General features: G+C 58.8%; 55 protein-coding genes and 1 pseudogene (2 of these 56 running past the window's edge). 28 read left to right on the top strand and 28 right to left on the bottom strand.

Going from position 1 to position 56,895, the window contains the following annotated elements; all coding sequences use genetic code 11:
- Positions 1 to 1,250: the 3' portion of an AAA family ATPase gene (locus VD17_RS00525; RefSeq protein ID WP_046052206.1), read on the top strand. 334 nt of this gene lie to the left of the window's left edge; the window shows 1,250 of its 1,584 coding nt (coding positions 335–1,584); its start codon lies beyond the left edge, outside the window; the stop codon is at positions 1,248 to 1,250.
- A complete protein-coding gene (locus tag VD17_RS00530) occupies positions 1,250 to 2,059 on the top strand; it encodes a retron system putative HNH endonuclease (protein ID WP_046052207.1) in 810 nt (269 codons plus the stop codon). The genes VD17_RS00525 and VD17_RS00530 overlap by 1 nt, the downstream gene beginning before the upstream one ends.
- Positions 2,060 to 2,337: 278 nt before the next feature.
- On the opposite strand, the gene VD17_RS00535 is transcribed toward VD17_RS00530, so the two are convergent.
- From VD17_RS00535 to VD17_RS00570, 8 genes are all read right to left on the bottom strand, one after another.
- Positions 2,338 to 3,180, bottom strand: coding sequence for an oxidoreductase (locus tag VD17_RS00535; RefSeq protein WP_046052208.1), 843 nt, complete (start codon positions 3,178 to 3,180; stop codon positions 2,338 to 2,340).
- Positions 3,181 to 3,245: 65 nt separating this feature from the next.
- Complete coding sequence (locus VD17_RS00540) at positions 3,246 to 3,956, bottom strand: SDR family NAD(P)-dependent oxidoreductase (RefSeq protein ID WP_046052209.1); 711 nt, start codon at positions 3,954 to 3,956, stop codon at positions 3,246 to 3,248.
- Between the two features lie 43 nt (positions 3,957 to 3,999).
- A complete protein-coding gene (locus tag VD17_RS00545; RefSeq protein WP_046052210.1) occupies positions 4,000 to 4,656 on the bottom strand; it encodes a DsbA family oxidoreductase in 657 nt (218 codons plus the stop codon).
- Positions 4,653 to 4,874, bottom strand: coding sequence for a tautomerase family protein (locus VD17_RS00550; RefSeq protein WP_033058337.1), 222 nt, complete (start codon positions 4,872 to 4,874; stop codon positions 4,653 to 4,655). The genes VD17_RS00545 and VD17_RS00550 overlap by 4 nt, the downstream gene beginning before the upstream one ends.
- 358 nt (positions 4,875 to 5,232) lie before the next feature.
- On the bottom strand, positions 5,233 to 5,910 hold the full coding sequence (locus VD17_RS00555) for an RES family NAD+ phosphorylase (RefSeq protein ID WP_046052211.1): 678 nt from the start codon (positions 5,908 to 5,910) through the stop codon (positions 5,233 to 5,235).
- Positions 5,910 to 6,320 carry an MbcA/ParS/Xre antitoxin family protein gene (locus VD17_RS00560; protein WP_046052212.1) on the bottom strand — a complete coding sequence of 137 codons (411 nt, stop codon included), beginning with the start codon at positions 6,318 to 6,320 and terminating at the stop codon, positions 5,910 to 5,912. Before VD17_RS00560 ends, VD17_RS00555 begins: the two co-directional genes overlap by 1 nt.
- A gap of 219 nt (positions 6,321 to 6,539) precedes the next feature.
- Complete coding sequence (locus VD17_RS00565; RefSeq protein ID WP_046052213.1) at positions 6,540 to 7,823, bottom strand: OprD family porin; 1,284 nt, start codon at positions 7,821 to 7,823, stop codon at positions 6,540 to 6,542.
- Between the two features lie 252 nt (positions 7,824 to 8,075).
- Positions 8,076 to 8,747, bottom strand: a complete 672-nt coding sequence (locus tag VD17_RS00570) for a DsbA family protein (RefSeq protein ID WP_046052214.1) — start codon at positions 8,745 to 8,747, stop codon at positions 8,076 to 8,078.
- A gap of 252 nt (positions 8,748 to 8,999) precedes the next feature.
- On the opposite strand from VD17_RS00570, the gene VD17_RS00575 reads away from it, so the two are divergent.
- Positions 9,000 to 11,093: a TonB-dependent receptor gene (locus VD17_RS00575; protein ID WP_046052215.1), complete on the top strand. Its 2,094-nt coding sequence runs from the start codon at positions 9,000 to 9,002 to the stop codon at positions 11,091 to 11,093.
- Between the two features lie 271 nt (positions 11,094 to 11,364).
- Here VD17_RS00575 and VD17_RS00580 read toward each other — a convergent pair whose 3' ends face one another.
- The 4 genes from VD17_RS00580 to VD17_RS00595 all read right to left on the bottom strand — a co-directional run bounded on the left by VD17_RS00580 (position 11,365) and on the right by VD17_RS00595 (position 17,028).
- Complete coding sequence (locus VD17_RS00580; protein WP_046052216.1) at positions 11,365 to 11,577, bottom strand: hypothetical protein; 213 nt, start codon at positions 11,575 to 11,577, stop codon at positions 11,365 to 11,367.
- 244 nt (positions 11,578 to 11,821) lie between these two features.
- Positions 11,822 to 12,928, bottom strand: coding sequence for an agmatine deiminase (aguA, locus tag VD17_RS00585; RefSeq protein ID WP_046052217.1), 1,107 nt, complete (start codon positions 12,926 to 12,928; stop codon positions 11,822 to 11,824).
- 5 nt (positions 12,929 to 12,933) lie between these two features.
- Complete coding sequence (gene aguB / locus VD17_RS00590; RefSeq protein WP_046045523.1) at positions 12,934 to 13,812, bottom strand: N-carbamoylputrescine amidase; 879 nt, start codon at positions 13,810 to 13,812, stop codon at positions 12,934 to 12,936.
- A gap of 303 nt (positions 13,813 to 14,115) precedes the next feature.
- A complete protein-coding gene (locus VD17_RS00595; protein WP_046052218.1) occupies positions 14,116 to 17,028 on the bottom strand; it encodes an aminotransferase in 2,913 nt (970 codons plus the stop codon).
- A gap of 340 nt (positions 17,029 to 17,368) precedes the next feature.
- Between VD17_RS00595 and rfbC the strand changes: the two genes are divergently transcribed.
- From rfbC to VD17_RS00615, 4 genes are all read left to right on the top strand, one after another.
- Positions 17,369 to 17,914, top strand: a complete 546-nt coding sequence (gene rfbC / locus VD17_RS00600; protein ID WP_046052219.1) for a dTDP-4-dehydrorhamnose 3,5-epimerase — start codon at positions 17,369 to 17,371, stop codon at positions 17,912 to 17,914.
- Between the two features lie 106 nt (positions 17,915 to 18,020).
- Positions 18,021 to 19,829, top strand: coding sequence for a sensor histidine kinase (locus VD17_RS00605; RefSeq protein WP_046052220.1), 1,809 nt, complete (start codon positions 18,021 to 18,023; stop codon positions 19,827 to 19,829).
- Positions 19,826 to 21,217 carry a sigma-54-dependent transcriptional regulator gene (locus tag VD17_RS00610; RefSeq protein ID WP_046052221.1) on the top strand — a complete coding sequence of 464 codons (1,392 nt, stop codon included), beginning with the start codon at positions 19,826 to 19,828 and terminating at the stop codon, positions 21,215 to 21,217. Before VD17_RS00605 ends, VD17_RS00610 begins: the two co-directional genes overlap by 4 nt.
- Before the next feature lie 40 nt (positions 21,218 to 21,257).
- Entirely contained in the window at positions 21,258 to 21,713 is a 456-nt protein-coding gene (locus tag VD17_RS00615; protein WP_046052222.1) for a YiiD C-terminal domain-containing protein, read from the top strand.
- Positions 21,714 to 21,814: 101 nt separating this feature from the next.
- On the opposite strand, the gene cysQ is transcribed toward VD17_RS00615, so the two are convergent.
- Together cysQ and nudE are read right to left on the bottom strand one after the other, a co-directional pair.
- Positions 21,815 to 22,642 carry a 3'(2'),5'-bisphosphate nucleotidase CysQ gene (cysQ, locus tag VD17_RS00620; RefSeq protein ID WP_046052223.1) on the bottom strand — a complete coding sequence of 276 codons (828 nt, stop codon included), beginning with the start codon at positions 22,640 to 22,642 and terminating at the stop codon, positions 21,815 to 21,817.
- Positions 22,639 to 23,205: an ADP compounds hydrolase NudE gene (gene nudE, locus VD17_RS00625; RefSeq protein WP_046052224.1), complete on the bottom strand. Its 567-nt coding sequence runs from the start codon at positions 23,203 to 23,205 to the stop codon at positions 22,639 to 22,641. Before nudE ends, cysQ begins: the two co-directional genes overlap by 4 nt.
- Positions 23,206 to 23,295: 90 nt before the next feature.
- Between nudE and yrfG the strand changes: the two genes are divergently transcribed.
- On the top strand, positions 23,296 to 23,958 hold the full coding sequence (yrfG, locus tag VD17_RS00630) for a GMP/IMP nucleotidase (protein WP_046052225.1): 663 nt from the start codon (positions 23,296 to 23,298) through the stop codon (positions 23,956 to 23,958).
- A gap of 119 nt (positions 23,959 to 24,077) precedes the next feature.
- Here the strand turns inward: yrfG and lysM are convergent, their stop codons facing one another.
- Complete coding sequence (gene lysM, locus VD17_RS00635) at positions 24,078 to 24,518, bottom strand: peptidoglycan-binding protein LysM (RefSeq protein ID WP_046052226.1); 441 nt, start codon at positions 24,516 to 24,518, stop codon at positions 24,078 to 24,080.
- 136 nt (positions 24,519 to 24,654) lie between these two features.
- Here lysM and VD17_RS00640 point away from each other — a divergent pair, with 136 nt between their 5' ends.
- The 4 genes from VD17_RS00640 (at position 24,655) to VD17_RS00655 (ending at position 29,638) form a co-directional block, all read left to right on the top strand.
- Positions 24,655 to 25,542: a LysR family transcriptional regulator gene (locus tag VD17_RS00640; protein ID WP_046052227.1), complete on the top strand. Its 888-nt coding sequence runs from the start codon at positions 24,655 to 24,657 to the stop codon at positions 25,540 to 25,542.
- A 94-nt stretch (positions 25,543 to 25,636) separates the two neighbouring features.
- Positions 25,637 to 26,476 (top strand): formate dehydrogenase accessory sulfurtransferase FdhD, encoded by an 840-nt coding sequence (fdhD, locus tag VD17_RS00645; RefSeq protein WP_046052228.1) that lies wholly within the window; start codon positions 25,637 to 25,639, stop codon positions 26,474 to 26,476.
- Entirely contained in the window at positions 26,473 to 28,821 is a 2,349-nt protein-coding gene (locus VD17_RS00650) for an FdhF/YdeP family oxidoreductase (protein ID WP_046052229.1), read from the top strand. The genes fdhD and VD17_RS00650 overlap by 4 nt, the downstream gene beginning before the upstream one ends.
- Positions 28,822 to 29,158: 337 nt before the next feature.
- Positions 29,159 to 29,638 (top strand): glycine zipper domain-containing protein, encoded by a 480-nt coding sequence (locus VD17_RS00655; protein ID WP_046052230.1) that lies wholly within the window; start codon positions 29,159 to 29,161, stop codon positions 29,636 to 29,638.
- A 69-nt stretch (positions 29,639 to 29,707) separates the two neighbouring features.
- On the opposite strand, the gene VD17_RS00660 is transcribed toward VD17_RS00655, so the two are convergent.
- The 4 genes from VD17_RS00660 to VD17_RS00675 form a co-directional block, all read right to left on the bottom strand.
- Positions 29,708 to 30,127, bottom strand: a complete 420-nt coding sequence (locus VD17_RS00660) for an acyl-CoA thioesterase (RefSeq protein ID WP_046052231.1) — start codon at positions 30,125 to 30,127, stop codon at positions 29,708 to 29,710.
- A 74-nt stretch (positions 30,128 to 30,201) separates the two neighbouring features.
- Positions 30,202 to 31,428: a 3-hydroxyacyl-CoA dehydrogenase gene (locus VD17_RS00665; protein WP_046052232.1), complete on the bottom strand. Its 1,227-nt coding sequence runs from the start codon at positions 31,426 to 31,428 to the stop codon at positions 30,202 to 30,204.
- Between the two features lie 226 nt (positions 31,429 to 31,654).
- Positions 31,655 to 33,583: a RecQ family ATP-dependent DNA helicase gene (locus tag VD17_RS00670; RefSeq protein ID WP_046052233.1), complete on the bottom strand. Its 1,929-nt coding sequence runs from the start codon at positions 33,581 to 33,583 to the stop codon at positions 31,655 to 31,657.
- 428 nt (positions 33,584 to 34,011) lie between these two features.
- Entirely contained in the window at positions 34,012 to 34,515 is a 504-nt protein-coding gene (locus VD17_RS00675; protein ID WP_046052234.1) for a hypothetical protein, read from the bottom strand.
- A gap of 310 nt (positions 34,516 to 34,825) precedes the next feature.
- Here VD17_RS00675 and VD17_RS00680 point away from each other — a divergent pair, with 310 nt between their 5' ends.
- The 4 genes from VD17_RS00680 (at position 34,826) to VD17_RS00695 (ending at position 36,427) form a co-directional block, all read left to right on the top strand.
- Positions 34,826 to 35,119 carry a hypothetical protein gene (locus VD17_RS00680; protein ID WP_046052235.1) on the top strand — a complete coding sequence of 98 codons (294 nt, stop codon included), beginning with the start codon at positions 34,826 to 34,828 and terminating at the stop codon, positions 35,117 to 35,119.
- A 63-nt stretch (positions 35,120 to 35,182) separates the two neighbouring features.
- On the top strand, positions 35,183 to 35,362 hold the full coding sequence (locus tag VD17_RS00685) for an antitoxin PaaA2 family protein (RefSeq protein ID WP_259674521.1): 180 nt from the start codon (positions 35,183 to 35,185) through the stop codon (positions 35,360 to 35,362).
- Between the two features lie 332 nt (positions 35,363 to 35,694).
- Positions 35,695 to 35,991, top strand: coding sequence for a hypothetical protein (locus VD17_RS00690; protein ID WP_046052237.1), 297 nt, complete (start codon positions 35,695 to 35,697; stop codon positions 35,989 to 35,991).
- An 82-nt stretch (positions 35,992 to 36,073) separates the two neighbouring features.
- Entirely contained in the window at positions 36,074 to 36,427 is a 354-nt protein-coding gene (locus tag VD17_RS00695; protein WP_046052238.1) for a DUF1493 family protein, read from the top strand.
- A 69-nt stretch (positions 36,428 to 36,496) separates the two neighbouring features.
- Here VD17_RS00695 and VD17_RS00700 read toward each other — a convergent pair whose 3' ends face one another.
- Both VD17_RS00700 and hslO read right to left on the bottom strand, forming a co-directional pair.
- The gene (locus VD17_RS00700; protein ID WP_046052239.1) at positions 36,497 to 38,038 is read right to left on the bottom strand and encodes a phosphoenolpyruvate carboxykinase; all 1,542 of its coding nucleotides are present in this window, start codon (positions 38,036 to 38,038) and stop codon (positions 36,497 to 36,499) included.
- A 179-nt stretch (positions 38,039 to 38,217) separates the two neighbouring features.
- A complete protein-coding gene (gene hslO, locus VD17_RS00705; RefSeq protein WP_046052240.1) occupies positions 38,218 to 39,120 on the bottom strand; it encodes an Hsp33 family molecular chaperone HslO in 903 nt (300 codons plus the stop codon).
- A 100-nt stretch (positions 39,121 to 39,220) separates the two neighbouring features.
- On the opposite strand from hslO, the pseudogene VD17_RS32510 reads away from it, so the two are divergent.
- Positions 39,221 to 39,383 (top strand): annotated as a pseudogene (locus tag VD17_RS32510) (phosphatase PAP2 family protein); the annotation flags it as partial.
- Between the two features lie 24 nt (positions 39,384 to 39,407).
- On the opposite strand, the gene VD17_RS00710 reads toward VD17_RS32510, so the two are convergent.
- Positions 39,408 to 39,815, bottom strand: coding sequence for an RNA-binding S4 domain-containing protein (locus tag VD17_RS00710; RefSeq protein ID WP_046052241.1), 408 nt, complete (start codon positions 39,813 to 39,815; stop codon positions 39,408 to 39,410).
- Between the two features lie 216 nt (positions 39,816 to 40,031).
- On the opposite strand from VD17_RS00710, the gene rimB reads away from it, so the two are divergent.
- Together rimB and rimK are read left to right on the top strand one after the other, a co-directional pair.
- On the top strand, positions 40,032 to 40,511 hold the full coding sequence (gene rimB, locus VD17_RS00715) for a retropepsin-like aspartic endopeptidase RimB (protein WP_008149289.1): 480 nt from the start codon (positions 40,032 to 40,034) through the stop codon (positions 40,509 to 40,511).
- Positions 40,508 to 41,413 (top strand): 30S ribosomal protein S6--L-glutamate ligase, encoded by a 906-nt coding sequence (rimK, locus tag VD17_RS00720; RefSeq protein WP_008149287.1) that lies wholly within the window; start codon positions 40,508 to 40,510, stop codon positions 41,411 to 41,413. The genes rimB and rimK overlap by 4 nt, the downstream gene beginning before the upstream one ends.
- Before the next feature lie 295 nt (positions 41,414 to 41,708).
- On the opposite strand, the gene VD17_RS00725 is transcribed toward rimK, so the two are convergent.
- Together VD17_RS00725 and ompR are read right to left on the bottom strand one after the other, a co-directional pair.
- Positions 41,709 to 43,022, bottom strand: coding sequence for an ATP-binding protein (locus tag VD17_RS00725; protein ID WP_046052242.1), 1,314 nt, complete (start codon positions 43,020 to 43,022; stop codon positions 41,709 to 41,711).
- 115 nt (positions 43,023 to 43,137) lie between these two features.
- Entirely contained in the window at positions 43,138 to 43,878 is a 741-nt protein-coding gene (gene ompR, locus VD17_RS00730) for an osmolarity response regulator transcription factor OmpR (protein WP_008149284.1), read from the bottom strand.
- 361 nt (positions 43,879 to 44,239) lie between these two features.
- Here ompR and VD17_RS00735 point away from each other — a divergent pair, with 361 nt between their 5' ends.
- The 7 genes from VD17_RS00735 (at position 44,240) to tauD (ending at position 52,687) form a co-directional block, all read left to right on the top strand.
- A complete protein-coding gene (locus tag VD17_RS00735) occupies positions 44,240 to 46,564 on the top strand; it encodes a Tex family protein (protein ID WP_046052243.1) in 2,325 nt (774 codons plus the stop codon).
- A complete protein-coding gene (locus VD17_RS00740) occupies positions 46,564 to 46,947 on the top strand; it encodes a PaaI family thioesterase (RefSeq protein ID WP_008149280.1) in 384 nt (127 codons plus the stop codon). The genes VD17_RS00735 and VD17_RS00740 overlap by 1 nt, the downstream gene beginning before the upstream one ends.
- A 291-nt stretch (positions 46,948 to 47,238) precedes the next feature.
- Positions 47,239 to 48,822 carry a glutamate--cysteine ligase gene (gshA, locus tag VD17_RS00745; RefSeq protein WP_046052244.1) on the top strand — a complete coding sequence of 528 codons (1,584 nt, stop codon included), beginning with the start codon at positions 47,239 to 47,241 and terminating at the stop codon, positions 48,820 to 48,822.
- 255 nt (positions 48,823 to 49,077) lie between these two features.
- A complete protein-coding gene (gene tauA, locus VD17_RS00750; protein WP_046052245.1) occupies positions 49,078 to 50,055 on the top strand; it encodes a taurine ABC transporter substrate-binding protein in 978 nt (325 codons plus the stop codon).
- Positions 50,056 to 50,070: 15 nt separating this feature from the next.
- Positions 50,071 to 50,865, top strand: a complete 795-nt coding sequence (gene tauB / locus VD17_RS00755; protein WP_046052246.1) for a taurine ABC transporter ATP-binding subunit — start codon at positions 50,071 to 50,073, stop codon at positions 50,863 to 50,865.
- Entirely contained in the window at positions 50,862 to 51,695 is an 834-nt protein-coding gene (tauC, locus tag VD17_RS00760; protein ID WP_046052247.1) for a taurine ABC transporter permease TauC, read from the top strand. The genes tauB and tauC overlap by 4 nt, the downstream gene beginning before the upstream one ends.
- A gap of 149 nt (positions 51,696 to 51,844) precedes the next feature.
- On the top strand, positions 51,845 to 52,687 hold the full coding sequence (gene tauD, locus VD17_RS00765) for a taurine dioxygenase (RefSeq protein WP_046052248.1): 843 nt from the start codon (positions 51,845 to 51,847) through the stop codon (positions 52,685 to 52,687).
- 143 nt (positions 52,688 to 52,830) lie between these two features.
- Here the strand turns inward: tauD and mgrA are convergent, their stop codons facing one another.
- The 3 genes from mgrA to VD17_RS00780 form a co-directional block, all read right to left on the bottom strand.
- On the bottom strand, positions 52,831 to 53,868 hold the full coding sequence (gene mgrA, locus VD17_RS00770) for an L-glyceraldehyde 3-phosphate reductase (RefSeq protein WP_046052249.1): 1,038 nt from the start codon (positions 53,866 to 53,868) through the stop codon (positions 52,831 to 52,833).
- Between the two features lie 174 nt (positions 53,869 to 54,042).
- The gene (locus tag VD17_RS00775) at positions 54,043 to 54,444 is read right to left on the bottom strand and encodes a type II toxin-antitoxin system HicB family antitoxin (protein WP_033058464.1); all 402 of its coding nucleotides are present in this window, start codon (positions 54,442 to 54,444) and stop codon (positions 54,043 to 54,045) included.
- 133 nt (positions 54,445 to 54,577) lie between these two features.
- Positions 54,578 to 55,468: a LysR family transcriptional regulator gene (locus VD17_RS00780; protein WP_046052250.1), complete on the bottom strand. Its 891-nt coding sequence runs from the start codon at positions 55,466 to 55,468 to the stop codon at positions 54,578 to 54,580.
- A 129-nt stretch (positions 55,469 to 55,597) separates the two neighbouring features.
- Here VD17_RS00780 and VD17_RS00785 point away from each other — a divergent pair, with 129 nt between their 5' ends.
- Entirely contained in the window at positions 55,598 to 56,338 is a 741-nt protein-coding gene (locus tag VD17_RS00785) for an SDR family oxidoreductase (RefSeq protein ID WP_046052251.1), read from the top strand.
- A gap of 165 nt (positions 56,339 to 56,503) precedes the next feature.
- A complete protein-coding gene (locus VD17_RS00790) occupies positions 56,504 to 56,764 on the top strand; it encodes a hypothetical protein (RefSeq protein ID WP_046052252.1) in 261 nt (86 codons plus the stop codon).
- Positions 56,765 to 56,791: 27 nt separating this feature from the next.
- Here the strand turns inward: VD17_RS00790 and betT are convergent, their stop codons facing one another.
- On the bottom strand, positions 56,792 to 56,895 hold the 3' portion of the coding sequence (gene betT, locus VD17_RS00795; protein WP_185753082.1) for a choline transporter BetT. It continues 1,852 nt past the right edge of the window; 104 of the gene's 1,956 nt are visible here — the last part of the coding sequence; its start codon lies beyond the right edge, outside the window; the stop codon is at positions 56,792 to 56,794.

Here is a 56,895-nt window from a genome sequence, read left to right on the forward strand (position 1 = left end):
CAGATGACACGGTGTGGACCTCTATACCATTTTCAAAGTTGAAGAGGAACAAGGACAGCCTTGCCCCCTTTCTCCCAAAGTATGTGTTTGCTTACTATTCCGGGCCTAGCGATAGGCTAGAACGGTACTTCAGGAAGCACCGAACAGATTTCTATAGAAAACTACTCAAGGACGAACTAAATTTAAAAGGGGATATTAGGCCTTTATTTTACGCCAAACCGCATCATAGCCAGTTTGTCCTGCTGGCGTTTTTCCTATCCGAACAAGATAGTGTTGAAAAATCTTTTTTACGCGAGCATTTGGGAATTGAGGGTTTAGATAGTATACACTTTGTAATGCGGCAACCTGAATGGGCAAAGCAAAAAGGTGAGCTTTTTTGGGGGGCTAGGGGTGTAGTCAGAAGATTCCTTGACGATCTAATAAAATTTACCATCGCACCGGTAAAAGTCACTCGACAAGAAGACACATCCCTCACCGGTAGCAATATAAAGAATGAGTTTCTCCACTTGTTCTTACCTGATTTGAAAGCATTACGTGATTTCGCCAAAGATTTGTCGCCTGGCGAGCTTTTCAAGATGCTAGAAAGCACTCTGCTTTCTGAGATCATTTCCGGAGTAAGCATACGTGTCAAAGTATCTAGAAGTGACACACCGCTTACTTTTAGCGAGCTTAGCGAAGGCGAGCAACAACTATTAACGGTGTTAGGTTTACTGAAATTCACAGGAGGTGAAGATTCGCTTTTTTTACTTGACGAACCAGACACTCACCTCAATCCATCTTGGGCGGTCAAATACCTTAGTTTCCTCCGAAACTTTGTTCCTAACCATGAGACAAGCCATCTTCTTATGGTAACCCATCATCCACTAGCAATTGCCGAACTTGAAAAGAATCAGGTCCAAGTAATGAAGTCGGATGATAGTGGAAAAGTGCATGCTCAAGAGCCAGAGGAAAGTCCACGAGGCATGGGTATAAACCTTATCCTTCGTAGCGACATGTTCGGCCTCAGCACTACATTAGATGACATTACTCAAAACAAGCTTGACTCACGAAATCGCCTTGCTAGTAAGGATGAACTCTCGGAGGAACGAATTCAGCGAGAGCCAGAACAGCCTGCCGAAACAGAGCTGGAGTATTTGGCGCGTTTGAATAAGGAACTTTCAAATCTTGGATTCAACTTATCTTCAGATGACCCAGATTTTATGGATTTTCTAAAGAAAAAATATCATGGTGTTTCTAGCGAGGCAAGCTGATGCGCTGGATTTGTAAAGACGATGTCGAAGAATGCTTAAGCCAGGCGTGGCGTGATGCGGCAAACCTTGCTCAACAGACTTTACTTACTGAGCAGGACCCCATCAAGCGAAAAGCGATTCTAAAAAAATCTGCCTCATCTGATATCTGGCGATCTTTCTACGAGTTGCTTCCTGAAAATCTCAAAAAAAAATGCTGGTACTGCGAGGTTGATGATATTCGGGCGGACATGCCTGTGGACCACTTTCGTCCAAAAAATAAAGTTGAAGACGAGAAGGAACACTCAGGATATTGGTGGCTAGCGTACAATTGGGATAATTATCGGTGCGCATGCACTTTTTGCAATAGCAGGCGTGTATTTGATGAGACCGAAGGTGGAAAAGCCTGCAAATTCCCCCTGTCCAATCCGCAAAGCCGCGCATTTACGCCAAATGATATCCAGCTTTTAACAAATGAAATTCCTGACCTTTTAGACCCGTTCAATCCAGATGATGAGAAGCTTCTCTGGTTTGATCGAGATGGAAAGCCAGAGCCTAAACCCGGAGCAACTGAAGAGGAGTGTCGCAAAGTGAAAAACTCTATTGATATTTTTCACTTACACGAAACACGAATTGTCAGATCCAGAAATAAGATAAGGCTTGAAGTTGAAAACTTCGTGACTAAAATTCGGCAAGGTCAAGACGTGCATCAAGCTAAGATAGCACTACGTAAAATGGTCCGGAACACCGAGAGGCTATCCCGAGCTGCAATCGTGTATTTACGACCACATCGTGATCTTCCGGAAGTAATGGAAATATTACAACTCGATTAACCTATTTACTTTCGGCTTTAAACTTATATAGACCAAACTTAAATGCGTCGCCCCTTAAAGGTTTTTTCATTCGGGGGTGTTTGCACTTATTCCTGTTTTACTTAAAAGGATATTTTTTGGGATAGTACTTCTTCACTTCGAATAAAACCTGATGAAATACAACCAGTTAGGACTTTTTTCGACTCCTGGTGCCGCACCATACAAAACAAAGCCCTCGTAGAAATACGAGGGCTTTGTTGTTTCCGGGGTTTGAGTTTCTGTGTCCCCTAGGGTTTCGATCAGTCGAACTCCGTCGATTCCGAAAGGTGCTCCCAAGCGTCGATTTCCGCCTGAAGGTGCGCAATCTTTTCGCGCACCAACCTCACTGCATCTTTACCCAGTAACAGATGAACCGGCGGTTTTTCCGCAGCCACCAGCGTCAACAACGCCTGCGCCGCTTTGTGCGGATCGCCGGCCTGCTTGCCACTTTTGTCTTCACGCGCCTTGCGGACCGGATCGAACACCGCGTCGTACTCACTCAATGTGCGACCCGAACGGATCATCGAGCGACCTGCCCACTCGGTACGAAACGAGCCCGGCGCCATGGCGGTCACGTGGATGCCCAGACTTTCCACTTCTTTAGCCAGCGCTTCACTCACGCCTTCGAGGGCGAATTTGCTGCCGCTGTAATAGGCGATGCCCGGCAAGGTGATGAAGCCGGCCATGGAGGTGATGTTGACGATGTGCCCGCTGCGCCGCATACGCATACCGGGCAGAACCGCCTTGATCATTGCCACCGCGCCAAACACATTAACGTCGAACTGGTGCTGCAGCTCAGTCAGCGGCGACTCTTCTAGAATGCCCTCATGACCATAACCGGCGTTGTTCACCAACACGTCGATCTGGCCCACCTCGCGCAAAATATCGGCGACCCGCGGCTCGATCGCCGGAAAATCGGTGACATCGAGTACGAACGCTTTGGCGCGATGAGCATCTAGAGCTTCGAACGCAGCACGCTCGGATTTGCGCCGCACCGTCCCCACCACCGTGTGCCCCGCCGCCAGCGCTGCTTGCGAAAAAGCCAGGCCGAGGCCTGAACTGACCCCGGTGATCAGGAAAACCTTGTAGACATGGATGGTCATGGTGCGTTCTCCAAAAAAACGCCGTCGATATTGATCGACGGCGCTGTGGACAAGTCACTCAGGTCTTAGTGACCGGCGCTCTGACCACCATCGACGTGCAGGATTTCGCCGGTGACAAAGTTGGCGTTGTCCAGATACACAACCGCCTGAGCGATGTCGCTGATCTCACCCATGTGGCCGACCGGGTGCAGATTGCCCAGCGCTTCATGGGTTTCTTCGCCGTGCATCGGGGTCTTGATGATGCCTGGGGAAACGGCGTTCACCCGGATCCCGCGCTTGGCGTATTCAATCGCCAGGGACTTGGTCGCAGCGTTCAAACCACCTTTGGTCAGCGAAGCCAGTACCGACGGCACACCGTCAATCGCGTGGTCTGTCAGGCTGGTGGTGATGTTGACGACGTGGCCTTTGCCTTGTTTTTCCATCTCGTTGATTGCGAGTTGGGTGATGTAGAAGAAGCCGTTCAGGTTCACCGACAGCACGTTGGCGTAGTCTTGCGCGGTGTACGCGGTGAACGGCTTGGCGACGAAGATCCCGGCGTTGTTGACCAGGGTGTCGATGCGGCCAAATCGTTCGATGGCTTCACGGATGACTTGCTGGGCGACTTCCGGGTTGCCGATGTCGCCCGCCACGGTGAGGATGTCCGGGTCGGTGGACGGTTTGATCGAACGCGAAGTGGCGACAACCTTGTAATCCAGATCACGGAAAGCCTTGACCATGCCGGCGCCGAGACCTTGGGAGGCGCCAGTAATAACGATGACTTTTTTCGAATTGCTCATGATGAACCTCAACTAATAAATGATGGTTTGAAAAAGTAAGTAATCAGGCTTCGGCGGGGGCCTTCGCCATTTGTCTCAACATCTGTTCGTAGTACTCGACCGACTGCGAACCGGACACTAGGTGACGACCGTTAAGCACCATGGCCGGAACCGAATTGATGCCGCGCTGGCGGTAAAACTCTTCAAGCTCACGCACTTCTTTGGCAAACGCTCCGGACGCCAACACCTCTTGAGCAGCCTCCGCATCCAGTCCCGCTTCAACAGCCAGACTCACCAGCGTCTCGCGATCGCTCGGGTTCTGGCCGTCAGTGAAGTAAGCGCGCAGCAGGATTTTTTTCAGTGCGACCTGCCGCCCTTCCTGCAACGCCCACATCAACAACCGGTGAGCATCAAACGTGTTGTAGAAGTGGCTGCGTTTCTCCAGATCAAACTTGAAGCCGATGGCCTCACCACGTGCGATCTGCATCGCTTTGCCGGCGGCGACGTCTTCGGCGGTCCGTCCATACTTGCGCATCAAATGCTCGACCGCTTTTTCGCCGACTGCCGGCATGTCCGGGTTCAACTCGAAGGGCTTGTAGGTCAGCTCCACCGAAACCTCACCGGCCACGTTCTCGATCGCCTGCTCCAACGCCGTGGCACCCAACGCGCACCACGGGCACACCACGTCGGAGATGAAATCGATGGAGACGGACGCGGTCACGACTTGTCCTCCGCCTCTGCCAGTTGCCTGCGGTACTGGGTGGTGGTGATCCCGGCGTAGCCCCAGTTATCGGTGTCGACTTCTTCGATCACGATGTGGGTCAGGTGCGGATCCTTCTTCAGGACGCGTTCCAGGGTTTCAGTGATTTCGGCGATCACCTGAGCTTTCTGCTCAGAGGTAACGCCATCGCGGGTGATGCGTACGCTTACGAAAGGCATGAGGAATCTCCAAGTGACCTTCCCTTCGGAATGAATGGGTAGGCGTTGGAGCTCAATGTAGGAAGTTAGCTGGAGGGGATAAAGGTGGGGGCGGGAACATCATTAGTTACGTGATGTAATGAGCGCGGACGGAAGACATTCATCAGTCGAGCAAGAACCTGTGGCGAGGGGATTTAGCGAAACGTCACACCGCCCCGTTAGGCTGCGAAGCGGCCCCAGCGTATTTTCAGACAGACTAAGTTGTCTGGATTACGACTGCTTCACAGCCGAACGGGGATAAATCCCCTCGCCACAAATGTGGACGCCCGCGCTTGAGTGAACAGTGTTACGAATCAATCGGGGCTTTTTGCATTCCGGCTCACACCTCGCTGACTTCAAACACAAACGAAATCTTCCGACTGCTCGCACTCCACACATATCGAATGTGCTTGCCTTGCTTCGGAATAGTCACGGCCGGCGGACGAAACGCTGCGACACATTCATGCCCAGACAGCCGAACGCTGTTGTAAAGCAGCCCCCACGACAAGGTTTCACGCAGTTGCCGGGCAAAGGCTTGTGACGGCCCGTAAGCGTCAGGATCCGGTTTGTGCAGTTCGGGGTAGTTTTGGCGGATGTCGTGCATCGGTTTGACGACTTTGTTGACGTAGGTGCGCAGGGTCAACTCGATGTCGGGCTCGTTGGTCGCGGCGAGGAAGCGTTCCTGGTGATAGCTCGTTTCGGCGATGGCGGCGGCCTGGCTGCTGGCGGCGTAGTAGACGCCGTAGGTGCCGTCGGTGAAGCGGCTGGTTTTACCGATGTGGGTGAACGCGGCCATGACCGGTGATGAGCCGGGGCCGGAGATTCGGTCTTCGGGCAGCACGCGGGAGAGCACGCCGGCTTCTTGCACCAACCGGTCGTTGGTCAGGGCTTCCAGGGCGTAGGCGGTTTGCAGGTCTTCGGGGTCGAGCACGTCTTCAAACAGGGTGATCGGGGGAAACGCGCTATTGATCATCCGGTAAGCACGGTTCCACTCGGGGAGCGCTACTTCCGGGGCCATCAGCCGCGGATACCATCGAGGTAGCGACGCACATCAGCGATGTCCACCACCCGGCCGGCGAGCATATAGCTCAATGCGGATTGACCATTGAACGGTGCGGCGGTGTTCGGACTGCTGACCCATTTGTAGGCGCGGTCGCGGTTGTTACTGAAGATGATGCTCAGGGCTTTGTGAATACCCATCAGGTAGGAGATGCGCTCCAGGGTGTCATGAGGGAGACGCACATTGGGCGGCAGGTGTTTGTATTTATAGAAGGTGGTGTTGCCGACTTTGCCCAACAGCGTGCGCTGTTCTTCGGCGGTGCAGCCCCAACGCTCCATCAGGTTGAAGAAGAACTTGAGCGCCACACGGCCGGCTTCCGGGGTGTCGAGCTCTTGGGGAGCCGTGCGGACGGGGGATGAAGTGGCCATTGGAAGGACTCCTTCGGGCAAAGGGATATGCCTTCAGAGTAGTACAGATCTGAACATTCTTTCAGTTTTTGTTCGCTTGCGGATTTTCTAAGGCTTAGAGACGATCACGGTTTCCACGGTGAGCGTTGAGCTCTAAATCGCGCCCACAAAAAAGCCCCGAACCAGTCGGGGCTTTTCCTTTCTCAGCCTTGCATCAGGCTTCGATGGTGCAACCGATCATCAGAAAATGTTGATCGGGTAATCCACGAACACACGCACTTCATTACCGCTGGAGTTGTACTCACTCGATTTCTGCGAGACACGCAGGATCGAGCTGCGCAGTTTCACGCTCAGGTCTTTGGCCGGGCCGCTTTGCACGACGTATTTGAACTGGTTGAAGATTTCGCGCTCGGTACCGCCTTCGCTGGTGGAGGTGGTGATGTTGTCGCCGCGCACGTAGGCGAAGTTGTAGCTCAGGCCTGGAACACCGAAGGTGCTGAAGTCGAGGCCGTAGCCCAGCTGCCAGCTGCGTTCGTCTTCGGCGTTGAAGTCGGACCAGTAGGAGTTCGCCAGGTAGATGGTGTTGCCGCCGTCGCCGATGCGACCTTGATCTTTCTGGTAGCCGCCGTAGGGGTAGCCCAGGTTGCTGTCGCCGGTGCTGCGCTGGTGGGCGAGCGTGAACGAGTGCGCGCCGGTGGCGAATGTGGCGGCCAGGCTCCAGATTTTGTTGTCGTCGCCGGTGGCACCGCTTTCGTGGACGTAGGAATCGTCCAGCTTGGTGCGGTAGCCGTTGAAGTCCAGGGTCAGGGACTGATCCTTGTCGATCGGGAACACATAGTTGGCGTTCACGTATTGCTTCTTCAACACGTCTTCGACGTCGGAGGCGTACAGCGCAGCCTTGAACTGTTCGGTGAACTGGTAACTACCGCCCAACACGTTGATCGACTTCAGGCCGCCACTGTCATGGCCTTCAGCGCTTTTACGCGATTCGGCGGTGAAGCGACCGGCATTCAGTTCCAGGCCTTTGATCTCCTTGGAGGTGATCAGGGTGCCGGTGTAGCTTTCCGGCAGCAGACGCCCGTTGTCGTAGCTCAACACCGGCAGGGCTGGCATCTGGTCGCCGTAAGTCAGGACGGTGCTGGATACGCGGAATTTTACCGCGCCACCGGCTTTGGCCAGGTCGCCGGCCGGGTTACCGCTGTCGCCTACCTTGAAGAAGTCGATGCCTTGGCCGCCGCTATGGCTACCACGGTCCAGGCGCAAGCCGTACAGACCGAAGGCATCAACGCCTACACCGACGGTACCTTGGGTGAAGCCCGAGGTGTAGGTGCCGATGGCAGCCTGACCCCATTCACGCTGGTCATCGTTGCCGTCTTTCTTGTCACGATTGATGTAGGCATTGCGCAGCAGCACTTTGAGGCTGCTGTCTTCAACAAAACCCTTGGATTCGGCCTGGTCGTTAGCCATGACCTGTGTAGCACTCAACATCCCCAGAGCGATCAGGCTGATTCGCTTGTTCAACATGTTGTTCTTTTCCTTATGATCGGTTGATACGCACTGTGTCGAACGGCTGAAACGGCGCTATCGCACTCTTTTTTCACCCCAAACAAAAAGGCCCGCGCACGAAGAAATCGTGGCGGGCCTTTTTGTTATTTTATGAGTCATGGCGGTTAGCCACAGGCGCGGGGCGGATCCTAGCCGCGACCTTAACCATGTGTCAATTTCATGAATCGTCTGTAAATAGGTGAAAAACGTCTAAGAAATCACTTGTCGACGTCAATGGGCGCAGCCGTTCAGGCCACAGGCTTGAAGCTCCGATGACGACGCTTGTGCGGGAAGCGACTGACTCAGCCATGCCGCGAACGCTTGCGGCTTGCCGAGCCACGGGCCGATATCGATCAGGGTAAATTGGCCGTTGTGTTCCAGGGCGAAGGTCGGGAAACCCTGGCCGCCGACTTCGGCCAAGCGTGCTCGACTGTCCTTGATGTGGCGATCGGTTTCAGCTTCGTTGAAAGCGGCCTGAAACGCTTGCGGTTCAAGACCGATGTCTTTCGCGAGTTCTAACAACACAGCTTCATCGGCTATGCGTCGACCTTCCTCGTAATGAGCACTCTGCAAACGCCCCAGCAACTCCAGTCCGCGGCCGGCGATCTGCTCGGCTGCCAGCACCGCGGCAATCGGCGGTGCGGAATCGAACACCGCTGTCTCATCGCGCAGCAATCCTTCGAAATACGCCTCACCGAACGGCTGGCCGGTGTACTCGGCAATGCGACGGTCGTGGGGCATCACGTAGTTGCGCAGTTGTGGCGAGACGGTCTGGCGGTTGGCGCCGGTCATCATGCCGCCGCCGTGGGCCATCACTGGCAACACAGCCTGAGCGGCTTGCACCAGCGGTTTTGCGCCGTAGCACCAGCCGCATAAGGGGTCGTAAATGTAGTGAAGGATCATAGGAAGACTCCGGCAGGGTGTAGGAAAACGAGATGCCGGCAGATTAGTCCCCCGCCCGTTTCTGAAAAATGCTGGAATGGCTTTCAGTCTGTTTCATGAATCGGTCGAATGGCCTCACGGCCCCACTGTTGCCATCTCGACACAATTCGAAATAATCAAACAGCAAAACCTTTCAAGAATAATTAACGGAAGCAAATAGCAAGCATTACCATTCGCAACCTCGAATTTCTCCACCCTTCGGATGCGCTTCAGATGCCTGCCCCCTTTCGCCTTACGCCCGTCACCCTTGGGCTTTCTGCTTTTCTGTCTGCCGGTTTTACCTGTGCCGCGACCACCGTTCTACCCGAAACCTCGATCAGCGCCGAAGCGGAAGCCGATGACCCGCGTGTGAAAGAAACCAGCACCGCGACCCGCACCGCCACGCCGGTGCGCTACGTTCCACAAGCCATCGACTCGATCAAAACCGCGAACGTCATGGATTACGGCACCAACGATCTGGGCACCGCGCTGAGCGGTATCCCCAACGTCAGCAGCGGCGCCGATACACGCTTCGACAGCCTGCGCATCCGTGGTTTCGACGCCAGCAACGACTTCTACCTCGACGGCATCCGCGACGACAGCCAATACGTGCGCGACTTGCACAACATCGAACGCATCGAAGTCCTCAAAGGCCCGGCCGCTGTTTTGTATGGCCGTGGCAGTCAGGGCGGGATCGTCAATCGGGTCAGCAAATTGCCTGAATTCGGTCGCCGCTCGACCATCGAAGCCCAAGGCGGCAGCGATGATTTGCGCAGCCTCTACGCCGACCTCAGCACCGACCCGAGCGAGAACATCAGCCTGCGCTTGAACATGGGCAACATGGATCAAAACAGCTTCCGCGACGGCGTGAGCGGCAATCGCCAACTGTTCGCTCCGTCGATGAGCTGGCAACTGACGCCGGACCTGAACTGGCTGGTGCAGTACGAATACAGCCGCTACAACCGTACGCCGGATCGCGGTATCCCCGGTGTAAACGGGCGCCCGGCGGACGTAGGACGGGATACGACCTACGGCAGCGAGCACGATTTCATCGACGACAAGTCGCAATCCCTGCGCTCGAAACTCAGTTATGAGCTCAGCGACAACTGGCAGCTGCGCCATACCCTGGGCGTGTTCAAGCTCAACAGCGATTTCGACAACACCTACCTGACGGGTTATACCCCGGCGACCAACAAGGTCACGCGCCAGCACTGGCAACAGGACCTGACCACCCGCAACGTCTACAACAACGTCGAACTGGAAGGCGGTTTCGACACGTTCGGCCTTGAGCATCGTTTGTTGACCGGCATCGAAATCGGCAGCCAGCGGCGCGACCCGACCCTGTACAACGCGGCGACTTCCGGACGGGGTAGTTCTCCCGTACCGGCGCTGGACCTGTACAACCCCGACCGCAATTTGCGCCATACCGGGCGGATGCAAGTGTCCAGCAGCACTCACACCGAAGTCGAAAGCCGTGCGGTGTACGTGCAGGATCAACTGCGCCTGAACGATCAATGGCAACTGCTGGCCGGTCTGCGTTACGACACCTTCGATATCGAGTCGACCAACAAGCTGCGGGACATTTCCGAAGATCGCGACAGCCATAGCACCAGCCCGCGTGTAGGACTGGTGTGGACGCCGCTGCAGAATCATTCCTTCTACGCCTCCTGGACCAAGACTTTCTCCCCGGTCGGCGGTGGTTTGATCGGCATCACCCCAGGCGCTGCCGGCAACAGCAACGACCTGAGTCCCGAGCTGACCAAGCAAAAGGAAATCGGCGTGAAGAGCGACTGGCTCGATGACCGCCTGAGTACCACGTTGGCGATCTACGAACTGGAACTCTACAACCGCCGCACCAGCGACCCCAACGATCCGACCGTCACCTTGATGACCGGCGTGCAACGTTCCCGCGGGATAGAGCTGACCGGAACCGGCAAGATCGCTGGCAACTGGTACGTGCGCGGTGGCGTGGGTGTGCAGGACGCGACGGTCGAGAAGGACAACAACGGCTTTGAAGGCAAACGCATCAGCAACGTGGCCAAGCATAACGGCAGCCTGTTCCTGACCTGGAAACCGGAAATGGGCTGGTACGTCGAAACCGGTCTGACTTTGGTGGGCCAGCGTTATGCCGACAACCTCAACACCACCGTCCTGCCGGGTTATGGCCGTTGGGATGCATTGACCGGGTTCCGGCAGAAGGATTGGGATTTGCGCGCGGCGCTGAACAACATTAGCGACAAGACCTACTACTCGTCAGCCACCAGTGCGGCGCAGATTCAGCCGGGTGAACCGCGCAGCCTGGTCGTGACCGGGACCTATAGCTTCTAAACACCGTTTAACCGGTGTGGATCACAAATAAAGTGTTCACACCAATCCCCTGTGGGAGCGAGCTTGCTCCGGGCGGCGTTCCGACGATAGCGGTGGATCAGTTGACATCAATGTTGACTGTCCCGCCGCCATCGTCGGAACGCCGCCCGGAGCAAGCTCGCTCCCACATTGGTTTGTGGTGATCACAAATCTGTATTTCAAAAAAACCTTCGCCCATAAAAAAAGCGCCGCCTTCCCGGCAGCGCTTTTATCAATCCTTTGTTTTTTCTTCTTATCCTTCCATCACATCCCACAACGCTTCCAGCTCCGCTTCGCTGAATAAACCAGCGGGGTAGCGTTCGATCATCGTCCGGCGCGGATCAGGTTCTCTGATCTGACGCGTTCCATTGGACTTCAACCAGTGCGCCAGGACCTGGAGCGATTCGCTGTTTACTGCCAGGGGATGCAACGCCCGCTCGCTCACCACATTCATTTCGGCGTTCATTTCCGCGCTCTCTCCTGGTTTGTGAGCGGCTAACTTATCCAAGGTTTATGACAGAACATCGCAGTTCTCCCCCTCCCTGTTTGCACCATGAGAGATACAAGAGCTGTGCCAAGGTTTCGTAACTGTCGATAAGCGGATACAAAAAAGCCCGCGGTCCTGAAGGACTGCGGGCTTTCTGCAAGACGGGAAGGCAAAACGCTTGCCGAACCGATTCTGCAATCAACTCAAGCTGTTACAACCTCACTCACTCTTTGTGCGGTGCTGGCTGTTGTTGGGTAAGGCAGTGGATGTTACCGCCTCCCAGTAACAGTTCGCGGCCGGGCACCATCACCACTTCGTGCTGCGGGAACAGTGCCTGCAAAATCTCTTTTGCCGGGCCATCCAGCGGGTCGTCAAAACTCGGCGCGATGATGCCGCCGTTAACGATCAAAAAGTTCACGTAGGAACCGGCCAGACGCACGGTCGGATTACGTTCCTGAGTCCCGTCCACCGGATCAACACCCGCGCACTCTTCTTCGGTCGCATACAGCGGCCCCGGAATCGGCATCTTGTGCACCGTGAATGGGCGACCCTTGGCGTCGGTGCTGCTTTCCAGCACGTTCATTGCCGCCTGGCAGCGCGGGTAGTTCGGGTCCTGCGGATCATCGGTCCAGGCCAGCAACACTTCGCCCGGGCGTACGTAGCAGCAGAAGTTATCCACATGGCCGTCGGTTTCGTCGTTGAACAAACCGTCCGGCAGCCAGATGATTTTATCCACAGCCAGATTCGCACTGAGCACCGCTTCGATCTCTGCACGGTTCATGTGCGGATTGCGATTGCGGTTAAGCAGGCATTCTTCGGTGGTGATCAGCGTGCCTTCGCCATCGACGTGGATCGAACCGCCCTCAAGCACAAAGCCCTCGGTGCGGTATCGCTGGCTGCGCTCGATCTCGAGGATCTTGCCGCCGACCTGCGAGTCGCGATTCCACGGCGAATACAGACCACCGTCGAAACCGCCCCACGAGTTGAAGTCCCAATTCACACCACGGACTTCGCCACTGTTATTGATGACAAACGTCGGGCCAGTGTCGCGAACCCAGGCGTCGTCGCTGGACATTTCCACCACACGAATATTCGGCACGTCCAGACGGGCACGGGCGTTTTCGTATTGGCCGGCGGAAACCGCCACGGTCACCGGTTCGAAGCGGGCAATGGCTTTGGCCACCGCGACGTGCGCGGCCTGCGCCGGTTTGCCACCCAGGCGCCAGTTGTCCGGGCGCTCGGGCCAGATCATCCAGGTCTGGGTTTGCGGCGCCCATTCGGCTGGCATGTAAAAGCCATCAGCGCGAGGGGTGCTGTTCAAAGTGGTCATAGCGATCAGGACTCCAGGGAACCGTCTAGGGTCTTTAGTGTGCCATACAGGTTCGGGCGACGATCACGGAACGAACCCCACGCGCTGCGGATGTGCTCCAGCTCATCGAGGTCGAAGCTTTGAACCAGCACGCCTTCTTCGGTTTCGTTGAGTTCTTGAACCTTCTCACCGAACTGGTTGGCGATGAACGACGAGCCGTAGAACGTGATGTCGTAACCGTCCTGCTCTTCGTTGCCGATGCGGTTGCTGGCGATCAGCGGCATCAGGTTGGCGCCGGCATGGCCTTGTTGCACGCGCTGCCAGTGATCACGGGACGAAATGGTCTTGTCGTGTGGCTCGCTGCCGATCGCGGTCGGGTAGAACAGGATTTCCGCACCGAGCAACGCCATGCTGCGCGCGCATTCCGGGAACCACTGATCCCAGCAGATGCCCACACCGATTTTCGCGTAACGGGTGTTCCAGACTTTGAAGCCGGTATCGCCCGGATTGAAGTAGTACTTTTCGTGGTAGCCAGGGCCGTCCGGGATATGGCTTTTACGATAAATCCCGAGGTTGCTGCCGTCGGCATCGATAATCGCGATGCTGTTGAAACGCGCGCGGCCCGCCAGTTCGTAGAAGCTGATCGGCAAAACGACTTGCAGTTCCTTGGCAACTTTCTGGAAGTGCTTGATGGCGACGTTGTCTTCAACGGTCGTGGCCAACTGCAGGTAATCCGGGTTCGGCTTCTGGCAGAAGTACGGAGCCTCGAACAGTTCCTGGATCAGGATGATCTGCGCGCCTTTCGCCGCGGCCTCACGGACCAGCCGCTCAGCGGTCTCGATGTTGGCTTCAAGGTCCCAGGAACAGGCCATCTGGGTGGCGGCGACGGTAACGATACGGCTCATGAATCATCTCCGGGGCAATTGCTTGAGGGTCGAGCGTGACATCGACCAATGACAGAAATGGGAAGCACCGGTCGTGGCGAGTCCACACCGGGGCAGCGGCGACTTTATAGCCGATAAAAATCGGCTTTAAAAGCTTAAAACAGTCCATCTGTCGAATTTAACTCAAGCAACCCAGATAATAATCGAACTTTACGCTATCCCTGTGGGAGCGAGCTTGCTCGCGATAGCGGTCGTACATTCAACATCAATGTTGGCTGGTCTGGCCTCATCGCGAGCAAGCTCGCTCCCACAGGGGATAGGTGTTTACAGACCCTCTGCGAGCACCTTCGACAACATGTCCACGAAGAAATCCACGCTCTGACGCGAAGTCACCATTGGCGGTTTGATCTTGAGGATGTTCAGGTAATCGCCAGTCGGCTGCATGAAGATCCCCAGCTCGCGCAACCGATCACACAGCGCCGTGGTTTCTTCGGTCGCCGGTTCCAGGGTTTCGCGATTGCGGATCAACTCGACGCCCAGATAGAAGCCGGAACCATGCACCGCGCCCACCAGCGGATGAATATCGATCAGCGCTTCAAGCCGTTCCTTGAAATGTCCTCCCACGACCTGAGCGTTTTCCCAGAGCTTTTCTTCTTCCATCACATCCAGCACCGCCATGCCGATCTGACAGCTGACCGGGCTGCCACCGGCCGACGAGAAGAAATAGCCCTCAGCCTCCAGCGCTTCGGCGATTTCCCGACGGGTAATCACTGCGCCCAACGGCTGGCCGTTGCCCATGCCTTTGGCCATGGTGATGATGTCCGGCACCACGCCCTGCTCTTCGAACCCCCAAAAAAAGTTGCCCATGCGGCCGTAACCGACTTGCACTTCGTCAGCGATGCAGACACCGCCCTGTGCACGAACCAGCGCATAAACCTGTTTCAAATACCCCGGTGGCAGCGAGATACCGCCGGCATTGCCGTACACCGGTTCGCAGATGAAACCGGCCAGCTGACGCTTCTGCTCGGCAATTTTCGCCAAGTTGTGTTCGACGCTGCGCACGTAGTCCGGCGCGCTATCCGGCCCACGGAATTCGCCGCGATAGGTGTTCGGCGCGGTGACTGGATGCACCCAGTCCGGACGGCTGCTCAAGGCCTTCGGGTTATCGGCAATCGAAGTCGAGACCGCGTCCGCGCCTACTGTCCAACCGTGATAGGCCTCGAGCACACTGAGCATGTCGCGACCGCCGCTGTAGGCCCAAGCCAAACGGATCGCGAGGTCATTGGCCTCGCTGCCGCTGTTGACCAGGAACACTCGATCCATGGAATCCGGCGACAGTTTCAGCAAACGTTCGGAGAACTCGGCAATCGCCGCGTAGTTAAAACGCGAGTTGGTGTTGAGCAGTGACCACTGACGACTGGCGACCACGGCCATGCGCGGATGACCGTGGCCCAGCACCGCCACGTTGTTGAGCATGTCGAGGTAGGAGCGACCTTGCATGTCGATCAGATGATTGCGCCAGCCACGTTCGATGCGCGGCGGGTCGACGTAATAGTGCTTCTGGGTACGGGCGAAACTGGCGTCACGGCGCGCCAGCAACGTCTGCGAATCGAGTTCTTCTTCGGCGTCACAGGCCAGCCCCAGCAGCACCGCCGGTGACGGGCACAACGCTTGCCAGGCCGCGGCGCGAGAAGGCGTACAAAACAAGGGCGCATTGAACGAAGCGCCTCGGCACAACTGCACGATCAGTGGCCCGCTGACCGAACCCAGCACCTGGCCTTTGACCAGCGCTGCGCCCGTGTGCAGCGACGGCGTCACGCCCCACAGCCGCACACTCAGTTGCGGGCCATCCAATTGCAGAACGCCTGCCGCGGGCTGATGCACCACCCCGGCAAACGGTGACTCGACCGCCGTGCCGTGGGGCACTCGCAATTCGACGTGCAATGGGCAAGTGTCCGGCTCAGTGGCGCTGTCAGGCCGGGTGCGGGACAAGCGATATTGCCCATAACGACTCGCCGCCAAACCATGAGCCGCGGCAGCTTCGGTCAGCAGCCGCTGATCGATCTCCTCCTGCTCCCAGTTACCGGCCTCGAAATGCGGGCTGAGCACGCCCAGATCGATCAACGCAAACTCACGTCCCACCAGACTCGGCAGCAGCGGCGCGAAGCCTTCGCTACCGATGCTCGGAAGACTCTGACCGACCGAGGTCAGGATCGCCGCTTCCATCAGCGCCAACGGCACCGAGGTAGCGACGCGGAAAATCTCCCACTCGTGGGTGAGGTTGTCGCGGCTGTATTCGTTGCCCGGATCGATGCTGACCTGCTGTTCGCCGCTGAGCACCAACACCGCCGCACGGGCGACGATCAGCGGCCAGAGCGCCTGTAGCTCTTCATGCGTGAGCGGATTGACAGCGTGATAGGCCTGGACCGCCGGCAAAATGTAGAACGGATCGCCATCGGCGTGGTGCAGCAGCGCCGCACACGTCACCGACAGATCAGTGATGCGCCAGGTACGAACCAGGTCGCCGAAATCGATCACACCCTGCAATTGCCACTGGCGTTGTGAATCTCGCTGCCACACCACGTTGTCGTCGGTGATATCCATATGAATGGCCTGCACCGGCAGCTTATCCACAAGCGGCTGCAAATGACGCTCGGCCTGTTCAGCGACACCGGCGATCAGCCGGCGTTGCTGGTCGTCCTCGATGACCGGTAGCAAATGAGCGATCAACGCGTTGGCGTGGCGGGCGTCCCATTGAAGGGTGCGCTCGAGGCCCGGATGGTCGAAACCGGCCAGGGCCAGGTCCATTTCACCGCAGAGCCGACCGAAGCCGGCCACTACTGAACCGGGCAGATGATCCAGGTGTGTGAGCGATTGGCCTTCGATGTAATCGAGCAGGCGCACATGCACCGGTTGGCCGCCGACTACAAGGGAGAGAAGGTCTGCACCGTTTTTGGCGGGAATCACTCGTGGCACATGCACATCGGGGTGTTCACCCAAACGCTTGAGCCCGGCGTGCTGGGCGTGCAGCTCCTGCGCCGAGTAATCGCCACGGCAGATTTTCAGGACAAAACGCCCCTGGTCGCTGTCGACCCGATAGTTAAGATCCTGCTGGCTGCCGAGGGTCTGCAATGTTCCACTCAGCCCGTAATGTCCCTTCAGCAGCTCAAGCGCTTGCTCCGCAGACACTTGCGGGCTGGGCAAACTGGCGCGATGAATCAACGTGGCGAGTGGCATACAACGACCCCTGAAATTTTATTAGGCGCTTATATCGCCACTGCTTTGGACGATACGCAACCCCCCTTCAAGCCAGCGACCTCTCTATTGAACTTTCCTACGCCAATCTCGGATTGCCTTCCGCCGACCTTGACCCCAACCTATGACCCGTACGGGTACACGAACCTTTCAAGGTAGAAACGAATACCCTGACAATGCGCCGCCGGGAGATCGCTAGCCCTTCTATGGATCAACCACCGCGACTTCGAGGATTTTATCGCCCGAACAATCGCGCCCCTCGCACCGGCCACCACTTTGCGCAAGAATGTCGCCCATCAACGCCAATTGCTGGAGAAAGACCATGAAAGTAGTCACCACCGACCTGCCCGGTGTTCTGATCATCGAGCCGAAGGTATTAGGTGACGAGCGCGGCTTCTTCTATGAAAGCTTCAATGCCAAGGCTTTCAACGAAGCGACTGGCCTGAAGACGAATTTCGTTCAAGACAACCATTCCCGCTCGCAAAAAGGTGTATTGCGCGGCCTGCATTACCAGCTGGAAAACACTCAGGGCAAATTGGTGCGCGTCACAGTCGGTGAAGTACTCGACGTGGCGGTGGACATTCGCCGCAGCTCGCCACACTTCGGCAAATGGGTGGCCGTGCGTCTTTCCGCCGAGAACCGTCGTCAAATGTGGGTCCCGGAGGGTTTCGCCCACGGTTTCGTAGTGCTGAGCGAGTTCGCCGAATTCCTCTACAAAACCACCGACTACTACACCCCGTCCGCCGAGCGCAGCATTCGCTGGAACGATCCGGACCTGGCCATTGATTGGCAACTGGATGAAGCACCACAACTGTCCGGCAAAGATCAGGCTGCCGTGTTCTTCAAGGACGCTGACGTCTTTTCCTGAAACACCGTCTGAATCTTCGCCACATAGTCGTGCCTGACCCACGGCGCGCAGACTGCGCCCGCAAGCCTAGGCATAATGCGCCTGTACCCACAGGCGCTCGATGCTCATGACTCCGACCCTTCCCCGCAGACCCCGCTGGCGCAGCCTGGCCCTGCTCGCGCTGTGCCTGGCGCCGTTGCTGTGGCCGCTGGAGCATCTGGCCGAGCGTTACTACCGCAGCGAACTGGCCGGGCAGAACCGTCAGACCCTCGACCTTTACGTCGCCAACCTGCTGGGCACCCTGCACCGTTATGAAGTGTTGCCGCAGATCCTCGGCGATCTGCCGGCCCTGCGAGCCGTCCTCGGCGCGCCCGACGATGGCGTCACCCAGGGCAACGCCAATCGCTTGTTGAAAAATATCAGCGCCCAGACCGGCGCCGAAGTCATGTATCTGATGGACACCACGGGCAAGACCCTGGCCGCGTCCAACTGGGACAAACACGACAGTTTCGTCGGGCGTAATTTTTCCTTTCGTCCGTACTTCAGCGAAGCCATGGCCGGGCGGCTTGGGCGTTTTTTCGGTTTGGGCACGACCTCGGCCAAGCGTGGCTATTTCTTCGCCGCCGCCGTGCGTAACGGCGAAAAGATTATCGGTGTGCTGGTGGTCAAGGTCGACCTGGACCATACCGAAAGCCTATGGGGCAAAACCCCGGAACAACTGCTGCTGACCGACCATAACGGCGTGGTCATTCTCACGTCGCGGCCCGAGTGGCGATTCCGCTCGACCCGCCCGTTGGGCGAAGAAGAACGCAAGGCTATCACTGCGATTCAACCTTATCCGACCCGTGATCCCAAACCATTGCGACTCAACCCCAACGCCTGGCTGACACAAACCCAGCCCATCGCAGAAACCGGTTGGAACGTCAGCATTCTCGCCCCACGCACCTTGATCGATCGCCCGGTACGCACGGTCGTCGCCATCGGCGGCGCGACGTTGTTGGTCTTGATGTTGCTGCTGGGTCTGATGATGCAACGCCGCCGTCATTACCTCGAGCGAATCGCCTTCGAAGCCAAGGCCCGTCGTGAACTGGAAGGCCGGGTAGCCGAGCGGACCAGCGACCTCGAAGGCCTCAACCGTCGACTGAAACAGGAAGTACTGGAACGCGAACAGGCGCAGCAAGAGCTGGTTCGCGCTCAGGATGATCTGGTGCAGGCCGGCAAACTGTCGGCCCTTGGCACCATGTCGGCGAGTATCAGCCACGAATTGAATCAACCGCTGGCGGCGATCCGCAGCTACGCAGAAAACGCCGAAGTGCTGCTCGATCATCAGCGCACCGACGATGCGCGCGGCAACCTCAAGTTGATCAGCGAACTGACCGGGCGCATGGCGTCGATCATTGCTCATCTGCGCGCCTTCGCCCGGCGCGATCGCCACGCCCCGGAAAGCGTTGCCTTGCAACCGGCGCTGGACGATGCGCTGGCGCTGCTGGCCAAGCGTCGACGCAGCATGGAAGTCGAGCTGATCCGCGACTTGCCGGCCGCCACCCTGTGGGTCGAGGCAGGGGAAACCCGTCTGCGTCAGGTACTCGGCAATCTGCTGGCCAACGCCTTGGACGCCCTGACGGAAAAAGGCCCGCCGCGTAAGCTCTGGTTGAGTGCCCAATCCACTGCCGACGGCGTCAATCTGTACATTCGCGACAATGGCCCCGGGTTCTGCCTGGAGGCACTTGGCCGCGCCAGCGAGCCCTTCTACACCACCAAGACCCGCACTCAGGGGCTTGGGTTAGGGCTGGCGATTTGCGAAACCCTGATGCGCGCCTTCGGGGGTGAACTGTCGTTCGCCAACCACAAGGAAGGTGGCGCCCTGATTACCCTGAAGCTGCGTGCAGGCGCACCGGGTGTGAGCCTGCAACCGTCCGAGGACCGAAGTGCATGACCATCGACAACCGCATCCAGGTCGTGCTGATCGACGACGATCCGCACCTGCGACAAGCCCTGAGCCAGACCCTGGACCTCGCCGGCCTGAAAATCCTGCCGCTCGCCGAGGCCAAAGGCCTGGCCGCGCAACTGGAGCGTGACTGGCCCGGCGTGGTGGTCAGTGACATCCGCATGCCGGGCATGGACGGTCTCGAATTGCTGACTGAACTGCATGCCCAGGACCCGGAACTGCCGGTGCTGCTGATTACCGGTCACGGCGATGTGCCGCTGGCCGTGCAGGCCATGCGCGCCGGGGCTTATGACTTTCTGGAAAAACCCTTTGCCAGCGACGCGTTGCTCGACAGCGTGCGCCGCGCCCTGGCCCTGCGCCGGCTGGTGCTGGACAACCGCAGCCTGCGTCTGGCCCTGAGCGATCGCAATGAACTGAGCACCCGACTGGTCGGGCAATCGGCGCCGATGCTGCGCCTGCGCGAGCAGATCGGTGCATTGGCGGCGACCAAGGCCGATGTGCTGATCCTTGGCGAAACCGGCGCCGGTAAAGAAGTTGTCGCACGTGCATTGCACGATCTGTCGAGCCGTCGAAACGGTCCGTTCGTCGCTATCAATGCCGGCGCCCTGGCCGAGTCGGTGGTAGAAAGCGAGCTGTTCGGTCACGAGCCAGGCGCCTTTACCGGCGCGCAAAAGCGCCGCATCGGCAAGTTCGAATTCGCCAATGGCGGCACATTGTTCCTCGATGAAATCGAAAGCATGAGCCTGGATGTGCAGGTGAAATTGCTGCGCTTGCTGCAAGAGCGAGTGGTCGAGCGCTTGGGCGGCAATCAGCTGATCCCGTTGGACATCCGCATCATCGCTGCGACCAAGGAAGACCTGCGTCAATCCGCCGATCAGGGCCGCTTCCGTGCCGACTTGTATTACCGCTTGAACGTCGCACCGCTGCGTATTCCACCGCTGCGCGAGCGTGGCGAAGATGCGCTGATGCTGTTCCAGCATTTCGCCGATGAAGCCAGCGCTCGTCACGGACTGCCACCCCACGAGTTGCAACCGGGACAACGTGCCCTGCTGCTGCGCCACACCTGGCCGGGCAACGTGCGGGAATTGCAGAACGCCGCCGAACGCTTTGCCCTGGGCCTGGAACTGGCCTTGGACAACAACGCGGCGGATGGCGCTGTCGGCATGACGGTCGAAGTGGTCAGCGGCGGTCTCAGCGAACAAGTGGAAAACTTCGAAAAAACCCTGATCGCTGCCGAACTGGCGCGCCCTCACAGCTCGGTGCGCAGCCTCGCCGAAGCCCTGGGCATCCCACGCAAGACCTTGCACGACAAGCTGCGCAAACACGGGCTGAACTTCGCCGACAGTGGCAGCAGCCACACCGACGAACCCGATTGAGCTACCGTCAAATCATCATCTTCAAAAAAGAGATCCGTGCATGAGCCGCGACAGCCGTCATCTGGAATCAGTCCTCCATCGCGACATTCCCCTTACCCGGGACATGGGCCTCAAAGTGCTCGACTGGCACGACCAGCAACTGCGCCTGCACTTGCCGCTGGAAGCCAACGTCAATCATAAAAGCACCATGTTCGGCGGCAGCCTGTATTGCGGCGCCGTGCTGGCCGGTTGGGGCTGGTTGCATCTGCGTTTGCGTGAAGAAGGGGTTGAAGGCGGGCACATCGTGATTCAGGAAGGACAGATCAGCTATCCGCTGCCGGTGACCATGGACGCGACAGCGATTTGCCATGCGCCGAGTGCGGCGGTGTGGAAGAAGTTCTTGGCGATGTACAAGCGGTATGGACGGGCGCGGTTGACACTGCATTCGCGGATCGTCAATACGGACAGTAATGACGATGCCGTGAAGTTTACCGGGCAGTACGTACTTCACCGCTAAAGCAGAAGATCGCAGCCTCGTTTCACTCGACAGCTCCTACAGAGAAACGCGTCCCCCCTGTAGGAGCTGTCGAGTGAAACGAGGCTGCGATCCCTTGATCTTCAGGCCCGAGCCAACGCCAACAACTTTTCGCGCCAGGCAGCCTTCGCTGGCAGCGCCAGGAAAAACTCATTCAACAACGACTCCCGCGCCGGATAACTGAACGGCGTACCGCTCAAATCCAGCACCTCACCGCCCGCCCCTTCCAGCACGCCTTGCGCCGCCGCCGTGTCCCACTGCGAGGTCGGCGCCAACCGCGGATAACAATCCGCCGCCCCCTCCGCCAACAAACAGAACTTCAGCGAACTGCCGATATTGGCCAATTGCAGTTCACCCAGACTGTCGCTCAACCCGGCCAGCAAGCGCTCCTGCTCAGGACTCGAATGCCGACGACTGGCAACCACCGTAAACGCCTCACCTGCTGCTGGCACGTCGCGAACCTGAATCGGCAAAGGTTCCGCGTCTTTATCGCCACGCCACGCGCCCAGACCCGCACCACCGACGTAAAAGCGCCCGTTGGTCGGCATCGACACCACGCCAAACACCACACGCCCCTGCTCGATCAGCGCAATGTTGACGGTAAATTCTTCGCTACCGGAAATGAACTCCTTGGTTCCGTCCAGCGGGTCCACCAGCCACCAACGCTGCCACCCGGCGCGCACGCTCTGGGGAATGTTGGCGTCTTCTTCGGACAGCACCGGGATGCTCGGGTCCAGCGCCGTCAGCCCGGCCAGGATCACATGGTGAGCCGCCATGTCGGCGGCCGTCACCGGGGAATCATCGGATTTTGCAGTCACGGCGACGTTGGCACGCCAAAACGGCAGAATCGCTTCACCGGCTTTCAATGCCAGTTCAACAACAGGCGCCATCAACGGATGGGGGAAAATCATGGCTGGAACACTCCACGCTGAGTCAGTAGATCACGGGCAAGATACAGGGCTGCCAATGCACGGCCCTCAGTGAATCGCGGGTTCTGGGCCAGGGCCGACAACTCACGCAGGTTGATTTTGTCCACGCCCATCGGCTCGGGCTCATCGCCTTCAAGGCTTTCTTCGTACAGATCAGTGGCCAACACCACCTGGATCTTCTGGCTCATGTAACCGGGCGACAACGACAACTCAGTCAGATGCTCCAGTTGCCGCGCGCCATACCCGGCCTCTTCTTTGAGCTCCCGCTCGGCCGCTGCCAGCACGTCCTCGCCCGGCTCGATCAAGCCTTTGGGTAAGGACAGCTCGTATTCATCGGTGCCGCCGCAATACTCTTCAACCAGCACCGCGTGCTCCGCATCCAGCATCGCCACGATCATCACCGCGCCATAACCGGCGCCCTTGCCCACCAGTCGCTCATACGTGCGCTCTACGCCATTGGAAAAGCGCAACTTCAGCTCTTCAACGCAGAACAAACGGCTGGTGGCGACGATCTCGCGGGCGAGGATGGTGGGTTTCTGGCGCATGAAAAGCTCCTTAGCGTGAACGCGTTACTATACCCGGCCTATCCTGATTGTTTACCTCGGATATCTTTTTTACCGCTGGAGAAGTTTTTTATGTCCCTGCTGCCCTGGCGCGACATCGACACCGTTCTGCTGGATATGGACGGCACGCTGCTGGACCTGCATTACGACAACCATTTCTGGATGGAACACCTGCCCCAGCGTTACGCCGAGTTGCACGGGGTGAGCCGGGCCATGGCCGAGATGGAATTGCAGCCGTTGTTCGAACGCAACGCCGGCCAGTTGCAGTGGTATTGCCTGGATTTCTGGAGCGCCGAGCTCAAACTGCCGGTGCGCGAACTGAAACTGGAAACCGCGCATTTGATTGCCCTGCGTCCGGATGCGGACACCTTTCTAGCCGCCATCAAACAGGCGGGCAAGCGCGTGGTGATGATCACCAATGCGCACCGTGATTCGCTGTCATTGAAGCTGGAAAGGATCGAACTGGCGCCGTACTTCGAACGATTGATCAGCTCACATGATTACGGTTTCCCCAAAGAAAATCCGCAGTTCTGGGAGGCGTTGCAGGCGGACATTGGCTTTGATCCGGCGCGCAGTCTGTTTATCGACGATACGTTGCCGATCCTGCGCAGCGCGCGGAATTTTGGGGTGGCACATTTGTTGGCGGTGAGTGAGCCGGACAGCCGTAAAGGTCCGAAGGACACGGCGGAGTTTGCGGCGGTGGGGGATTATCGGGAGCTCATCGCAGGGCTATAGAGCCTGACGCGGTCATTGTGGCGAGGGGGCTTGCCCCCGTTCGGCTGCGAAGCAGTCGTAAAGATTTTGGGGCCGCTTCGCGGCCCAACGGGGGCAAGCCCCCTCGCCACAGGTCTTGGTTACTCAGGAATCCGCAGCGACTGCCCCGGATAGATCTTGTTGACGTCCTTGAGCATCGGTTTGTTGGCATCGAAGATTTTTTGATACTTGTTGGCATCGCCATACACGCGCAAGGAAATCGCGCTGAGGGTGTCGCCCTTCACGACCGTTACAAACTTCGCGGCCACAACCACCGGCCCGGTCACGGTGATCTGGTCATCCACACTCCCGACACCGGCGATATTGCCCACCGCCAGCAGGATTTTTTCCTTCTCTTCCTGACTGCCGACTTCGCCGGTCACGATGACCTTGTCGCCATCCACCGTCGCCTGCACATTCGGGTTACCCAGGCCGACCTTGCTGATGTGTTCCTTCAACTGCTCGCTGGCATTGGCGTTGCCTGGCGTCAGCAGATCGATAAGTTTTTCGCCTGCTTCTTTCACAAAGCTAAAAATACTCATAGCGCACTCTCCTTGGGTTTTGGGTTCCAGACGCAAAAGCCTAGACCAAGGTTGCAATACACGGCTCCAACCCGACCAATGACGCCGCTTCCCCCCAAGCGCTAGAATCCGCACCTTCCCGCGCCCTGGAGCGAAGATGGACATCAAGCAACTGAAATTCCTCATCGCCCTCGACGAAACCCGGCATTTCGGCCAGGCCGCTGCGCGTTGTCACATCACCCAGCCGACGCTGTCCATGCGCTTGCGCAGCCTCGAAGAAGAACTCGAGTTGCCGCTGGTCAATCGCGGGCAACGCTTCGAAGGTTTCACCGCACCGGGTGAACGGGTGCTGGCGTGGGCGCGCACCGTGCTGGCGGCCTACGACGGTTTGCAGGCCGAAGCGGCAGCCTGTCGCGGCAATCTGGTCGGTACGTTGCGTCTGGGCGTGGTGCCGCTGTCGAGCTTCGATCCGCTGCCGCTGATGCAACGCCTGCACGCCGAACACCCGAACCTGCGCTTCGAACTCTCGGCCCTGAGTTCTGAACAAATCCTGGAACAACTGGCGAACAATCGCCTGGACCTCGGCGTTTCGTACCTGGAGCGACTGGATGGCGAACGCTTCGATTCCCTGGCGTTGAGCGAAACCCGCATGGGCCTGCTCTACGATCAACGCTTCTTCAGTTTCGGTGAGGCGCCGCTGAGTTGGGAGTCCCTGATCGAACTGCCGCTGGGCATGCTCACCAGCGGCATGCATTTTCGGCAGTCCATCGACCACAACTTCCACAGTCGCGGCCTCACCCCACAGCCGTTACTGCAAACCGATGCCGTCCATCAATTGTTACAAGCGGTGCACGGCGGATTCTGCTGCGCCGTGATGCCGCTGGACGGAGGCCTGGAAAAACTCACTGATCATTTGCGCCTGCACCCCATCGAAAATGCTCAAACCCTCGCCCGGCTGGGGCTGATCATGCGTCGCAGCGCCCCGCGTTCGGCGTTCGCGGAAGCCTGTTTCGCGATTCTTCAGCAATCGCTGCGGAGTTCTTGATCGACGCCATCTATCGGTAGATCAGTATTAGCGATTAGACGTGACAAGTTGACGCGCCTAGGCTTAAAGCAGCCTAAACCGTCGGTGATACCTCATGAATGCCAAGCGCCCTGCCTGCGTGGCGCCAGCGCTCGAAACGCCAGCCCCCGCCGCAAGTCAGACGTACAGTTACTGCGACCTTCAAGACACCGAATCAGCCAGCACCGCGCTGGCCGAAGAAGTCGCGTTGGCGATCGCCTATAACGGCATCAGTCAGGCGGTCATGTTGGTGACGCCGACGGACCTTGAAGACTTTATCGTCGGCTTCAGCCTCGGCAGCGGCATCATCGAAGACGCTTCCGACATTTATGACCTGCAACTCAGCGGTTCGGGGTCAGCGCAGTACGCGCAAGTGACCATCGCCAACCGCGCCTTCTGGAATCTCAAACAACAACGTCGGCAAATGGCTGGCACCAGCGGTTGCGGACTCTGCGGTGTGGAAGCGGTGGAGCAGGCGTTGCCAGACCTCAAGGTCCTGCCCGGCGCACCCTTGCCGCCCGCCGAATGGCTCGATGGTTTGCGTCAGCGCATCGGTGCGTTCCAGCCTCTTGGCCAGTACTCCGGCGCGGTGCACGCCGCCGTGTTTATGAACAGTCAGGGCCAATTGCTGCTGGGCCGCGAAGACATCGGCCGACACAACGCCCTCGATAAGCTGATTGGCGGACTGATCCGTCAGAAGATCCCGACCACCGGCGGGCTGGCGATTGTCACCAGCCGTTGCAGTCTCGAATTGATCCAGAAAGTGTTGCGCGCCGGTATCCAGACCCTGGTCAGCCTGTCGTCGCCCACGGGCCTTGCCGTGCAATGGGCCCGTCGCCACAACCTCAATCTCATTCACCTGCCGCAGAAAAGTGCGCCGCGGGTCTACAGCCCTGCGACGGAGAACCAAGCGTGAGTCAACATCGTCAAGCCGACCAGAAACCCGTCCCCCGCTACAAACCCTACAAAGGCCCGGCCGGTGGCTGGGGCGCGCTGGCCAGTGTTGCCCGTGCCTGGTTGACCAGCGACAACGCGCTGAAAAACTTGCGCATGATGCTCAAGACCAACAAGAACGGCGGGTTCGACTGCCCCGGCTGCGCCTGGGGCGATTCCAATGAGGCCGGCATGGTGGCGTTCTGCGAGAACGGCGCCAAAGCAGTGAACTGGGAAGCGACCAAACGCCGTGTCGACGGCGCGTTCTTTGCCAAACACAGCGTCAGTTCGTTGCTGGAACAAAGTGACTATTGGCTGGAGTATCAGGGCCGTCTGACCGAACCACTGAGCTATGACGCCGAAACCGATCGCTACAAGCCGATCAGTTGGGAAGCGGCGTTCTCCTTGATCGCCAAACATTTGCAGGGCCTGTCGAGCCCAAACCAGGCCGAGTTCTACACCTCGGGCCGCGCCAGCAACGAAGCGGCGTACCTGTATCAATTGTTCGTGCGTGCCTACGGCACCAATAACTTTCCCGATTGCTCGAACATGTGCCACGAGGCCAGCGGTGTGGCCATGGCGCAAAGTGTTGGCGTCGGCAAAGGCACCGTCACCTTCGACGACTTCGAACACGCCGATGCGATTTTTGTCTGGGGTCAGAACCCAGGCACCAACCACCCACGGATGCTCGAACCGTTGCGCGAAGCGGTGAAACGCGGCGCTCAGGTGGTCTGCATCAACCCTTTGAAGGAGCGCGGCCTGGAACGCTTCCAGCACCCGCAACACCCGATCGAAATGCTCACCAACGGCGACAAGCCGACCAACACCGCGTACTTCCGTCCGGCATTGGGCGGCGACATGGCGATCATGCGCGGCATGGCCAAGTTCCTGCTGCAGTGGGAGCGTGACGCTCAGAAGGCGGGTGAGCCTGCCATATTCGACCACGACTTCCTCAATGAACACAGTGTCAACGTGCTGGAATACCTGGGCATCGTCGACGACACCTCGTGGGAGCAGATCGTCGAACAGTCCGGACTGACGCTGGTTGAAATCGAGCAAGCGGCGCGGATGTACGCCAACGGCAAAAACGTGATCATGTGCTGGGCCATGGGCATCACACAGCATCGCCATTCGGTAGCGACCATCCAGGAAATCGCCAACCTGATGTTGCTGCGCGGCAACATCGGCCGGCCCGGCGCAGGTCTGTGCCCGGTGCGCGGCCACAGTAACGTGCAGGGCGACCGGACCATGGGCATCAACGAGCGTCCGCCGGTGGCATTTCTCGATTCCCTGGAGCGTCGCTTCAACTTCAAGGTGCCGCGTGAAAACGGTCACAACGTGGTCGAGGCGATCCACGCCATGGCCGACGGCCGCGCGAAAGTCTTTATCGGGCTGGGCGGTAACTTCGCCCAAGCCACCCCGGACAGTTCACGGACCTTCCAGGCCCTGAGCAACTGCGACCTGACCGTCCAGATCAGCACCAAGCTCAACCGCAGCCATTTGGCGCACGGTAAAGACGCGTTGATCCTGCCGTGCCTAGGCCGTACCGACATCGACATCCAGACCGAAGGCCCGCAAGCGGTGACCGTCGAAGACTCGTTCAGCATGGTCCACGCCTCCAACGGCCAGTTGCAGGCGCTGTCGAACCAGATGCGCTCGGAGCCTGCGATCATCGCTGGCATCGCCGCCGCGACCCTGGGCAGCAAACCGGTGGACTGGAACTGGCTGGTGGCCGACTACCGACGCATCCGCGACTTGATCGCCGACACCATTCCAGGCTTCAAGGACTTCAACGAGAAGATCCAGAACCCGGGCGGGTTCTACCTCGGCAACAGCGCCGGTGCTCGCCGCTGGAATACCGCGTCGGGGCGCGCCAATTTCCGTCCGAACGTCCTGCCTAAAGATCTGGTGCACGAACGCACTCGCGCCACCGGCGTATTGCCGGACCTGATCATGCAGTCGATGCGCTCTCACGATCAGTACAACACCACGATTTATGGGCTTGATGACCGTTATCGCGGCGTAAAAGGTCAGCGTGATGTGTTGTTCGTCAACGAAGCCGACATCCTTCGCCTGGGGTTCAAGCCGGGGCAGAAGGCTGACATCGTGTCGATCTGGGATGATGGCCGTGTACGTCGAGTGAAGGGCTTTACGCTGCTGGCGTTTGATATCCCTGCCGGGCAAGCGGCGGCTTACTACCCGGAAGTGAATCCGCTGGTGCCGCTGGAAAGCATCGGGGACGGCAGCCATACGCCGACATCGAAGTTTGTGGCGATCCGGCTGGAAGCGGCGAGTGAGACCGGGCTGATTATGGCGAAGTCGGCCTGAGGTATTGCCTGATTTGGCCCCATCGCGAGCAAGCTCGCTCCCACAGTGGTTTTGCGTTCGACACAAATCAAATGTGGGAGCGAGCTTGCTCGCGATGACGGAAGCATATTCAACGAATCTTCCGGATCAATCACTTTTCAAACGCCCATAAAAAAGGCCGTTTTGCATGAAAACGGCCTATCCGAAGTAGCTAAAGACCGGCGAAAAACACTTAAGTTCCAGCTAAAAAACAGTAACTTATAGAAATGTGCTCAAGTCGTGTTACTCGTCGGATTTCGATTGTCACGACCATGACACAGCCTCAGGATCGCGCCGTCATCCCCTTGAGGTTCCTCTAATGAAGTTCTCCTCGATTCTCTTGTTGTCCCTTGGCCTGGTCAGTGGCTTCGCTTCTGCCGGCGGCACCACCGAAGCAGGTGTGGGCGGCGCATTGGGCGGGGTTCTGGGCTCGGTCGTCGGTCAGTCATTAGGCGGCAGTACAGGTTCCACCATTGGCGCGGCCCTCGGCGGCGCGGGTGGTAGTGCCGTTGGCGCAGACAAACGCAGCCGTGGCGAAGCCGCTATTGGCGGTGCGTTGGGCGCAGCGGGCGGTAACGTGGTCGGTCGCAGCATGGGCGGCACCACCGGCAGTCTGATCGGCTCCGCAGCAGGCGGCGGCGCCGGTGGCGCGCTGGGTAACTACATGGGCAACAAAAGCGATGACGAAGATGATCGTCGTTCCTATCGTGGTGACCGTGATGATCGTCGCTACTACCGTGGAGGCCGCCATGATCGCGGCCACCATTACGGGCATCGCAAGCATCGCTATCGCGACTGAGGCTTGAATCGCCTCGTTTACCGGTAGATCAAAAAATCGCAGCCCAAGGGCTGCGATTTTTTTTGCCCGTCACACCACCAACCGCTCCAGTGCCCCGCGCAACCCGGCAGGAATCGCCACCGGCTGATTCGACGCCCGGTCTACAAACACATGCACAAAGCGCCCTGCCGCGCAGGCTTCGTCTTCCCCGGTCTTGAACACTGCCAGCTCGTACTGCACCGAACTGTTGCCCAACTTGCCCACCCGCAAACCGATTTCTATCCGGTCAGGGAAGGCGATGGATGCAAAGTAGTCACAGGCCGAACTCACCACAAAGCCCACCACTTCGCCGTCATGGATATCCAGGCCGCCGACTTCGATCAGGTAGGTGTTCACCGCTGTGTCGAAGAAGCTGTAATAGGTAACGTTGTTGACGTGACCGTAGGCGTCGTTGTCGTGCCAGCGGGTGGTGATGGGTTGGAAGTGGGGATAGTCAGTGCGTTGATTCATGGGTTCTCGCCTTGAGGATCGTTCCCACGCGGACGGTTCGACGCCTCGACATGGGAACGTTCGAACAGTGAAGTCTACCGATCAGCAAACCCTTTACCCACCGCCGCCAGCTCCCCGATCAATCGAGCCGGTTTCCACTGATCACCCTGCTTGGTTTCCAGCTGCAACAATCTCAAATGAATATCCGCCAATCCCTGTTGATCCGCCCAGGCCATCGGCCCACCCTTGTCCGCCGGGAAGCCATAACCGTTGAGGTACACCAGATCGATGTCCTGCGCCGACTCGGCAATCCCTTCCTGAAGGATCTTCGCTCCCTCGTTGACCAGTGCCAGCAAGCAGCGCTCCAGAATCTCCTCAGGACCGATCTCGCGACGCTGGAAGCCCAACCCTTCGCTGACCTTCAACACCAGCGCATCGACTTCAACATCGTGCTCAGCCTGGCGACTGCCCGGCTCATAGTGGTAATAGCCATTGCCACTCTTCTGGCCGAAACGACCCAATTCGCAAAGCCGATTGTCCACCTGAACCTCAGGCGCATCCTGCCCTATGCCGGCCAACTGCCGAGCGCGCCACTCCAGATCGATGCCGACTACGTCGTACATGCGGAACGGCCCCATGGCAAAGCCAAAACCTTGCAGTGCCGCATCGACCTGATAGGGATAAGCGCCTTCGAGCAACATCTTGCGCGCTTCGAGCACATACGGATGCAGCATGCGGTTGCCGATGAAACCGTGGCAGTTGCCCGACACCACGCTGACCTTGCCCATGCGCTTGCCCAGCGCCAGAGCGGCCTCAAGCACCACTGGTAAAGTCTGGGCACCACGAACGATTTCCAGCAGTTTCATGATGTGCGCCGGGCTGAAGAAGTGCAGGCCCAGGACCTGTTGCGGACGGCGAGTAGCCGCAGCGATGGCATCGATATCCAGCGCCGAGGTATTGCTGGCCAAAATCGCTTCAGGCTTGAGCAGACTGTCCAGCTCGCGGAAGATTTTCTGCTTGAGTTCGAGGTTTTCGTACACGGCTTCGATGACCAGATCGACATCGCAGATCGCCGCGTAGTCAGCAGCCGCCGTTACCCGTGCTATGCGAGCGTCCGCTTCGGCCTGATCGATCCGTCCCTGACGCACGTTGTGGGCGTAGGTGTCCGCCACGGTAGCCAGCGCTTGTTCAAGCATCTGTGGATTGTTATCGACCCACTGCACCGGGACGCCGGCGTTGGCCAGACACATGACAATGCCACGGCCCATGGTGCCCGCGCCAATGACGGCGGCGCGCTGAATATTGAACGGTGTCTGGCTCATAGTTGTTCTCTTGTTGGCGATCCAAAGACAGCCTTCACCATAGTCAGCCACCGCGCTTTTTTGAAATTTATTCCTGTGATGAGCAACATTCAGCGGATGGATGTGCTTCGAAAACACCGACTCCCCCTGTAGGAGCTGCCGAAGGCTGCGATCTTTTGATCTTGATCTTCGGGAATTTCAGCACCGCCAAAGATCAAAAGATCGCAGCCTTCGGCAGCTCCTACAGTTAGAGGTGCGACTGGGACCAGTCGCGGACTTCGGCATACGGATAATCCTCCAGCGCCGCAAACCCGGGAATCGACCGTGCCTTGAGCTTGGTGAACAGCGGCACGCCGATACCGCATAAAAACCGCGTCACGCGTTCCGCCGACGGAACGTTGCCGGTGTGCTGCTCATGCTTGTGGATAAAATCAGCGCACAACGCCTCGAAGTTTTTATCCACAAGCGCCGGTAATTCCGGTGGCGTCGGCAACCGCGCCACATCCCCGTGACACACCGAACAATGCCCGCACTGCTGCGGCGCATTTTCATCGCCGAAGTACTCGGCCAGGCGATAACCCAGGCAATGGTCCGTGGCGAACAGATCCAGCATGGCGTGAATCCGCGCGATCTCGGTGCGCTCGTGCCGGGTGAAGTAGGCGTGTAGCTCGGCGCTCAAGGCCTGGCTGTTGAAGTCCGTTTGCAGCAGGCTGTAGACCTCGGTCATTTGCTTGCTTTCGAGCTCGACCCAGCCCTTTTCCTGGAAATAATCCAGCGCCTTCACCACGCGATTACGCTCGGCCTGATGCTGTTCATAAAGCGCGTCGAAATTCACCGTGGCCCAGGTCCGTGCGCGACTGGAAGTCTGGATGATCGCCGCGACGAAGTCCTTGCGCTCACCCTCGAAGCGGGCCAGCAAGACCTCTGGCTCCTGCAAGTACTTGAAGCGATATTCGGCGTAATAGGCGTAACGCGGCGCAATGATCCCGCGCAGTTCCAACTGCACCAGTAAGGTCTTGAGCGGCAATTGGCGGATGTTGCTGTGGTCCGCCAACGGCCCCAAGAGAAACTCCCACTGCCCCTCGGGCGCGGCGGCTTGCAACTCGTCGAGCACATAACGGATGCCATCCAGCTCAGGCGTATCGCCGTATACGAAGTTTTCCAGCACGTTGAGGCTGTCGCGGTTGGCCAATACCAGGCAGTCGGACGGCTGCCCGTCACGCCCGGCGCGGCCGATTTCCTGGCTGTAGTTTTCGATGGATTTGGGCAGGTCGAAATGCACCACGTTGCGAATGTCGCTCTTGTCGATGCCCATGCCGAACGCGATAGTGGCAACGATGCAATTGGACTGCCCACCCATGAACCGGCGCTGGATGGCTTCGCGTTGTTCGTGGGGCAGACCGGCGTGGTAAGCCTCGGCCTGAATGCCGTTGCGGGCCAGATGTTCGGCAATGTGCTCGGCGGTTTTCTGCAGGGTGACGTAGACAATGCTCGGCTGGTCGGGACGCTGGCTCATCCATTCGACAAGGCGTCGGCGCTTGTCCTGCCCACGCACCGGCTCGACCAACAGATTGAGGTTTGGCCGATAGAAACCGGTGGTCACCACATCGTCGGGGGCGATGGCGAACTTGGCCTCCATGTCAGCGATCACCTTGGGCGTCGCAGTGGCGGTCAGCAGCAGCGCCTGAGGGATGTTGAACTGGCGCTGATAGTCGGGGAGCTTGAGGTAGTCAGGACGGAAATTGTGGCCCCACTCCGAGATGCAGTGCGCCTCATCCACCACCAGCAGCGAGATCGGCACCTGCTGCAAGAAATTGCGGAAACGCTCGTTCTTCAGGCGCTCCACGGAGATCATCAAAATCTTCAGCTCGCCAGACTTGGCCCGGGCCATCACATCGCTGGCGTCATCGCGGCTCTGGGCCGAATCGATACTGCCCGCCGCAATACCGTGGCGCTGCAGGAACGCCAGTTGATCCTGCATCAACGCCAGCAGCGGCGAGACCACCAGCGTCAGGTGCGGCAGCAGCAAGGCTGGCAATTGATAACAAAGGGACTTGCCCGAACCGGTGGGGAAAATCGCCGCCGCCGAGCGCCCGGCCAACACCGCGCTGACCGCCGCTTCCTGGCCGGGTCGAAACTGTGGATAACCGAAAACCTGTTCCAGGGTGTTGTGCATAAGCTGTCACTCCGTTGACCGCTGCGAAGCCCAAAGCCTAGCCGGCAAACGCAGCGAGTCGAGAAAAGGTCGGGGACCAAAACGATACGGGATGATACAGCTTCGACCCAAGGTCCTTTGCCACAGGATGAAACAAACGAAACACTTTGTTCCTCGCTGTGCCGCTCAATCTGACGTTAAGGTCTCCTCGCACAACCACCGTCCGCGCACTTCACATCACGGCAGGACGCCTGATGAGCGCGGCACTTGAACAAGGAACGACCATGCCTCACAAACTGTTTTATGCCATCGCCCTGATCCTGACATCCTTGCTGCTGAGTGGCTGCGATGGGCTTCCCGGAGAACCACCGTTGCTCGCTACATGCGACTCTCTGGAGTGTTCAGCCCAACAGGCTTGGCGAACATCCTGATGACCGCAGGGTAGATGGCTACGGCGCCATCACGGCCACCCGCAGCTGCTCGTTCAACACCTGCTCGTGAAACACCCGGCTCTTGCTCGCCCACACAGCATGAGCCGGACTGATTTCGCCGGTGAACGCCGCCGCTAACTGACGCAAATCCGCAACGCTGCGCACGCGGGGGCAGAAGGATTCGCCGTCGCAGTTCTGGCTGGCGCTACGGCAGGTGGTCAGCAGCCGGTCCCAAAGCCCGTCACGCACCTGCCTGACCGACTTGAGCTTCACATCCTGCACGCCCAGTCGTTGTTTCAGGCTCTGTTCGTCCAGCGCTTCGCTGGCCAGCAATGCCTTGCCGAACATCAGCACTTCAGCACGGAAAGCGGTGTCCATGCTCGCCTGACTGGTCAGCGCATCCGGCCAACCGGTGCGGTCCATGTTGGCCAGGACCATCGAACTACCTGCATCAGCAGCATCTGCTGCGCGACAAATCCCGGCCCACAGCAACAAAATCGAGGCCATACGTAGCCATTGCATACTTAATTCCCTTTAAGCGTTGGACGGACGTTTCGAAACGTCCTACTGATTCTGGCGCGCGCCATACAGAGGTTTGATGCGTTGCGCCTGACAAACCTGTAGGAAGTTTTCCGTCTAAGGGTTTAGGTGTAAAAAGCCTCGGGAAACGCGTAGGTTCGGTCCGAAAAGGCAGGTAAAACCCCTACAAGCCCTGTCCATCGAAGCTGTATTGCCGCGCGGCGCCGTGCCCTTCTATAGTCTGCGGCGCGGCTGAAAACAGTGTCTCGGCCTGCCGGGAGCCACCTCCCGATTTCGCACAGGACGAACCTCGATGAACACCTTCCACACGTTTACAGAACGCTATCGCCCGCTCAAATCCCGCTACAGCGACACCCCCGTGCTGGTCATCGATACAGAAGCCGACCCCCACGAAATCCTCGACGCCGCCCGCCAACGCATCCGCGCCGCCAGCGAACTGCTCGAAACACTGTATTGCCTGTGCTTCAAACAGGCGGATGCGAGCGATATTCCCAACATCGTCAATGCGCTGTATCTGCTGACTCAGGATGGTAATGAATTGCTTGAAGTCGCTCGCCAACACCTACCGAAACTCACCACTGACTGAGCCCCACCACAATGCCCTGTGGGAGCGAGCTTGCTCGCGATGAACGATAACTCGGTGTACCTGATGAAAAACGAATCGCCCGACACTCAAACCGACACTGAAAAACAGCTCAGCGGTGCGAACTACGACGCATGGTTCAAAGCACAAGTACAAACCAGCCTCGACGCCCCTTGCCCAAGCATTCCAAATGAAGAAGCCAAACGCCTGATGGCAATCAAACGAGAGAAATTGCGGAAGGTATAAGTCCGTAGGCAACGCCCTATCAAAGCTTCATCCCGGTCCTACAACCGAAGACACCTTGTCGCCTATCGCCAACCGGCGGCTCACACCTATAGTCGGGCTGTCGCTGCCAAATCAGCGACTCGGGCTTGGTCACTCGATGGAATACATAAACGCGTCCGTTGTATGCTGCCGGCACCTCAAGTGTCTGCACGCTATATGGTGGCTGTGTTTGGGACGCCATTTGGCGTGCCGGTCTTATGTATTCCTCCGGCTGACCAACCCGAACACAGTCCGCCTCCATCGCTTGGTCACGATGGTGGTGGTTTCAGCTGATGCATTTGAGAATACATAAAATGAATAAATTGAACCCGTTCCCCGATCGCTACCGCCCACTCCAAACCAACCTCACCGATTCCCCGCCCCTGCTCATCGACACAGAGGCCAACCCCCAGGACATCCTCGAAGCCGCCCTCCAGCGCATCCGAGCCTCCGGCGACCTACTCAAAACCCTACATTGCCAATGCTTCAAAAACGGTGACGTGGAAGACATCCCGCATATCACCCACGCCCTCTACCTGTTGACTCAGGATGGCTGCGACCTGCTCAAAGTCGCCCAACAACGCATGATGGGCTGGAAAGCACCAACCTGACGCCGAGCGAAGATAGTCGGCCCCTTCCCCCAGAGCCCGACGATCAATAAGCTCCACCCAAGCCCAACCGGACACCCCCGCAATGAACCTCGCCCCCAACTTCCCCGACGACCACCCCATGCACTTGCTCATGCAGTTGCTGCACGATGAACTCGGCCTGCCCGAACGCAAAACCATCAGCCTCACCACCTCGATCAACTTCGATCTTGGTTGCGATGGCGCGGACGCTCGGCATCTGATTGAAGCATTGGAAGAACAATTCGCCATCGACTTCATCGACTACGACGCTTATCGGTATTTCCAGCCTGAAGGATTTGATGTGTTCCTCAAACGTCGGGCAAAGGGGCGCGGAGACAAAATCCCCCTGACTATCGGCATGCTCTACAAAGCGATCAAAGTGCAACGGTGGGATACACAGGAGTTGGAAGGAAACTAGCTAAACCTGAATCGCGCCCATAAAAAAGCCGCCCCAAAGGGCGGCTTTCTCATTACATCAAACCAAATCTTACAACTTCGGCCCAGCAGCCTTGATCGCGTCGCTCACTTCAAACTTCTTGAAGTTCTCAACAAACAACCCAGCCAATGCCTTAGCGGCTTCATCGTAAGCAGCCTTGTCAGCCCAGGTGTTACGTGGGTTCAACAGGCCGGTTTCAACGCCCGGTACGGCCAATGGCACGTCGAGGTTGATGGTGTCGAGGTGTTCGGTTTCAGCACCGATCAACGCGCCGCTCTGGATCGCTGCGATCACGCCGCGAGTGGTCGGGATGTTGAAGCGTTTGCCGACGCCGTAGCCGCCGCCGGTCCAGCCGGTGTTGACCAGGTAGACCTTGGAGCCGAAGCCGCGGATGCGCTTGATCAGCAGCTCTGCGTATTCGCCGGCCGGACGCGGGAAGAACGGTGCGCCGAAGCAGGTGGAGAAGGTCGACTTGATGCCGCTGCCGGAACCCATTTCGGTCGAGCCCACCAGTGCGGTGTAGCCGGACAGGAAGTGGTAGGCCGCTTGTTCTTCGCTGAGGATCGACACTGGCGGCAGTACGCCGGTCAGGTCGCAGGTCAGGAAGATCACAGCGTTTGGCTCGCCACCGAGGTTTTTCTCGGAACGCTTGGCAACGTGCTCCAGCGGGTAGGCGGCGCGGCTGTTCTGGGTCAGGCTGACATCAGCGTAATCGGCGTGCTTGGCGTCATCGATAACGACGTTTTCCAGGACTGCGCCGTGCTTGATGGCTTTCCAGATGACCGGCTCGTTCTTCTCGGACAGGTCGATGCACTTGGCGTAGCAGCCGCCTTCGATGTTGAAGACAACACCTTCACCCCAGCCGTGCTCGTCGTCACCGATCAGGTAACGGCTTTCATCGGCGGACAGGGTGGTCTTGCCGGTGCCGGACAGACCGAAGAACAGAGTCACGTCGCCCGCTTCGCCGATGTTGGCGGCGCAGTGCATTGGCAGTACGTCGGCAGCCGGCAGCAGGAAGTTCTGCACCGAGAACATGGCTTTCTTCATTTCACCGGCGTAACGCATGCCAGCGATCAGCACTTTCTTCTGAGCGAAGTTGAGGATCACGCAACCGTCGGAGTTGGTGCCGTCACGCTCTGGCACGCACTCGAAGTTGGCAACGTTGAGCACTTGCCACTCATCACGGCCAGCCGGGTTGTATTTTTCCGGGTTGATGAACAGGCAACGACCGAACAGGTTCTGCCAGGCAGTCTGGGTGGTCATCTTCACGGCCAGGTAGTGGTCTTCAGCCGCACCTACATGCACGTGGGAAACGAAATGCTCTTGCGCGTTGTTGAACGCCTCGACGCGAGCCCACAGGGCATCGAACTTGTCGGCCGGGAACTTGCGGTTGATCGGGCCCCAGGCGATGGCGGCTTGGGTGGAAGGCTCTTCAACGATGAAACGATCGACTGGCGAGCGGCCGGTGCGGTGACCGGTGCGAACAACCAGCGCGCCGGTATCGGCAAGCTCGCCTTCACCGCGACTCAGGGCTTCTTTTACCAGATCATCAACACTCAGATCGGTGTACACGGCGTTATTGGCTTGCGTCATGAGGTTCCCCGTCGGCCAGTGGCCGAGTGCTCCAAACGTTTTGTAGTAGAAAGTCGTGCACTACTACCGCGAAAAAAGTGGGCCGGATTATGCCAGAAAAGCCCAAAAATAGTAGGGCCCTCCCGTCGTAACGGCGTTATTCCGGCACTATCCAGTGAATTTACCTGCGCTGAACCGTTTTAGTGACGGGTATCTGACGGTGTATCAACACCCGCGCCGGCGAATAATTGAACGATATCGGCGGCGTCGAACAGGTAGCGCTCGTTGCAAAACTGGCAATCAATCTCAATGTTGCCGCCATGTTCGATCACGAGCGACTGGGCATCTTCCAGACCCAAACTGACCAGCGCATTGGCAGAACGTTCGCGGGAGCAGCTGCAACGGAAGCGTAGTTTCTGCACATCGAACAGACGAACCTGCTCTTCGTGGTAGAGACGATGGAGGATGGTTTCGTTGTCCAGGCTCAGCAATTCATCGGCGGTCAGGGTGCTGCCCAGCGCGGTGATGTGCTGCCAGCTGGCGGCGCGTTCTTCTTCATCTTTCAGACGATCAGCAGGCAGTTGTTGCAACAACAGGCCACGGGCGCGACGACCATCGGCGTACAACCAGAAACGCGTACCGACTTGTTGGGACATCACGAAGTAGTTAGTGAAGCACTCCGACAGGGTTTCGCCATCGAGGTCGACGATGCCCTGGTAACGCTGGCCCTGGGTCGGGTCGACGGTCAGCGCCAATACGCCGTTGGGCATCAGGTCGGCGAGGGTCGCGTCGGGGGCGATCTGGTCGGCTTCGTATCGGGCCAGGCCACGGATTTCGCGCTCGCTGGAGCACTCGATCATCAGCAGCGGGATCGGACCTTCGGAGCGGGCCTGGAGAATCAGCAAACCATCGAACTTCAAGGTGCCGACCAACAACGACGCCGCCGCCATCAGCTCGCCGAGCAGTTGTGCAACCGGCTCCGGGTACGGGTGTTTAGCGAGGACTTCGGCGTAGCTACGCTCCAACCCGACCAGTTCGCCGCGGGTGTCGCTGTCATCGAAAATGAAGCGTTGGGTGTAGTCGGTATCCGGTAAATCGGTCATAGGTCTGGGTATCTGAAGTAATGACAAGATGATTTCAAAATGAAAATTGCGCCTCTGCCGCACCATTTGGTGCGCAATGTTCAGCCTTGGGGGGCATTTTATGAACAATCCGGGTTTGTTCCAAGCAAGGTGGAACGGACGCGGCCTGGCTTATGCATTTTTTGCCTCTGGAACTGCTGGCCTTCTGGTTATGGCCTACGGATCAGAGGCTGCGCGTGATTTTCGACGAGTGGTTGTTTCACCCCCTCAACGCGACGCTGGCGCCTCACGACACAGAAGCAACGGCCCTACTCGTTGTTGCTGCTTCCACGAAACTTGAACAAATCCCGTCGCTGCTTCTTGCTCGGCTTGCCATCGGTGCTCACGCCCATTGCACCGGCCTTACGCATGGCCGCAGCCGCCTCACGCTTGGCGATGCTGGCTTCGGTTTCGGCGTAGAGCGCCTGCGCCTCTGGTGCGCCACGGCGTACGATCGACAGCGCCTGAACCACCACTGTGCGCTCCTCGAACCCTGCGCGAATCTGAAACTCGTCGCCGATCCTCGGTTCCTTGCCCGGTTTGCAGCGCTCGCCCCGGCAATGCACCTTGCCGCTTTCAATCGCCGCCTTGGCCAAGGCGCGTGTTTTATAAAAACGCGCGGCCCACAACCATTTATCGAGACGGACTTTGTCGTCCTCTTCGCTTTTTTGTGCCATGGAATTTCCTCATTCTGAAATATTGCTGAACTGTACTACCGTTTCTGTCGTGCCATGAATTACGCCGGCTCGGATTACAATGCACACGTTCCAGTGCCTCCCTTGAGGGCTGGAAATCCGGGCCGTAGATATCTGTCGCCTTTTACCCATTATTCTGCGTGAATACCGCGAATTCGGCCGCATGCGGCCTGAGCGGTTTCTACCGGTTGAGCACCTTTGAAGACATTTGACCATTTGACCGTTGTCGGTCTGCGCGAGTGGGTGGCGCTCCCGGATTTGGGAGTCGCGGGCCTGCGCGCAAAAATCGACACCGGCGCCAGCACCTCCAGCCTGCATGCCACCGATATCGAACCGTTCGAGCGCGACGGGGAACAGTGGGTGCGCTTTACTGCTCACTTGGGCACGGTGGTGCAACTGCGTCACCGGCGCTGCGAAGCCCCCCTGGTGACGATGAAAACCATTAAAAGCTCCAACGGCCACGCGCAGATGCGTTACGTGGTCAGCACCACCCTGGCCCTCGGTGATCGGGTCTGGCGGGTCGAATTCACTCTCGCCTGCCGCAAGTCCATGCGTTATCGCCTGTTACTCGGTTCCAAAGCCCTGATCGACGGCCAGTTGGTGGTCAATCCGGGCATTAAGTACGTACAAGACAAGCCGGTGTTCCCGGTATCTACCTCTTCCACAGGTGTTGCATGAAGATCGCTGTGCTGTCGCGGAACCCGCGTCTGTATTCCACTCGTCGTCTGGTCGAAGCCGGTACCGAGCGTGGCCATGAAATGGTGGTGATCGACACCCTGCGCGCCTACATGAACATCGCCAGCCACAAGCCGCAGATCCACTACCGCGGCAAGCCGCTGGAGGGTTTTGATGCGGTGATCCCGCGGATTGGCGCGTCGGTGACGTTTTATGGCTGCGCGGTGTTGCGTCAGTTCGAAATGATGGGGGTGTTCCCGCTCAACGAATCAGTGGCCATCGCCCGCTCGCGGGACAAACTGCGGTCCCTGCAATTGCTGTCACGCCGGGGAATCGGTTTGCCGGTCACCGGGTTTGCGCACTCCCCGGATGACATTCCCGACTTGATCGAGATGGTCAACGGCGCGCCGCTGGTGATCAAGGTGCTGGAAGGCACTCAGGGCATCGGCGTCGTGCTGTGTGAAACGGCGACGGCGGCGGAGTCGGTGATCGAGGCGTTCATGGGCCTGAAGCAGAACATCATGGTTCAGGAATACATCAAGGAAGCCGGCGGGGCGGACATTCGCTGCTTCGTGGTGGGCGACAAGGTGATCGCGGCGATGAAACGCCAGGCGAAGCCGGGGGAATTTCGCTCCAACCTGCATCGCGGCGGTAGCGCAAGCCTGATCAAGATCACGCCGGAAGAACGTATGACGGCGTTGCGCGCGGCGAAGGTCATGGGGTTGGCGGTGGCGGGTGTGGATATCCTGCGTTCCAATCACGGGCCGCTGGTGATGGAAGTGAACTCGTCGCCTGGGCTTGAAGGGATTGAAACCACCACCAGCAAGAACGTGGCGGGCATCATCATCGAGCATCTTGAGAAGAACGGTGGGCCGAATATGACTCGGACCAAAGGCAAGGGCTAAAGCCAAGAGCCCCCTCACCCTAACCCTCTCCCCAAAGGGGCGAGGGGACTGACCGTGGTGTTCTTTCGAGCTACATCGACCTGAAAAATCGAGTCGAACTCAGGTTTTGAAAACAACCGAGATCGGCTCCCTTTCCCCCTCTCCCCACTGGGGCGAGGGGGCTGACCGTGGTGTTCTTTCGAGCTACATCGACCTGAAAAATCGAGTTGAGCTCAGGTTTTGAAAACAACCGAGATCGGCTCCCTTTCCCCCTCTCCCCACTGGGGAGAGGGCTGGGGTGAGGGGTGGCTCTTGGCTACACCGCGTCTCTAGGCAACATCAGTCCAAGCGGCAATCGCACCCGCGCTTCCAGCCCGCCACCAGACCGATTACGCAGCTCAACATTCCCGCCATGCATCGAAGCAATCCGCTTCACGATCGCCAGGCCCAACCCGGTCCCCTTCCCGCCACGGGCACGGTCACCCCGAGTAAACGGATTGAAGATCGCCTCCAGCTCCGACGGATCAATCCCCGCCCCACGGTCCATGACACTCAGCACCACATACGGTGCGCTGGTATCCCCGGACACATAAGCCGCCACCTCAACCCCGCTGCCCGCGTGATGCAAGGCGTTGCCAATCAGGTTGTTCAGCAGCCGCTTCATTGACACCCGACGCAACGGAAACGGCTGAATCGGCTCCAGGCGCAGGCGCACTTTCTCTTCGTTCTGGTTGTACGGCGCCGCGACTTCGCGCACCAGATCGCTCAGGTCCACCTCTTCCACCGACTCGTCGCGACCATCGCGAATGAACGCCAGGAACTGGTCGAGAATCGCGTCCATGTCTTCGATATCGCGGACCATGTCGTCCGTCAGGTCGCTGCGGTCGCCCATGAGCTCCAGAGATAGCCGTAACCGGGTCAGTGGCGTGCGCAAGTCGTGCGACACCCCGGCAAGCATCAACTCGCGCTCACGCCCCGCCTGTTCGACGTCTTCGGCCATCTGGTTGAAGGCGCGGTAAACCTCGGTCATTTCACTCGGCGTGTCGCTGATCGGCAGACGCACACTGCGGCCCTGGCCGAGTTGCCTCGCGGCATAGACCAGACGCTTCAACGGTTGATTGAGCTGGCTGACGAAGATCCACGCCGAGGCGGTGGACAGCAAGCCGATAGCGAGGAACCAGCCGAGCACATTCCAGATTTTCTGGCCGCGCAACGGATGCGGGTAAAGCGGCACTTTCAGCCAGCCATCACCCAGGCTTGGCGCCCGAACCCACAAGGCTGGCGGCGAGTGCATTCGCAATCGGACTTCGGTGTCGGCCCCCAGCTCCGCCTGCATTTGCCGCTGATAGATCTCGCTGTAAGGCCAGTGTTGCTCACCTTCCGGCACGCCAGCACCCACTACCCGGATCAGGGTCGCGGCATCGGCAATCTTTGTGCGGTTTTCTTCATCGGCCGCCCAATAGGCGCGTAGCGTCAGGGCGACGCCGTGGCTGTATTGGCGGTCCACCAGCACGTCTTCGTTCATCAACAGATAAACCAGGGTCAGCGCCTTGGAGAACAGGACGACGATAAGCACCAGCCAAAGGGTGCGGGAGAAGAAACTCTGGGGAAACCAAACGGGGGTTTTCATGGATAACCGCTACACACTTGCAGGAGCGAGCGATGCTCGCATATTGCGGATCGCGAGTCTGCGAGCAAGGTCATCTGACCCGTTGCCCGCAAGACCCGCTCCTACAAATCACCGATCACTTGGTGGCGGCGCCATCCGGAACGAACACGTAACCCACGCCCCAGACTGTCTGGATGTAACGCGGTTTGGACGGATCGGGCTCGATCATCCGGCGCAGACGGGAAATCTGTACGTCGATGGAGCGCTCCAGAGCGTCCCACTCGCGGCCACGGGCCAGATTCATCAGCTTGTCGCGGGTCAGTGGCTGACGGGCGTTCATGACCAACGCCTTGAGCACCGCAAACTCACCGGTGGTGAGCATGTGCACTTCGTCGCCGCGCTTGAGTTCGCGGGTCGCCAGGGACAGTTCGTAGTCACCGAAGGTCACGCTTTCGTCTTCGCTGCCCGGAGCGCCCGGCACCGGAGCTGACTGACGACGCAGGACGGCTTTGACACGCGCCATCAGCTCGTCCGGGTTGAACGGCTTGGCCAGGTAATCGTCGGCGCCCAGTTCGAGGCCCTTGATGCGGCTCAGCTCATCGCCCTTGGCGGTGAGCATGATGATCGGGATCTGATTGTTCGCGGTGCGCAGGCGGCGGCAAGCGGTCAAGCCGTCTTCGCCGGGCAGCATCAGGTCGAGGACGACCAGGTTGAACACTTCGCGCGCCAACAGGCGATCCATTTGCTCAGTGTTCGGTACGGCGCGAGCGCGGTAGCCCTTGCTGACGAAAAAACGTTCCAGCAGGCTGCTCAGCCCTGGATCGTCGTCAACAATAAGAATTTTTTCGCCTTCAGCAATGTTTGCAGTGCTGCTCATTAGATGCTCCTTTGATCTCGGCGCGCATTATGGCGTAGCTGCCGTTATACGCACCGTGTGCATTGTTAGCAGATTTTTCCTTGATCGCCAGAAATCCGGCCTTTCTGCCTACAGCCTGCGATGCCCCCGAATGACGGAACGCTGGTTATAATGCGCGGCCTTTTGTGTCAGGCAACGTCTGATCATTACTGTAGGTGGCCGTTTTTTATTTTCATGGCGCAGGCAGTAATTGTTCGATTTCACGGGTCAACGGGATACCTGTTGACCCAGGTAGCGGCGCAGGCCAGGCCGCTCAACCAGACTCGCCGAGCCCTTATCTCTGCGCCTGCGAGCCTGCTTTCACAATTTGTCAGGTGGTTTTATGGACAGCATCAACAGCCGCATCGCCGAGGAACTCGGCGTCCGCCCACAACAGGTCGAAGCGGCCGTCGCGCTACTCGATGAAGGCTCTACCGTTCCCTTCATCGCCCGTTACCGGAAAGAAGTGACCGGCAGCCTCGATGACATCCAGTTGCGTCATCTGGAAGAGCGTCTGCGCTACCTGCGAGAACTCGACGAACGGCGTATCAGCATCCTTGCCAGCATCCAGGAACAAGGCAAGCTGACCCCGCAACTTGAACGCGACATTAAGCTCGCCGACACCAAAACCCGCCTCGAAGACTTGTACCTGCCGTACAAGCAGAAGCGCCGCACCAAGGGCCAGATCGCCCTGGAAGCCGGCCTCGGCGAGCTGGCCGACGGCCTGTTCAACGACCCGACCCTGACGCCAGACGCTGAAGCCGCGCGCTTTGTCGATGCCGAGAAAGGCGTCGCCGATGTGAAGGCGGCCCTCGAAGGCGCCAAATACATCCTGATGGAACGCTTCGCCGAAGACGCCGGCCTGCTGGACAAGCTGCGCAGCTACCTCAAGCAGGAAGCGACTCTGAGTGCCCGCGTCATCGCCGGCAAAGTAGAGGAAGGCGCCAAGTTCCGCGACTACTTCGAACACGACGAACCGCTGAAAAGCATGCCGTCGCACCGCGCGCTGGCGATTTTCCGTGGTCGCAACGAAGGCATTCTGAGTTCTGCGCTGAAAGTCGGCGACGAACTACCGGGCACCATGCACCCGTGCGAAGGCATGATCGGTCAGCAATTCGGCATTCAGAACCAGAACCGCGCCGCCGACAAATGGCTGGGCGAAGTGGTGCGCTGGACCTGGAAGGTCAAGCTCTACACCCACCTCGAAACCGACCTGCTGGGCGAACTGCGCGATGGCGCGGAAACCGAAGCAATCAACGTGTTCGCTCACAACCTGCACGACTTGCTGCTGTCGGCGCCGGCAGGCCCGCGTGCCACATTGGGCCTCGACCCGGGCCTGCGCACCGGTTGCAAGGTGGCCGTGGTCGATTCCACCGGCAAACTGCTGGATCACGCCACGGTTTACCCGCACGTGCCGCACAACAAATGGGACCAGACCATCGCGATTCTGGCTGCCCTGTGCGCCAAGCATGCAGTGGACCTGATCGCCATCGGCAACGGCACCGCCAGCCGCGAAACCGACAAACTGGCGGCTGAACTGATCAAAAAATACCCAGCCATGAAGATGACCAAAGTCATGGTCTCCGAGGCCGGTGCATCGGTTTACTCCGCGTCGGAACTGGCCTCGAAGGAATTCCCGGACCTCGACGTGTCGATCCGTGGCGCGGTGTCGATTGCCCGTCGCCTGCAGGATCCACTGGCTGAGCTGGTGAAGATCGACCCGAAATCCATCGGCGTCGGCCAGTACCAGCACGACGTGTCGCAGCTGAAACTGGCGCGCGGCCTGGACGCGGTGGTCGAAGACTGCGTGAACGCCGTGGGCGTCGACGTGAACACCGCCTCCGTGGCGCTGCTGGCCCGCATCTCCGGCCTCAACGCGACCCTGGCGCAGAACATCGTCAGCCACCGCGACGAGCACGGCGCGTTCAAAACCCGTGCGGCGTTGAAGAAAGTCGCTCGTTTGGGTGAGAAAACCTTCGAACAGGCCGCTGGCTTCCTGCGCGTCATGAACGGTGACAACCCGCTGGATTCGTCCGCGGTTCACCCGGAAGCCTATCCGCTGGTCCAACGCATCGCCGCTGAGACCGACCGCGACATCCGCTCGCTGATCGGCGACGCCAGCTTCCTCAAGCGTCTTGATCCGAAAAAGTACACCGACGAAACCTTCGGTCTGCCAACGGTCACCGACATCCTGCAAGAGCTGGAAAAACCTGGCCGCGATCCACGTCCCGAGTTCAAGACCGCCGAGTTCCAGGAAGGCGTCGAAGACCTCAAGGACCTGCAACTGGGCATGATCCTCGAAGGCGTGGTGACCAACGTGACCAACTTCGGCGCGTTCGTCGACATCGGCGTGCATCAAGACGGTTTGGTGCACATCTCTGCGCTTTCGGAGAAGTTCATCAAGGATCCGCGTGAAGCGGTGAAGGCTGGGGACGTGGTGAAAGTGAAGGTCATGGAAGTCGACATCCCGCGCAAACGCGTTGGCCTGTCGATGCGCATGAGCGACACCCCTGGTGAGAAAATCGATGGGGCTCGTGGTGCACGTCCGGGTTCGGCGCCACGCCAGTCCCAGAACACCGCACCGCGTAAAGAAACCACGGCGGCGGCTCCGACCAACAACGCCATGGCTTCGCTGTTCGCCAACGCCAAGCAGTTGAAGAAACGCTGATGGACATCCCGGCCGGGCTGACCGAAAGCGCTTTTTTCAAGTTGCTGGGGTGTCGCTTGCACAGTCTGGAGACCGGGGTGGCGCAAGTCGCCCTCGGGCTTGCACCAGAACTGCGCAATCGCGGCGGCAAGCTGCACGGCGGGGCCTTGTTCAGTCTGGTGGACATTGCCATGGGGCTGGCCTGTTCCAGCACCCATGGTTTTGACCAGCAGAGCGCGACCATCGAGTGCAAGATCAATTACATTCGCGCCGTCGCAGACGGTGAAGTGATGTGCACGGCGCGGGTGATTCACCCGGGCCGGCGCACGCTGGTGGTCGAAGCCGACGTGATGCAAGGCGACAAACTCGTCGCAAAAGCACAAGGCACCTTCGCTGTCCTATAGATGAATGCCATCAATTTGAGTTAATTTCGGCGCTGTGACCGTAGCGCCGAAATCCTCTGTAGGAGTGAGCCTGCTCGCGATTAGGGAGTGTCAGCCAACGTTTAGTCGTCTGACACACCGCAATCGCGAGCAGGCTCACTCCTACAGGTGATTGCGGCGGCCGATCCTTTGCCGGCTGCCAGTAGTTTTTGCAGCTCAAAAACCAGGCGAAAACGCCAGTTTCAACTTCACCCTTGTAGACCGTCTTGCCCACCCCCATATTGGGGCGACTGACGCGTGAAGGAATCCAACTTGAGCGAACTTCTCAACCGCCGCCTGGCTCTGCTCGGCGAGCGCGCTAACCTCTCTCTGCTCGAACAGTGCCTTCACGGCATCGAACGTGAATGCCTGCGCGTGACCGGCGAAGGTCGCCTGGCGCAAACGCCGCACCCGGAAGAATTGGGTTCCGCGCTGACCAACGAACAAATCACCACCGACTATTCCGAGTCGCTGTTGGAGTTCATCACGCCCGCCCTGCCCGACCCGGCGGATACGCTGGCGAGCCTGGACAAGATCCACCGCTTTGCCTACAGCAAGCTCGGCAACGAGTTTCTGTGGAGTCCATCGATGCCGTGCCCGTTGCCGGCCGAGGAAGACATCCCGATCGCCTATTACGGCACCTCCAACATCGGTCAGCTCAAGTACGTCTACCGCAAGGGCCTGGCCCTGCGCTACGGCAAAACCATGCAGTGCATCGCCGGGATTCACTACAACTTTTCCCTGCCGGAAAAGCTCTGGCCGCTGCTTAAAGAGGCTGAAGGCTTTGTCGGCACCGACCGCGACTATCAGTCGTCGGCCTACATCGCACTGATCCGTAACTTCCGCCGCTACAGCTGGCTGCTGATGTACCTGTTCGGTTCTTCGCCTGCGCTGGACGCCGGTTTCCTGCGCGGTCGTTCGCACCAGTTGGAACAACTGGATCCGGACACCTTATACCTGCCGTACGCCACCAGCCTGCGCATGAGTGACCTGGGTTACCAGAGCAACGCCCAGGCCGGTCTGACGCCTTGCTACAACGATCTGGCCAGCTACACCGACAGCCTGCGTAAAGCGGTCGCAACGCCTTACGCGCCGTATGTCGAAATCGGCACGCATCAGGACGGTGAGTGGGTTCAGCTCAACACCAACATCCTGCAGATCGAAAACGAGTACTACTCCAACATCCGCCCGAAACGCGTGACCTACACCGGCGAACGGCCGATTCAGGCGCTGGTGGCCCGTGGCATTCAGTACGTTGAAGTGCGTTGCCTGGACATCAACCCGTTCCTGCCAATGGGCATCGATCTGCCGGAGTCGCGGTTCCTCGACGCATTCCTGCTGTATTGCGCGCTGAACGACAGCCCGCTGCTGACCAATACCTCGTGCGGCAACGCGACCTCGAACTTCCTCAGCGTGGTCAAGGAAGGTCGTCGTCCGGGCCTGCAACTGCAACGCGACGGTCATCCGGTGGACCTGAAAGAGTGGGCCAGCGAGTTGCTGGAGAAGATTGCACCGCTGGCGGCGATACTGGATCAGAGTCATGGCGGCGATGCCCATAGCAAGGCGCTGGATGCGCAGCTGGCCAAGGTCAAGGACCCGTCGCTGACGCCATCGGCCCAGGTGCTGGCGGCGATGGCTGAGCACAAGGAGAGCTTTGCTCAGTTCTCCCTGCGTCAGAGCCAGGCACATGCGGAGTTTTTCCGCAGCGAGCCGCTTTCCAGCGAAGACCAGGCGAAATTTGAAGACCGGGCGCGTTCGTCGCTGGCCGAGCAGATTGAGCTGGAGCAGGACGAAGTCGGCGATTTCGATGTGTTTGTCGGGTCGTATCAGGCTAGTATTTTGGCAATCAGCAACTAAGCGGCGCCTGTCAAAAGATCGCAGCCTTCGGCAGCTCCTACGGGACGGTGCCAGGGTTGCGATTTTTTTTGCCCGCACCACGCAATTTCGAATTCGCACGCTACCTTTGTAGGAGCTGCCGCAGGCTGCGATCTTTTGATCCTTTAGAATTTTCCGCTCATAAGCTCATTCGAAAAAGTTATTTATTTTCTGATTCTTATATCATTTAGTCTCCTTTTCACGCCGACTCTCGGTCGCCTGACAAGGAGCTTCTCAATGAAACTGACTTCCCCCCTTCGCCTGCTGGCGGCCGCGTCTCTGGCTGCGGTGAGTTTCTTTGCCCAAGCGGCTGACGTCACCGTCGCCTACCAGACCACCGTGGACCCGGCGAAAGTCGCCCAGGCCGACGGCGCGTACGAAAAAGCCACCAACGCCAAGATCGATTGGCGCAAATTCGACAACGGCGCCGACATCATCGCCGCCATCGCTTCCGGCGACGTGCAGATCGGTTACCTCGGTTCCAGCCCCCTGACGGCGGCAATCACTCGTAAAGTCCCGGTAGAAACCTTCCTCATCGCCACGCAGATCGGCGCTGCTGAAGCCCTGGTGGCTCGCGATGGTTCCGGGATCAAAACCCCACAAGACCTGATCGGCAAGAAAATCGCCGTGCCGTTCGTGTCCACCGGCCACTACAGCCTGTTGGCCGCGCTGAAGCACTGGAACATCGATCCATCGAAAGTCACCGTCCTCAACCTTGCCCCGCCAGCCATCATTGCTGCGTGGAAGCGCGGAGATATCGACGCCACTTACGTGTGGGACCCAGCCCTCGGTGTCGCCAAGGAAAACGGCAAAGTGCTGATCACCTCCGGTGAACTGGCCAAGTTCGGCGCGCCGACCTTCGATGCCTGGATCGTGCGTAAAGACTTCGCCGAGAAGCACCCGGAAATCGTCACCGCGTTCGCCAAAGTGACCCTGGATGCCTACGCCGACTACCGCAAAGACCCGAAAGCCTGGCTCGCCAACCAATCCAACGTCGACAAGCTGGTGAAACTCTCGGGCGCCAAGGCCAGCGACATTCCATTGCTGCTGCAAGGCAACGTCTTCCCGCTGGCGGCTGATCAGGTGATCACCCTCGGCGCGCCGACCACCAAGGCCATCACCGACACCGCCGCGTTCCTGAAAGAACAAGGCAAGGTTGAAGCCGTGCTGCCGGACTACGCCCCCTACGTCAGCGCCAAATACATCACCAACTGATCGGAGTTAACCGCGATGGCTTTGCTTCAGCTGGAGCGCATCAGCGCACAGTACCCCGGCGCCGCCGAACCGGTACTGGCGGATATTTCCCTGAGTCTTGGGCCCCAGCAGTTGCTGGTCGCTCTCGGCCCGTCCGGCAGTGGCAAAACCTCGCTGTTGAACTTGATTGCCGGTTTCGTCGAGCCCAGCGCCGGACGCATCACTCTCGATGGCGTGCCGGTCAAAGGCCCGAGCGCCGAACGCGGCGTGGTGTTCCAGGACGATGCGCTGCTGCCTTGGCAGGACGTGCTGGCCAATGTCGGCTTCGGTCTGGAACTGGCCGGCATTGCGCGGGAAAATCGTGAACTGCGCGCTCGGGAAATGCTCGCTTTGGTGGACCTTTCCGGTTTCGAAAACCGCCGAATCTGGCAACTCTCGGGCGGCCAGAAGCAACGTGTCGGTCTGGCCCGCGCCCTCGCTGCTGACCCGCGCGTTTTGCTGATGGACGAACCCTTCGGCGCCCTCGATGCCTTCACCCGCGAACAGATGCAGGAGTTGCTGTTGCAAGTCTGGCAGCGCACCGCAAAACCGGTATTTCTGATTACTCACGACATCGAAGAAGCGGTGTTTCTCGCCACGGACCTGATTCTGCTGGCGCCGAATCCTGGGCAAATCGTCGAACGCCTGAGCCTGGACTTCGGTCAGCGTTACGCCGCCGGGGAGTCGGCTCGATCGATCAAGTCCGACCCGCGCTTTATCGAAACCCGCGAACACGTGCTCGCCAAAGTGTTCTCCCAACGCAGTGCCGCCCTGCGGCAGGAGACCGTATGAGCAGCTATGAGATTCCGGCCGTCACGGTCAAACCGCACTCGACGGTGATTCCTGTTCGACGCACCCTCAGTACTCGCTGGATCAGTCTGCTGACGCTGGTCGCACTCGTGGTTATCTGGTGGGCTGTCACCGCCACTGGAATGATCGAACCGCTGTTCCTGCCGCCACCCTCCGCCGTGCTGCAAAAAGGCTGGCTGCTGGTGACCACCGGCTACATGGATTCAACGTTGTGGCAGCACCTGGGCGCGAGTCTCAGCCGAATCGGTCTGGGCCTGGGCTTCGCGGTGCTGACCGCCGTGCCGGTCGGCATCGCCATCGGCCACAACCGTATTGCCCGCGGCATTCTCGATCCGCTGATCGAGTTCTACCGCCCTATTCCACCGCTGGCTTATCTGCCGCTGATCGTGATCTGGTGCGGCATCGGTGAGCTGTCGAAAGTCTTGCTGATCTACCTCGCGATCTTCGCCCCAATCGCCATCGCTACGGCGACCGGCGTGCGTACCGTCGACCCGGCCAAACTGCGTGCTGCGCAGTCCTTGGGCGCGACCCGGGCGCAGTTGATTCGCCACGTGATTCTGCCGAGCGCGTTGCCGGACATTCTGACGGGTGTGCGGATTGGCCTGGGTGTGGGTTGGTCGACGCTGGTCGCCGCCGAATTGATCGCCGCCACCAGTGGTTTGGGTTTCATGGTGCAGTCGGCCGCGCAGTTCCTGGTCACCGATGTGGTGGTGCTGGGGATTCTGGTGATCGCGCTGATCGCCTTCGCCATGGAAATGGGCTTGCGCGCCCTGCAACGCAAACTGGTGCCGTGGCATGGCCAGGCTCACTGAAAAATCATCATGGGAAAAACCCTGTGGGAGCGAGACCGGCTTGCCGGCGATGGCGGTGCATCAGCCACAGCCATGTCGCCCGACACTGCGCTATCGCGAGCAGGCTCACTCCTACAAAAGCTCTACCCCCGAATTCGAAGAGAAAGACCATGAGCAACCTGACCATCGTCCCCTTAAGCTACGCCCTCGGCGCACACATCAGCGGCGTCGACATCAGCCAGCCGCTGAGCCTGAAACAGCGCGACGCCATCGAGCAGGCGCTGCTCGAGCATCAAGTGTTGTTCTTCCGCGATCAGCCGATCACACCGCAGCAGCAGGCACGTTTCGCCGCCAATTTCGGCGACCTGCACATTCACCCGATCTACCCGAATGTGCCGGAACAACCCGAAGTGCTGATCCTCGACACTGCCGTCACCGATGTGCGCGACAACGCGATCTGGCACACCGACGTGACCTTCCTGCCGACCCCGGCCCTGGGCGCGGTGCTCAGCGCCAAGTTGTTGCCGGAATTTGGTGGCGACACGCTGTGGGCCAGCGGTATCGCGGCGTATGAAGCACTTTCGGCGCCGATGAAAAACTTGCTCGAAGGACTGACGGCCACCCACGATTTCACTCGTTCGTTCCCGCTGGAGCGCTATGGCAACACGCCAGAAGCCTTGGCCCAGTGGGAAGAAGCGCGCAGGAAAAACCCGCCGCTGTCACACCCGGTGATTCGCACTCATCCGGTGAGCGGACGCCGGTCGTTGTTCGTCAATGAAGGCTTCACGTCGAAGATCAATGAGCTGTCGGAAACCGAAAGCGAGGTGATTCTGAAGTTTCTGTTTGCCCACGCGACACGGCCGGAATTTACCATTCGCTGGCGTTGGCAGAAGGACGACGTGGCGTTTTGGGATAACCGCGTGACACAGCATTACGCCGTGGATGATTACCGGCCGGCGCGGCGGGTGATGCAGCGGGCGACGGTATTGGGGGATGTGCCGTTTTTCCGGTAAATCCTGACTTCTCTACTGTTTGTTCTGGCGCCTTCGCGAGCAAGCTCGCTCCCACAGGGGATTTGCGTCGAACACAAACCCTGTGGCAGCGAGCTTGCTCGCGATAGCGGTCTGGTAGTCACCAAACTCTTGGTGCCCGACGATTACTCAGCCGTCGAAGGCTTTTCCCAAAGATTAACCCCGCCCTCTTGGGCAAACCGGTCAATCTCCGCCAATTCCTCCGAGCTAAAGCTCAAATTCTTCAACGCCCCGACATTCTCGATAATCTGCTCCGGCCGGCTCGCACCGATCAGCGCCGACGTCACCCGTGGATCGCGTAACGTCCAGGCCAATGCCAGCTGCGCCAGGCTCTGACCACGACGCTTGGCGATCTCATTCAGCGCACGCACATGAGCGATGTTAGCTTCGGACAGGTGCGCCGCCTGCAACGAACCACCTCCCGGACGATTGACCCGCGCGTCCGCCGGCACACCGTTGAGGTACTTGTCGGTCAACAACCCCTGAGCCAGTGGCGTGAACGCAATCACGCCCGTACCGAGCTCGTCCGTCGTATCCAGCAGGTCTTTTTCCACCCAACGATTGAGCAGGTTGTAAGCCGGTTGGTGAATCAGCAACGGGACTTTCCACTCTTTCAGCAGCGCGGCCATTTCACGGGTTTTAACGCCCGAGTAGGAAGAGATACCGATGTACAACGCCTTGCCCTGTTGCACGGCGGTGGCCAGTGCGCTGGCGGTTTCTTCCAGCGGCGTGTCCGGGTCGAAGCGGTGGGAATAGAAGATGTCCACGTAGTCCAGGCCAAGGCGCTGCAGGCTCTGATCAAGGCTGGCCAGCACGTATTTGCGCGAACCGCCGCCCTGGCCATAAGGGCCGGCCCACATGTCCCAACCGGCCTTGCTGGAGATAATCAGCTCGTCGCGATACTGCTTGAAGTCTTCACGCAGCAAACGACCGAAATTGATCTCGGCGCTGCCATACGGGGGACCGTAGTTGTTGGCCAGGTCGAAATGGTTGATGCCGAGATCAAACGCGGTACGCAGCAACGAACGCTGGGTATCGATCGGCGTGCTGTCGCCGAAGTTGTGCCACAGGCCCAGAGACAGTGCCGGCAGCACCAGCCCGCTGCGCCCCACGCGGCGATAAGGGATGGAGTCGTAGCGGTTTTCGGCAGCGGTGTAGGTCATCGAATCCTCTCTTGTCTGTCTTGAAGTTGGTATCGACTGCTTCGCAAGTTGCCCAGCATACGCCCAGGCAAACGCCGATAAACCTCGGACTCGAGAAAATGCTGAAACGCTTCACATATTTCATCTTAGTCGCCAGTTGATCGCTGCCACGCTCTGCGTAGGAGCGATCAACATTTACGCCGACAACTCACGCAGGGCAGCGGCAGCCAAAAAGCCAGACCTTGAGCTGTACCGCTGATCCCGCCTGACTGTTTGATCGATACGCTCAAGCAACTGCTCAGGCAATGTGGCATTGAAGCGCACCGACTTTCCGAAGTAAGGCGTGATATCAAATTCGACCACCCCCCACACGCCGCCCGCGTAATCAGGGTTATCAAGATGAGCGTCGATCTCATGCACCTGCGGCAGCGGATCGCCATCGGCCACCAAGCCTTCGTAGTGCAACGACAACGCTTCCTTCACGTTTTCAAATGCCTGCGCCACAGTACCGCCCGCGGAGAAGCAACCCGGCACGTCCGGGATAATTACTCCGTATTCTGAGTCGGCATCCTTGTGCAGAACGACCGGGAATTTCATTTCGGTAAGTCCCTCTTCCAGCAAGTTGATGCGGCGAACTATAGGCAAAAACGCAGCACCAATAGAAGCGGAACGCGGAGCGTCCCCGGCGGCATTCCCAAGCAGAGCGTGGGAACGATCTTTGGACCAGCGGCTACCGAGCATCCGCAAACACTTCCCCCAGCCAATCCACAAACACCCGAACCCGTGGCGACATGTGTCGGTTGTGCGGATACAACACCGAAACCGGCATCGGCGGTGGTGGCGTGTCGATCAGGACTTCCTGCACCAAGCCCTGGGAAATCTGCGTTTCCATTCGGTAATGCGGACACTGGATCAGGCCCAGCCCGGCAATCGCCGACGCCGCATAAATTTCCGCGCCGAACACTGAGAGCGCGCCATCGATAGCCACTTCCTTCAGTTCGCCATCAACCATGAATTCGAAGGGAAATAACTTGGCAGTCGTGCGCGAAACGTAGTTCACGGCACGATGATGTTTCAGGTCGTCGAGGCTTTTCGGTTCGCCGTATTTGCGCAGGTACGCGGGGCTGGCGCAGGTGATTTGGCGCAGGGTGGCGACGCGGCGGCCGATCAGCGCGGAGTCGCCCAAGGTGCCGGCGCGCAGCACGCAGTCGACGCCTTCGGCGATCAGGTCGACAAAGCGGTCGGCCTCGCTGATGGACAACTCGATATCCGGGTAGCGCGCCATGAACTGCGGCAACGCCGGGATGACGAAGTGCTTGGCCAGCGTGCCGTGAAGATCGACGCGTAACCGCCCTTTCGGTGCCACCCCGCGAAACGCCAGTTCAGCTTCTTCCAGTTCCGCCAGCAGCTGCACGCAACGCAGGTAATACGCCTCGCCATCCAGTGTGGGCCGCACTTTACGAGTGCTTCGCTCCAGTAAACGCGTACCGAGCCAGGCTTCGAATTGATTCAGCGTGTGGGTCAGCGTCGCCCGCGGCAGGTTCAGGTCATCGGCAGCCAGCGTGAAGCTGCTGCGCTCGTAGATCCGCACGAAAACCTTCATCGCTTTGACTTGATCCACACGGGTCTCCTGGCGGTTGATTGTTGGCGATTATTGAACAGTCAAGGCAACTCTCGTGCATTTATCCGCCTGAGTAAACATGTGAATCTGGCTTTACCCCAAGCCATCCACTTCAAAGGAATCACCGCCATGACTACTCAAACTTCGAAAGTTGCCATCGTGACCGGCGCCTCCCGCGGCATCGGCGCAGTGATCGCCAAACAACTGGCCAAACAAGGTTTCGCCGTCGCCATCAACTACGCCAGCAGTGCCGCCGAAGCTTCAAAACTGGTAGTCGAATTGCGTCAGGCCGGCCACCAGGCCATAGCGATCAAGGCGGATGTAGCGAACGCCGACGACGTACGCCGGATGTTCGACGAGACCGAAATGCAACTGGGCAAGGTCGATGTGCTGGTGAACAACGCCGGCATTCTCAAAGTGATGCCGCTGGCGCAGCACACGGATGAGCTGTTCGACCAGACCTTCAACATCCACGCTCGCGGCACGTTCAACACCCTGCGTGAAGCCGCCACCCGCCTGAACACTGGCGGGCGGATCATCAACTTCTCCAGCAGCACCGTCGGCATGAACCTGCCGGGCTACGCGGTGTACATCGCCAGCAAAGCGGCGGTGGAATCCCTGACCCAGGTGTTCGCCAAGGAAATGCGCGGGCGAAACATCACCGTCAACGCCGTCGCCCCCGGCCCGGTGGCTACCGACCTGTTCCTGCACGGCAAGAGTGAAGAGCAGATTCAGACCTTCGCCAAGATGGCTCCACTGGAGCGTTTAGGTCAGCCGGAGGATATTGCCCGCGTGGTGTCGTTTCTAGTGGGACCGGATTCGGCTTGGGTCAACGGACAGATTCTGCGGGTCAATGGTGGGCTGGTTTAACTATGCTCAAACTGATACCGCAGTGACCCCAATCGCGAGCAGGCTCGCTCCCACAGGGGATCTCCTTTGAACAAAATTTTGTGAGCAACCGAGAACCCTGTGGGAGCGAGCCTGCTCGCGAAGGCGGCTATACAGGCAGCACACATCTAAAGGGCGGAACGCACCATGCACACCACCATCATCATCACCTTCGGCCTGATCCTGCTGGCGTTGATGTTGTTCATCGGCGACAAAATCGGCTTCAGCCAACAGACGCTGACCTACAGCTTCGTGGTCCTGTGGCTGGCGCTGACGCTGATCAACGGCGCCGTTGGTATGGTCACTGCCGGACAGTCGCTGGGTTCGGAACTGATGATCGGCACGGTGGTGTTCAGTGTGCCGGTGGCGGCACTGGTGCTGTTCATGGTGTTGAGCGCCGAGACCTGAAAAAGGCCCGGTGCCACCGGTTCTCGATCAACGCACCAAATGCAAAAACTGCAGGTGCCGCTCGTACTGATCAAGGATGTCGTTGATGATCTGGTCCTTGGTGTAACCCACCAGATCGTAGTCCTGACTGC

Source organism: Pseudomonas fluorescens, from assembly GCF_000968015.1.
GTDB classification, from domain to species: Bacteria; Pseudomonadota; Gammaproteobacteria; order Pseudomonadales; family Pseudomonadaceae; genus Aquipseudomonas; species Aquipseudomonas fluorescens_W.

Bases quoted from the DNA above. Each gene is read 5' to 3' on its own strand.
- VD17_RS00530 (WP_046052207.1), top strand. From the start codon at position 1,250: ATGCGCTGGATTTGTAAAGACGATGTCGAAGAATGCTTAAGCCAGGCG.
- VD17_RS00535 (WP_046052208.1), bottom strand. From the start codon at position 3,180: ATGACCATCCATGTCTACAAGGTTTTCCTGATCACCGGGGTCAGTTCA.
- VD17_RS00540 (WP_046052209.1), bottom strand. From the start codon at position 3,956: ATGAGCAATTCGAAAAAAGTCATCGTTATTACTGGCGCCTCCCAAGGT.
- VD17_RS00550 (WP_033058337.1), bottom strand. From the start codon at position 4,874: ATGCCTTTCGTAAGCGTACGCATCACCCGCGATGGCGTTACCTCTGAG.
- VD17_RS00555 (WP_046052211.1), bottom strand. From the start codon at position 5,910: ATGGCCCCGGAAGTAGCGCTCCCCGAGTGGAACCGTGCTTACCGGATG.
- VD17_RS00560 (WP_046052212.1), bottom strand. From the start codon at position 6,320: ATGGCCACTTCATCCCCCGTCCGCACGGCTCCCCAAGAGCTCGACACC.
- VD17_RS00565 (WP_046052213.1), bottom strand. From the start codon at position 7,823: ATGTTGAACAAGCGAATCAGCCTGATCGCTCTGGGGATGTTGAGTGCT.
- VD17_RS00570 (WP_046052214.1), bottom strand. From the start codon at position 8,747: ATGATCCTTCACTACATTTACGACCCCTTATGCGGCTGGTGCTACGGC.
- VD17_RS00575 (WP_046052215.1), top strand. From the start codon at position 9,000: ATGCCTGCCCCCTTTCGCCTTACGCCCGTCACCCTTGGGCTTTCTGCT.
- VD17_RS00580 (WP_046052216.1), bottom strand. From the start codon at position 11,577: ATGAACGCCGAAATGAATGTGGTGAGCGAGCGGGCGTTGCATCCCCTG.
- aguA (WP_046052217.1), bottom strand. From the start codon at position 12,928: ATGACCACTTTGAACAGCACCCCTCGCGCTGATGGCTTTTACATGCCA.
- aguB (WP_046045523.1), bottom strand. From the start codon at position 13,812: ATGAGCCGTATCGTTACCGTCGCCGCCACCCAGATGGCCTGTTCCTGG.
- VD17_RS00595 (WP_046052218.1), bottom strand. From the start codon at position 17,028: ATGCCACTCGCCACGTTGATTCATCGCGCCAGTTTGCCCAGCCCGCAA.
- rfbC (WP_046052219.1), top strand. From the start codon at position 17,369: ATGAAAGTAGTCACCACCGACCTGCCCGGTGTTCTGATCATCGAGCCG.
- VD17_RS00605 (WP_046052220.1), top strand. From the start codon at position 18,021: ATGACTCCGACCCTTCCCCGCAGACCCCGCTGGCGCAGCCTGGCCCTG.
- VD17_RS00610 (WP_046052221.1), top strand. From the start codon at position 19,826: ATGACCATCGACAACCGCATCCAGGTCGTGCTGATCGACGACGATCCG.
- VD17_RS00615 (WP_046052222.1), top strand. From the start codon at position 21,258: ATGAGCCGCGACAGCCGTCATCTGGAATCAGTCCTCCATCGCGACATT.
- cysQ (WP_046052223.1), bottom strand. From the start codon at position 22,642: ATGATTTTCCCCCATCCGTTGATGGCGCCTGTTGTTGAACTGGCATTG.
- nudE (WP_046052224.1), bottom strand. From the start codon at position 23,205: ATGCGCCAGAAACCCACCATCCTCGCCCGCGAGATCGTCGCCACCAGC.
- yrfG (WP_046052225.1), top strand. From the start codon at position 23,296: ATGTCCCTGCTGCCCTGGCGCGACATCGACACCGTTCTGCTGGATATG.
- lysM (WP_046052226.1), bottom strand. From the start codon at position 24,518: ATGAGTATTTTTAGCTTTGTGAAAGAAGCAGGCGAAAAACTTATCGAT.
- VD17_RS00640 (WP_046052227.1), top strand. From the start codon at position 24,655: ATGGACATCAAGCAACTGAAATTCCTCATCGCCCTCGACGAAACCCGG.
- fdhD (WP_046052228.1), top strand. From the start codon at position 25,637: ATGAATGCCAAGCGCCCTGCCTGCGTGGCGCCAGCGCTCGAAACGCCA.
- VD17_RS00655 (WP_046052230.1), top strand. From the start codon at position 29,159: ATGAAGTTCTCCTCGATTCTCTTGTTGTCCCTTGGCCTGGTCAGTGGC.
- VD17_RS00660 (WP_046052231.1), bottom strand. From the start codon at position 30,127: ATGAATCAACGCACTGACTATCCCCACTTCCAACCCATCACCACCCGC.
- VD17_RS00665 (WP_046052232.1), bottom strand. From the start codon at position 31,428: ATGAGCCAGACACCGTTCAATATTCAGCGCGCCGCCGTCATTGGCGCG.
- VD17_RS00670 (WP_046052233.1), bottom strand. From the start codon at position 33,583: ATGCACAACACCCTGGAACAGGTTTTCGGTTATCCACAGTTTCGACCC.
- VD17_RS00675 (WP_046052234.1), bottom strand. From the start codon at position 34,515: ATGCAATGGCTACGTATGGCCTCGATTTTGTTGCTGTGGGCCGGGATT.
- VD17_RS00680 (WP_046052235.1), top strand. From the start codon at position 34,826: ATGAACACCTTCCACACGTTTACAGAACGCTATCGCCCGCTCAAATCC.
- VD17_RS00685 (WP_259674521.1), top strand. From the start codon at position 35,183: ATGAAAAACGAATCGCCCGACACTCAAACCGACACTGAAAAACAGCTC.
- VD17_RS00690 (WP_046052237.1), top strand. From the start codon at position 35,695: ATGAATAAATTGAACCCGTTCCCCGATCGCTACCGCCCACTCCAAACC.
- VD17_RS00695 (WP_046052238.1), top strand. From the start codon at position 36,074: ATGAACCTCGCCCCCAACTTCCCCGACGACCACCCCATGCACTTGCTC.
- VD17_RS00700 (WP_046052239.1), bottom strand. From the start codon at position 38,038: ATGACGCAAGCCAATAACGCCGTGTACACCGATCTGAGTGTTGATGAT.
- hslO (WP_046052240.1), bottom strand. From the start codon at position 39,120: ATGACCGATTTACCGGATACCGACTACACCCAACGCTTCATTTTCGAT.
- VD17_RS00710 (WP_046052241.1), bottom strand. From the start codon at position 39,815: ATGGCACAAAAAAGCGAAGAGGACGACAAAGTCCGTCTCGATAAATGG.
- rimK (WP_008149287.1), top strand. From the start codon at position 40,508: ATGAAGATCGCTGTGCTGTCGCGGAACCCGCGTCTGTATTCCACTCGT.
- VD17_RS00725 (WP_046052242.1), bottom strand. From the start codon at position 43,022: ATGAAAACCCCCGTTTGGTTTCCCCAGAGTTTCTTCTCCCGCACCCTT.
- ompR (WP_008149284.1), bottom strand. From the start codon at position 43,878: ATGAGCAGCACTGCAAACATTGCTGAAGGCGAAAAAATTCTTATTGTT.
- VD17_RS00735 (WP_046052243.1), top strand. From the start codon at position 44,240: ATGGACAGCATCAACAGCCGCATCGCCGAGGAACTCGGCGTCCGCCCA.
- VD17_RS00740 (WP_008149280.1), top strand. From the start codon at position 46,564: ATGGACATCCCGGCCGGGCTGACCGAAAGCGCTTTTTTCAAGTTGCTG.
- tauA (WP_046052245.1), top strand. From the start codon at position 49,078: ATGAAACTGACTTCCCCCCTTCGCCTGCTGGCGGCCGCGTCTCTGGCT.
- tauB (WP_046052246.1), top strand. From the start codon at position 50,071: ATGGCTTTGCTTCAGCTGGAGCGCATCAGCGCACAGTACCCCGGCGCC.
- tauC (WP_046052247.1), top strand. From the start codon at position 50,862: ATGAGCAGCTATGAGATTCCGGCCGTCACGGTCAAACCGCACTCGACG.
- tauD (WP_046052248.1), top strand. From the start codon at position 51,845: ATGAGCAACCTGACCATCGTCCCCTTAAGCTACGCCCTCGGCGCACAC.
- mgrA (WP_046052249.1), bottom strand. From the start codon at position 53,868: ATGACCTACACCGCTGCCGAAAACCGCTACGACTCCATCCCTTATCGC.
- VD17_RS00775 (WP_033058464.1), bottom strand. From the start codon at position 54,444: ATGAAATTCCCGGTCGTTCTGCACAAGGATGCCGACTCAGAATACGGA.
- VD17_RS00785 (WP_046052251.1), top strand. From the start codon at position 55,598: ATGACTACTCAAACTTCGAAAGTTGCCATCGTGACCGGCGCCTCCCGC.
- VD17_RS00790 (WP_046052252.1), top strand. From the start codon at position 56,504: ATGCACACCACCATCATCATCACCTTCGGCCTGATCCTGCTGGCGTTG.